General features: G+C 66.7%; 45 protein-coding genes (2 of these 45 only partly in view). 23 read left to right on the top strand and 22 right to left on the bottom strand.

Annotation, left to right across the window (positions count from 1 at the left end; genetic code table 11):
• Both KDK82_RS04185 and KDK82_RS04180 read left to right on the top strand, forming a co-directional pair.
• Positions 1 to 563: the 3' portion of an O-acetylhomoserine aminocarboxypropyltransferase gene (locus KDK82_RS04185; protein ID WP_012206759.1), read on the top strand. 736 nt of this gene lie to the left of the window's left edge; 563 of the gene's 1,299 nt are visible here — the last part of the coding sequence; the start codon falls outside the window, past its left edge; the stop codon is at positions 561 to 563.
• 22 nt (positions 564 to 585) lie between these two features.
• Complete coding sequence (locus KDK82_RS04180) at positions 586 to 1,395, top strand: alpha/beta fold hydrolase (protein ID WP_088164094.1); 810 nt, start codon at positions 586 to 588, stop codon at positions 1,393 to 1,395.
• 36 nt (positions 1,396 to 1,431) lie between these two features.
• On the opposite strand, the gene KDK82_RS04175 is transcribed toward KDK82_RS04180, so the two are convergent.
• The gene (locus tag KDK82_RS04175) at positions 1,432 to 2,907 is read right to left on the bottom strand and encodes an acetamidase/formamidase family protein (RefSeq protein WP_088164093.1); all 1,476 of its coding nucleotides are present in this window, start codon (positions 2,905 to 2,907) and stop codon (positions 1,432 to 1,434) included.
• Between the two features lie 160 nt (positions 2,908 to 3,067).
• Between KDK82_RS04175 and KDK82_RS04170 the strand changes: the two genes are divergently transcribed.
• Entirely contained in the window at positions 3,068 to 5,500 is a 2,433-nt protein-coding gene (locus tag KDK82_RS04170) for an acetamidase/formamidase family protein (protein WP_088164092.1), read from the top strand.
• A 13-nt stretch (positions 5,501 to 5,513) separates the two neighbouring features.
• On the opposite strand, the gene KDK82_RS04165 is transcribed toward KDK82_RS04170, so the two are convergent.
• Positions 5,514 to 6,341, bottom strand: coding sequence for an alpha/beta fold hydrolase (locus tag KDK82_RS04165; RefSeq protein ID WP_063325378.1), 828 nt, complete (start codon positions 6,339 to 6,341; stop codon positions 5,514 to 5,516).
• Between the two features lie 218 nt (positions 6,342 to 6,559).
• Here KDK82_RS04165 and KDK82_RS04155 point away from each other — a divergent pair, with 218 nt between their 5' ends.
• Positions 6,560 to 6,913, top strand: coding sequence for a DUF962 domain-containing protein (locus KDK82_RS04155; RefSeq protein WP_012206764.1), 354 nt, complete (start codon positions 6,560 to 6,562; stop codon positions 6,911 to 6,913).
• A gap of 14 nt (positions 6,914 to 6,927) precedes the next feature.
• Here KDK82_RS04155 and KDK82_RS04150 read toward each other — a convergent pair whose 3' ends face one another.
• Positions 6,928 to 8,274 carry a YihY family inner membrane protein gene (locus KDK82_RS04150; RefSeq protein WP_013801433.1) on the bottom strand — a complete coding sequence of 449 codons (1,347 nt, stop codon included), beginning with the start codon at positions 8,272 to 8,274 and terminating at the stop codon, positions 6,928 to 6,930.
• Between the two features lie 107 nt (positions 8,275 to 8,381).
• Here KDK82_RS04150 and KDK82_RS04145 point away from each other — a divergent pair, with 107 nt between their 5' ends.
• Positions 8,382 to 8,780: a DUF2069 domain-containing protein gene (locus KDK82_RS04145; RefSeq protein WP_016451330.1), complete on the top strand. Its 399-nt coding sequence runs from the start codon at positions 8,382 to 8,384 to the stop codon at positions 8,778 to 8,780.
• Between the two features lie 43 nt (positions 8,781 to 8,823).
• Positions 8,824 to 10,248, top strand: a complete 1,425-nt coding sequence (locus KDK82_RS04140; protein ID WP_088164090.1) for an FAD-binding oxidoreductase — start codon at positions 8,824 to 8,826, stop codon at positions 10,246 to 10,248.
• 134 nt (positions 10,249 to 10,382) lie between these two features.
• On the opposite strand, the gene KDK82_RS04135 is transcribed toward KDK82_RS04140, so the two are convergent.
• A complete protein-coding gene (locus KDK82_RS04135; protein WP_034396206.1) occupies positions 10,383 to 10,967 on the bottom strand; it encodes a hypothetical protein in 585 nt (194 codons plus the stop codon).
• A gap of 175 nt (positions 10,968 to 11,142) precedes the next feature.
• Here KDK82_RS04135 and KDK82_RS04130 point away from each other — a divergent pair, with 175 nt between their 5' ends.
• The 3 genes from KDK82_RS04130 to KDK82_RS04120 all read left to right on the top strand — a co-directional run bounded on the left by KDK82_RS04130 (position 11,143) and on the right by KDK82_RS04120 (position 13,667).
• Complete coding sequence (locus KDK82_RS04130) at positions 11,143 to 11,967, top strand: thymidylate synthase (protein WP_012206769.1); 825 nt, start codon at positions 11,143 to 11,145, stop codon at positions 11,965 to 11,967.
• Between the two features lie 21 nt (positions 11,968 to 11,988).
• Positions 11,989 to 12,489, top strand: coding sequence for a dihydrofolate reductase (locus tag KDK82_RS04125; protein WP_034396210.1), 501 nt, complete (start codon positions 11,989 to 11,991; stop codon positions 12,487 to 12,489).
• Between the two features lie 95 nt (positions 12,490 to 12,584).
• Positions 12,585 to 13,667: a metallophosphoesterase gene (locus KDK82_RS04120; protein WP_088164089.1), complete on the top strand. Its 1,083-nt coding sequence runs from the start codon at positions 12,585 to 12,587 to the stop codon at positions 13,665 to 13,667.
• A gap of 6 nt (positions 13,668 to 13,673) precedes the next feature.
• On the opposite strand, the gene KDK82_RS04115 is transcribed toward KDK82_RS04120, so the two are convergent.
• The 7 genes from KDK82_RS04115 to hxpB all read right to left on the bottom strand — a co-directional run bounded on the left by KDK82_RS04115 (position 13,674) and on the right by hxpB (position 23,415).
• Entirely contained in the window at positions 13,674 to 16,163 is a 2,490-nt protein-coding gene (locus KDK82_RS04115; protein WP_088164088.1) for a TonB-dependent siderophore receptor, read from the bottom strand.
• A 133-nt stretch (positions 16,164 to 16,296) separates the two neighbouring features.
• Positions 16,297 to 17,304: a FecR domain-containing protein gene (locus tag KDK82_RS04110; RefSeq protein ID WP_088164087.1), complete on the bottom strand. Its 1,008-nt coding sequence runs from the start codon at positions 17,302 to 17,304 to the stop codon at positions 16,297 to 16,299.
• Between the two features lie 10 nt (positions 17,305 to 17,314).
• A complete protein-coding gene (locus tag KDK82_RS04105) occupies positions 17,315 to 17,818 on the bottom strand; it encodes a sigma-70 family RNA polymerase sigma factor (protein ID WP_043819287.1) in 504 nt (167 codons plus the stop codon).
• 200 nt (positions 17,819 to 18,018) lie between these two features.
• Positions 18,019 to 20,634 carry a TonB-dependent siderophore receptor gene (locus KDK82_RS04100; RefSeq protein ID WP_088164086.1) on the bottom strand — a complete coding sequence of 872 codons (2,616 nt, stop codon included), beginning with the start codon at positions 20,632 to 20,634 and terminating at the stop codon, positions 18,019 to 18,021.
• 271 nt (positions 20,635 to 20,905) lie between these two features.
• Positions 20,906 to 21,940, bottom strand: coding sequence for a FecR domain-containing protein (locus KDK82_RS04095; protein ID WP_088164085.1), 1,035 nt, complete (start codon positions 21,938 to 21,940; stop codon positions 20,906 to 20,908).
• Positions 21,937 to 22,557, bottom strand: a complete 621-nt coding sequence (locus KDK82_RS04090) for an RNA polymerase sigma factor (RefSeq protein WP_088164084.1) — start codon at positions 22,555 to 22,557, stop codon at positions 21,937 to 21,939. Before KDK82_RS04090 ends, KDK82_RS04095 begins: the two co-directional genes overlap by 4 nt.
• A 162-nt stretch (positions 22,558 to 22,719) precedes the next feature.
• Positions 22,720 to 23,415 carry a hexitol phosphatase HxpB gene (gene hxpB, locus KDK82_RS04085; RefSeq protein ID WP_256974392.1) on the bottom strand — a complete coding sequence of 232 codons (696 nt, stop codon included), beginning with the start codon at positions 23,413 to 23,415 and terminating at the stop codon, positions 22,720 to 22,722.
• Between the two features lie 116 nt (positions 23,416 to 23,531).
• Here hxpB and KDK82_RS04080 point away from each other — a divergent pair, with 116 nt between their 5' ends.
• A complete protein-coding gene (locus KDK82_RS04080) occupies positions 23,532 to 24,041 on the top strand; it encodes a DUF1993 family protein (protein ID WP_012206773.1) in 510 nt (169 codons plus the stop codon).
• Positions 24,042 to 24,069: 28 nt separating this feature from the next.
• Here KDK82_RS04080 and KDK82_RS04075 read toward each other — a convergent pair whose 3' ends face one another.
• The 3 genes from KDK82_RS04075 to KDK82_RS04065 form a co-directional block, all read right to left on the bottom strand.
• Complete coding sequence (locus KDK82_RS04075) at positions 24,070 to 25,359, bottom strand: MFS transporter (protein WP_088164082.1); 1,290 nt, start codon at positions 25,357 to 25,359, stop codon at positions 24,070 to 24,072.
• Positions 25,360 to 25,485: 126 nt separating this feature from the next.
• Positions 25,486 to 29,118 carry a hydantoinase B/oxoprolinase family protein gene (locus tag KDK82_RS04070; RefSeq protein ID WP_088164081.1) on the bottom strand — a complete coding sequence of 1,211 codons (3,633 nt, stop codon included), beginning with the start codon at positions 29,116 to 29,118 and terminating at the stop codon, positions 25,486 to 25,488.
• Between the two features lie 229 nt (positions 29,119 to 29,347).
• Positions 29,348 to 30,130, bottom strand: a complete 783-nt coding sequence (locus KDK82_RS04065) for a putative hydro-lyase (protein ID WP_088164080.1) — start codon at positions 30,128 to 30,130, stop codon at positions 29,348 to 29,350.
• 127 nt (positions 30,131 to 30,257) lie between these two features.
• On the opposite strand from KDK82_RS04065, the gene KDK82_RS04060 reads away from it, so the two are divergent.
• Positions 30,258 to 31,187 (top strand): LysR family transcriptional regulator, encoded by a 930-nt coding sequence (locus tag KDK82_RS04060; RefSeq protein ID WP_088164079.1) that lies wholly within the window; start codon positions 30,258 to 30,260, stop codon positions 31,185 to 31,187.
• On the opposite strand, the gene KDK82_RS04055 is transcribed toward KDK82_RS04060, so the two are convergent.
• A complete protein-coding gene (locus KDK82_RS04055; RefSeq protein ID WP_088164078.1) occupies positions 31,184 to 32,140 on the bottom strand; it encodes a LysR family transcriptional regulator in 957 nt (318 codons plus the stop codon). The two genes, KDK82_RS04060 and KDK82_RS04055, sit on opposite strands and share 4 nt — an antisense overlap.
• Positions 32,141 to 32,255: 115 nt before the next feature.
• Between KDK82_RS04055 and KDK82_RS04050 the strand changes: the two genes are divergently transcribed.
• Genes KDK82_RS04050 through KDK82_RS04035 form a run of 4 tightly spaced genes read left to right on the top strand, consistent with a single transcriptional unit; the run spans position 32,256 to position 36,399 of the window.
• On the top strand, positions 32,256 to 33,221 hold the full coding sequence (locus tag KDK82_RS04050; protein ID WP_088164077.1) for a tripartite tricarboxylate transporter substrate binding protein: 966 nt from the start codon (positions 32,256 to 32,258) through the stop codon (positions 33,219 to 33,221).
• 7 nt (positions 33,222 to 33,228) lie between these two features.
• The gene (locus KDK82_RS04045) at positions 33,229 to 34,257 is read left to right on the top strand and encodes a 4-hydroxythreonine-4-phosphate dehydrogenase PdxA (protein ID WP_088164076.1); all 1,029 of its coding nucleotides are present in this window, start codon (positions 33,229 to 33,231) and stop codon (positions 34,255 to 34,257) included.
• Between the two features lie 28 nt (positions 34,258 to 34,285).
• Positions 34,286 to 35,458, top strand: a complete 1,173-nt coding sequence (locus KDK82_RS04040) for an L-rhamnonate dehydratase (RefSeq protein WP_088164075.1) — start codon at positions 34,286 to 34,288, stop codon at positions 35,456 to 35,458.
• An 11-nt stretch (positions 35,459 to 35,469) separates the two neighbouring features.
• Positions 35,470 to 36,399 carry a dihydrodipicolinate synthase family protein gene (locus KDK82_RS04035; RefSeq protein WP_088164074.1) on the top strand — a complete coding sequence of 310 codons (930 nt, stop codon included), beginning with the start codon at positions 35,470 to 35,472 and terminating at the stop codon, positions 36,397 to 36,399.
• A 36-nt stretch (positions 36,400 to 36,435) separates the two neighbouring features.
• On the opposite strand, the gene KDK82_RS04030 is transcribed toward KDK82_RS04035, so the two are convergent.
• On the bottom strand, positions 36,436 to 40,896 hold the full coding sequence (locus tag KDK82_RS04030) for an XrtH-dependent M36 family metallopeptidase (RefSeq protein ID WP_088164073.1): 4,461 nt from the start codon (positions 40,894 to 40,896) through the stop codon (positions 36,436 to 36,438).
• A 178-nt stretch (positions 40,897 to 41,074) separates the two neighbouring features.
• Here KDK82_RS04030 and KDK82_RS04025 point away from each other — a divergent pair, with 178 nt between their 5' ends.
• Complete coding sequence (locus KDK82_RS04025) at positions 41,075 to 41,428, top strand: hypothetical protein (protein ID WP_088164072.1); 354 nt, start codon at positions 41,075 to 41,077, stop codon at positions 41,426 to 41,428.
• The gene (locus KDK82_RS04020; RefSeq protein WP_013801408.1) at positions 41,418 to 41,942 is read left to right on the top strand and encodes a GNAT family N-acetyltransferase; all 525 of its coding nucleotides are present in this window, start codon (positions 41,418 to 41,420) and stop codon (positions 41,940 to 41,942) included. The genes KDK82_RS04025 and KDK82_RS04020 overlap by 11 nt, the downstream gene beginning before the upstream one ends.
• Here the strand turns inward: KDK82_RS04020 and KDK82_RS04015 are convergent.
• The gene (locus KDK82_RS04015; protein WP_071956528.1) at positions 41,929 to 42,300 is read right to left on the bottom strand and encodes a hypothetical protein; all 372 of its coding nucleotides are present in this window, start codon (positions 42,298 to 42,300) and stop codon (positions 41,929 to 41,931) included. The genes KDK82_RS04020 and KDK82_RS04015 overlap by 14 nt on opposite strands.
• Before the next feature lie 142 nt (positions 42,301 to 42,442).
• Between KDK82_RS04015 and KDK82_RS04010 the strand changes: the two genes are divergently transcribed.
• The 5 genes from KDK82_RS04010 to KDK82_RS03990 all read left to right on the top strand — a co-directional run bounded on the left by KDK82_RS04010 (position 42,443) and on the right by KDK82_RS03990 (position 49,418).
• Positions 42,443 to 42,916 (top strand): phage tail protein, encoded by a 474-nt coding sequence (locus KDK82_RS04010; protein ID WP_088164071.1) that lies wholly within the window; start codon positions 42,443 to 42,445, stop codon positions 42,914 to 42,916.
• Positions 42,916 to 43,407 carry a phage tail protein gene (locus KDK82_RS04005; RefSeq protein WP_013801405.1) on the top strand — a complete coding sequence of 164 codons (492 nt, stop codon included), beginning with the start codon at positions 42,916 to 42,918 and terminating at the stop codon, positions 43,405 to 43,407. Before KDK82_RS04010 ends, KDK82_RS04005 begins: the two co-directional genes overlap by 1 nt.
• Positions 43,408 to 43,412: 5 nt before the next feature.
• A complete protein-coding gene (locus KDK82_RS04000; protein ID WP_013801404.1) occupies positions 43,413 to 43,934 on the top strand; it encodes a phage tail protein in 522 nt (173 codons plus the stop codon).
• 8 nt (positions 43,935 to 43,942) lie between these two features.
• On the top strand, positions 43,943 to 48,538 hold the full coding sequence (locus tag KDK82_RS03995) for a choice-of-anchor U domain-containing protein (RefSeq protein ID WP_088164070.1): 4,596 nt from the start codon (positions 43,943 to 43,945) through the stop codon (positions 48,536 to 48,538).
• Between the two features lie 160 nt (positions 48,539 to 48,698).
• The gene (locus KDK82_RS03990) at positions 48,699 to 49,418 is read left to right on the top strand and encodes a Crp/Fnr family transcriptional regulator (RefSeq protein ID WP_013801399.1); all 720 of its coding nucleotides are present in this window, start codon (positions 48,699 to 48,701) and stop codon (positions 49,416 to 49,418) included.
• Positions 49,419 to 49,453: 35 nt separating this feature from the next.
• On the opposite strand, the gene KDK82_RS03985 is transcribed toward KDK82_RS03990, so the two are convergent.
• From KDK82_RS03985 to KDK82_RS03975, 3 genes are all read right to left on the bottom strand, one after another.
• Entirely contained in the window at positions 49,454 to 50,725 is a 1,272-nt protein-coding gene (locus tag KDK82_RS03985; RefSeq protein WP_088164069.1) for an amidohydrolase family protein, read from the bottom strand.
• 100 nt (positions 50,726 to 50,825) lie between these two features.
• Positions 50,826 to 51,908: a fimbrial protein gene (locus KDK82_RS31705; RefSeq protein WP_143343383.1), complete on the bottom strand. Its 1,083-nt coding sequence runs from the start codon at positions 51,906 to 51,908 to the stop codon at positions 50,826 to 50,828.
• Between the two features lie 297 nt (positions 51,909 to 52,205).
• A complete protein-coding gene (locus KDK82_RS03975) occupies positions 52,206 to 55,055 on the bottom strand; it encodes a site-2 protease family protein (protein ID WP_256974391.1) in 2,850 nt (949 codons plus the stop codon).
• A 132-nt stretch (positions 55,056 to 55,187) separates the two neighbouring features.
• Here KDK82_RS03975 and xth point away from each other — a divergent pair, with 132 nt between their 5' ends.
• Complete coding sequence (gene xth / locus KDK82_RS03970; protein ID WP_088164067.1) at positions 55,188 to 55,964, top strand: exodeoxyribonuclease III; 777 nt, start codon at positions 55,188 to 55,190, stop codon at positions 55,962 to 55,964.
• Positions 55,965 to 55,979: 15 nt separating this feature from the next.
• Here xth and KDK82_RS03965 read toward each other — a convergent pair whose 3' ends face one another.
• The gene (locus tag KDK82_RS03965; RefSeq protein WP_256974390.1) at positions 55,980 to 56,792 is read right to left on the bottom strand and encodes a hypothetical protein; all 813 of its coding nucleotides are present in this window, start codon (positions 56,790 to 56,792) and stop codon (positions 55,980 to 55,982) included.
• Positions 56,793 to 56,935: 143 nt separating this feature from the next.
• On the bottom strand, positions 56,936 to 57,671 hold the end of the coding sequence (ntrC, locus tag KDK82_RS03960) for a nitrogen regulation protein NR(I) (RefSeq protein WP_088164065.1). The gene runs 836 nt beyond the window's last position; only the last 736 of its 1,572 coding nucleotides appear in the window; its start codon lies beyond the right edge, outside the window; the stop codon is at positions 56,936 to 56,938.

Raw genomic sequence — 57,671 nt, 5'->3', positions numbered from 1 at the left:
GTTTCCACAACATGGTGTTCAGCGAGGAAAGCAGCACCGGCGCCTTCCTGCTGCGCGCCCGCCGCGAAGGCCTGCGCGACTTCGGCGCCTGCATGAGCCCGCATACGGCCTGGCTGATCCTGCAGGGCATAGAGACGCTGCCGCTGCGCATGGAGCGCCACATCCGCAATACCGAGAAGGTGGTGCAATTCCTGGCCAGCCATCCGCTGGTGGGCCGCGTGGGCCACCCGCTGCTGGAGACCCATCCCTCGCACCAACTGGCAAAGAAGCTGCTGCCGCGCGGCGCGGGCTCGGTGTTCAGTTTCGACATCAAGGGCAACCGCAACCAGGGGCGCAAGTTCATCGAGACGCTCAAGGTCTTCAGCCACCTGGCCAACGTGGGCGACTGCCGCAGCCTGGTGATCCATCCGGCCAGCACCACGCATTTCCGCATGAGCGACGAAGCACTGGCCCAGGCCGGCATCGGCCAGGGCACGATACGCCTGTCCATCGGACTGGAGGATGCCGACGACCTGATCGATGACCTCAAGCGCGCCCTCAAGGCCGCTGAAAAGGCAGCGTGAGCCGACAAGGGAGACACCAACAATGAAGATCGATGTTCAGGGCCACGCTATCTACGCCTATACCGGCGGCAAGGCCTTCAACCCCGCCCAGCCCACGGCCATCCTCATCCACGGCGTGCTGTGCGACCACAGCGTCTGGGCCCTGCAAAGCCGCTACCTGGCCAACCACGGCTGGAACGTGCTGGCCATAGACCTGCCCGGCCACTGCCGCAGCGCGGGTGACGCGCCCGCCAGCGTGGAGGCAGCGGCGGATTTCATCGGCCAGCTCATGGATGCGGCAGGCATCGGGAAGGCCGCGCTGGTAGGCCACAGCTGGGGCAGCCTGATCGCCATGGAAGCGGCCGCCCGGCTGGGCGCGCGCGTCAGCCACCTGGTGCTGGTGGGCACGGCCTATCCGATGAAGGTCTCGCCCGCACTGCTGGACTCCGCACTGAGCACGCCAGAGCAGGCCATCCGCATGGTGAACGTGTTCTCGCGCGCCACGCTGGCGCCACCCAGCGGCGCAGGCAGCTGGGTATTCGGCGCCGGCATGGCGCTGGGCCGGCGCGTGCTGGCCAGCAATGACCGCACCAACCTGCTGCACACCGGCTTCAAGGCCTGCGACAGCTACGCGGGCGGCGAGGCGGCCATGGCGGCGCTGCAATGTCCGGTCCTGTTCGCCCTGGGCGAGCAGGACCAGATGACGCCGCCCAAGGCCGCCAAGGGCCTGATCGAGGCGGCCCGGGGCGCGCAGCGCCAGGTCAGCATCGTGCACCTGCCCAGCGGCCACAACCAGATGACCGAGGCGCCCGACCAGACGCTGTTCGCCATCCGGGATTTCCTGGTGCGCTGAGCCCGGCCGGGTCCTGCCCGCAGGGCCCGGACGCACTCACGCGCCGCGCGCGGGGAAGATGCTCTTTTTCACGAGCGCGTGCACGCCCCAGTTGCCATCCACCACCTGGGTGATGCCGAAGTCCACGGCAATCGACATCAGCGAGATGGCCTCGTCCTCTCCCAATCCCTGGGTGGTCATGAGGAAGTGGCGCATCTTGTGATAGGCGTCGCGCAGCGCCAGGTCCACGGAAGACTTCTTGAAGATCTGGTTTTGCGCATCAGGCCCCAGCTCCGCCAGGTAGTTGGCGTAGCTGAAGCCGTGCAGCAGCCATTCGTCCTGGGTTTCGAGCAGCGGATAGGCCAGTTCGGCCAGCGGCGTTCCAGGCAGGTCCGCCTTCTTGTGCAGGACCAGCTGGAAGGTGCCGGTCAGCGAGCACTCGATGGCCGTGCCGCACAGCTCGGAGTCCCCCTGCGAGGCATGCGGATCGCCCACGGTGAAGTTGGCCCCTGGCACGGCCACGGGGAAATACATGGTCGCCCCCTTGCCGATGCGCCAGTTGTCGATGTTGCCGCCCGTGTGGTTGGGCGGAATGGAGCTGGCCATCTCCACCTCGGCCGGCGCCACGCCGATGGTGCCGAAGTGCGGGCGCACGGGAACGCGGATATTGCGCAGCACGTTTTCGTTCTTGCTGATCGTGCGGTGGTCCACGGGCACGCCCGGATAGTCGATGGTCGGGTGGACCACGCCGAAGGGGTCGGTCTGCGGCGTCCAGCGGTAGTTGTAGACGGCGCGGGCCCAGTTGCGCTCGCCGGTCGCATCCACCTCGTAGATGGTGACCACCTCGCGCTTTCGGGGCTCGGTGAGCGTGTCGCCATAGTGAAAGCCCCAGTTCGCCGCCGCATTGCTGCCGAAGGTCCGGCCCTTGAACTGCGGGTTGCCCGAGGGGCGTGGCACCACATCAATGATGCGCACTTCCAGCACATCGCCGGGCTGGGCGCCCTTGATGCGTACCGGCCCCGTGCAGATGTGCACGCCCTGGCCTCCGCCTGCGCCATTCTTGGCATCCATGGGACCGGCGCCCCGGCGATCGACGTTCTTGCGCTGGCTGTCCCAGTGGAACACGCTCTCGGCGCCAGGGTCGCCCCGGACCATGCGTTCGGCATCGTCATTGGCGTGGTGGGTCAGCGTCTCCACGGTCACGTAGTCACCCGATTCGACTTCGACCACCGGCTTGGCCGATCTGCTGAAGTAGCCCCAGAGCACGGTGCTGGCAGAGGCGGGAATGTAGTAGTGGCTGGCCATGCCCTGGCCGGCCCGGGCGCCAGGCGCGCCCTGGGCAAAGGCCCGGGACGGTGCCATCGCACCGCTGATGGCGCCGGCCGAGACCGCGCCGCCACCGACCACCATGGCGTCGCGCAGGAAGGAGCGGCGTGCAACCTGGAATTCCTCGCGGATCAGCTTCTCGTCGGCTGGCGAAGCACCGTGCTGGCAGCCCGGGCCGCAGATATGTTCTTGGTAGGGGATGGTCATCGAAAATACTCCTGCTGTTGTGGATCGGTGCCGGCAGCGCCAGTGTCCAGGCGAGCATGTCCAGGCCGGTTGTTCCTGCGCGCACAAAAACTTGTCGCGGCTGCCATCCGGTGCGCCGGACTTGGACAGGCAGTACGCGGCAGTTCATAGTTCGCCCCTGATGCACGACGATCCAAGACGCTTTTCCACCCACGCATTTCCCGATGCCTTGCGGCAGGCTGCGCTCAATGAGGCGCTGTCCAGGGCAGACATCCATGGCGAAGCGCCCACGCCACCGGCCACCCACCTGGCGCTGCGCAGCTCGCCACTGGGATCGGTGTTCATCACGCTGGCCACCTCGCCGCTGACGTTGCAGGCCGTGGCCAAGCGGCTGCGCGGCCCGGGACTGCTGCTGTGCGCCTTGCTGCAAGGCAGCGCCAATGCGGTGATTGAGGACGCCGCGTTCCCGCTCAAGGCCGGCTCGGCCTTGCTGCTGGAGTCAGACCGGGACTGGCAGTTGCAGTTGCCCGGCGACGGCCGCCTGCTGCTTGCGCGGCTGGAGTCCTCGAGCTTTCTGCTGCGCCTGCTGCGCTCGTGCCCGCCCGAGGCCAGGCACATCGGCGGGACAGGCGGCGTGGGGGCCATGTGCATGGCGATGGCGGCCTCACTGGCAGAGCAGATCGACACACTGGCACAGGACGATCTGCTGTCGGTGGAGGCCACGCTCACCGACATGCTGGTCACCTGCCTGACACCGCGCGCCGGCAACCCCGACCAGGAACAGGCCGAGACGACAGAGCCGCCCAGCGCCGTGCAGCTTGGCCATCTGCGCCGCATCTGCCGCGCCATCGAAACCCGGCTGGGCGATGCCGAGCTGTCCATCGATGCCATCGCCGACGCCGAGGGGCTGTCCACGCGCTATCTGCAAAAGCTGTTCAAGGGGGCGGCCACCAGCTTCAGCACCTACCTGCGCGAACGACGGCTGGAGCGCTGCCGCATGGACCTGAGCAACCGCTCGCTGCAGCATTTCTCCATTGCCGAGCTGTGCTTTCGCTGGGGCTTTGGCGATGCCGCCAACTTCAGCCGAGCCTTCACGGCCCGCTATGGTCTGTCCCCCAAGGCCTATCGCGCCAGTCCGGCGCGCGTGCAGGATGCGCCGCCCGGCCAGCGCGGCCGCCCCTCGCCCGCCGAGAGCGCTGCGCAGGGTGCAGAACCGGCCGCAGCGCGCCTGGCACACAGCCCGTTCCAGGCCCTGCTGCGCGACCATGCACGCTACGCCCAGGCGCTGGCCCTTGTGCCCAAGCGCTCGGCGCACGCAGACAATGGCGGTGCGTCGCCCCAGCATTACTACCTGCCGGTCTCCGACAAGACCGTGCACTGGGGCTACCTGAGCCGTTCACTCAAGCCCGTGCTTTCGGTGCGCTCGGGTGACGTGGTGACCATGGAGACGCTGACCCAGCATGCCTCGGACGACTGGGAACGCATGATCGAGGGCGATCCGGGCGCCGAAAGCGTGTTCCACTGGACCGCAGCCCAGAAGGCCGTGGACCGGCGCGGCGCGGGGCCGATGGACGCCTCGATCTACGGCCGCGGCGCGGGCGAGGGCTTCGGCGTGCACATCTGCACCGGCCCCGTCTATGTGCATGAGGCCGAACCCGGCGACCTGCTGGAGATACGCATCCTCGATGTGCAGCCACGCCCCAGCTGCAGCCCCGCCCACCACGGCCGTGTCTTCGGCAGCAACGCCGCCGCCTGGTGGGGCTTTCACTACCGCGACCAGATCACGGAGCCCCGCCAGCGCGAAGTGGTCACCATCTACGAAATCGACCACGCACTGCCCGAGGAGCCCACGGCCCGCGCTGTCTACAACTACCGCTGGACGCCGCAGACCGACCCGTTCGGCGTGGTCCATCCGACCATCGACTACCCGGGCGTGCCCGTGGACCCCGCCACCATCACCCGGCGCTTTGGTGTGCTGGACAAGGCACGCGTGCCGCTGCGTCCGCATTTCGGCATGCTGGCCGTGGCACCGCGAGAGGCCGGCCTGATCGACTCCATACCGCCGAGCTACTTCGGCGGCAACCTGGACAATTGGCGCGCCGGCAAGGGCGCGACGCTCTTCCTGCCCGTATCGGTGCCAGGCGCGCTGTTTTCGGTGGGAGACCCGCATGCATCCCAAGGCGACTCGGAACTGTGCGGCACGGCCATCGAATGTTCGCTGACCGGCAGCTTCGAGCTGCGGGTGCACAAGCGCGCCGCGCTGGACAACCGCTTCCTTGCAGAGCTGGACCACCCTTTCCTGGAGACCGGCTCCGAATGGGTGATACAGGGCTTCAGCTTCACCGACCACCTGGCCGAACTGGGCAGCCAGGCGCAGTCCCAGGTCTATCGCAAGTCATCGCTGGAAGGCGCCATGCGTGACGCCTTCCACAAGGCAAGGCGCTATCTGATGCTGGCCCACGGGCTGGACGAGGACGAAGCCGTATCGCTGATCTCCGTGGCCGTGGACTTCGCCGTGACGCAGGTGGTGGACGGCAACTGGGGCGTGCACGCCGTGATCAAGAAGACGCTGTTTCCGCCGGAACTCTCGGCGTCCGCCCAGGGTGGCCAATGAAGCCCACCCGGGATCAGACCCGTGCCAGAAAGCGGGCGATGCGCTGGGCGATGCGCTCGGGCTGCTCGCGGTGGGGAACGTGGCCGCCACCGGCCACGATCTCCACCTCCACCGGGCCGCTGGCGCGGTCGCGGATGCGCTCGGGGTGGACCAGGGAGCCGAACTCGTCGAGCTCTCCATGGATGGCCAGCACCGGGCAGCGCACGCGCTCCAGCGCCTCGTCCAGCCGGTAGTCGGCAAAAGGCGGGGACAGCCAGGTATCGACCCAGGCAGACAGCACCCAGGCCGCCTTGTCGCCGTGGTATTTCTCCAGGCGCGCCAGCTGGCCGGGCCGGGCGAAATCCTGTTGGGCCGCACGAATGCCCTGCAAGGTGCGATCTTCCACAAAGGCCTGGGCGGACTCCGTGACCACCGCCTTGCACTGCGCGCCATATCGGGCCGCCACCATGGCGGCCATGCCGCCGCCCACGCTGTGGCCCAGCACAATGAAATCCTCAAGGCCCAGCCCCTGGTGCACCGCCGGGAACACGGTCTCTGCCTCCCGGGCCACAAAGCCCGGCCCCAGCGTGCCCGGATAGGGATCGGACTGGCCAAAGCCCAGCCGGTCGTAGGCCAGCACATCGCGGCGCGTGGCCTCGGCCAGCTGCTGCGGGAAATCGCGCCACAGCGCCACCGAGCCCAGCGAGTCGTGCAGCAGCACGATGGGCGCGCGCGCCGGGCCTTGCTCGCCTTCGCCGGCCGCCGGCGCCTGCCAGCGCCTGACGTAGATGCTGCCCTGCGGTGTGGGAATGCGGATTTCGTTCAAGGATGCGGGGATGTCGGTCATGCACGAGGAAGGCATCGAAAAAAACTCCATGCCGGTCGGCGCCGGCCCGGCAGACATCATGCGCCTGCATGCCGCCAGAGGGCGACACCGTGGCGACGCGCTGGGCGGAATGCGGCAGCTTTTGTCTCTCTCGGGGCAGCTTTTGCGAACCCGGGCGCGCGGGTTCCTCCGATGGTGAAAGGCCAGGCAGCGGCGTATAAGTTGAAGCCACCCCATGCACGCGAAGGCCTGCCATGTCACACGCTTCCGCTCCCCTGCCCGGCGCCGCACAGGCTGCCGTGGACCCGCGCCAGTTCAAGAGCTTTGCCGAGTTCTATCCGTTCTACCTTCAGGAACACAGCAACCGTACCTGCCGGCGCCTGCACTTCGTCGGCTCCACGCTGGCGCTGCTGTGCCTGTTCGCGCTGTTCCTGACCGGCAATTTCTGGTTCCTGCTCGGCGGCCTGCTGTTCGGCTACGGCTTTGCCTGGATAGGGCACTTCGGCTTCGAGAAAAACCGGCCCGCCAGCTTCAAGCGCCCGCTGTACAGCTTTCGCGGCGACTGGGTGATGTGGCGCGACATCCTCACCGGACGCATTGCGCTCTAGCACCGCGCCGGGCACTACGGCCGGGGCCGGCTCTCCAGCAGGCTGGCCAGCGTCATGCCCGCCAGGCCCGTGCGCTCCCACAGCGGCTGCACGGCCGCCGAAGGCGCCAGCAGCAGGCGTTCGACCAGGGGTGCCAAGGGCGTGTGTTGCGGGTCCACCAGCAGCATGTAGCGGGGCTCGGTGCCCTCGCTGCCCGCTGCGACGCCTGGCGCCTGCACCGTTCCCACCCAGTCGAGCACGGACAGCGCCTGCAGCACCGGATCGATCTGCTGCCAGTCCACATGCAGGCGGCGTGCCAGATCGCTGGCATACAGGCCCTTGGCGGGCGACTCGCGCTCCTGCTCCAGGTACTGCAGGATTTCCACGGCCATCTCGAACTGCCAGCCCTGCTGTCCGGGCATGCGCTGCACGCCGGCCATGACGATGGGCAGATACGCGGTGACCACGGCGCCCAGCAGCACGATGATCCAGGCCATGTAGATCCAGATCAGCAGGATCGGCAAGGTGGCAAAGGTGCCGTAGATGACCGAATAGGTAGGCACCGAGGCCAGATACAGGCCCAGCGCCTTCTTCGCCAGCTCCATGCAGGTGGCCACGAACAGGCCGCCCACCCAGGCATGGCGCCAGCGCACCGCCGTATTGGGCACGTAGTGGTACAGGCCCGCCATGCCAGCGGCCAGCGCCAGGTACTCGATGGAATCGAAGATGAAGCGCAAGCCTTCGGGCAGCGCATTGACCAGCCCGCGCGAGGCCGACATCACATAGGACGACAGCACCAGGCTCAGGCCCAGCACCAGGGGGCCCAGCGTGATCGCGGCCCAGTAGATCAGCACGCGCTGGCCCAGCGGCCGCAGCTGGCGCACGCGCCAGATGTTGTTGAGCGTGCGGTCTATGGTGAGGATCAGCGCCACCGCCGTGATCACCAGAATGGAAAAACCGGCCATGCCCAGCTGGCTGGCCTTGGAGGCGAACTGCGTCAGATAGCCCAGCACCTGGCGCGCAATGGTCTCGGGGATCAGGCTGTCGATCAGCCAGCGCTCCAGCACGATCTGCACGCGCGAGAAGATGGGAAACGCCGTGAACAGCGCCAGCGCCACCGTGAAGAACGGCACCAGGGCCAGCACCGTGGTGAAGGTCAGGCTGCTGGCGGTGACGCCCAGCCGGTCCTCGCGAAAGCGTTCGCGCAGCGTGTGCGCGGTATTGCGCCAGGGAAAGCAGCGCAGGCGTTCGCGCCAGGATGGGGGCACCACCGGCTCGGGCCGCTCCATCAGCGAAAGGCTGCGCTCCTGTTCGGGCGCGGGCAGTGCAACGGCACCGTCCTCCAGGCCACCGGCAGGCTCCTGCCCGGGGCCGCCGCTCATCGCCATATCTCCGCTGCAACGCGCGTGCCTGAAACGGGAACGCGCGTGACCATCCAAGCAATCACATGTTCAAAGGACAAGACCATGGCCGATATGATGCCACCCCGATGACTGATTCCATTTCTCGCCCCGGCGCCGATGTCGCCGCCACCCGCTGGCTGGCGGTCTCCAGCCTCATGGGCCTGATCGTGCTGAGCCTGGCCTGGGAACTGTGGCTGGCGCCCATGCGGCCAGGGGGCTCCTGGCTGGTGCTCAAGGCCCTTCCGCTGGCGATTCCGCTGATCGGCCTGCTCAAGCACCGCATGTATACCTACCGCTGGGTCAGCCTGCTGGTGTGGATCTATTTCACCGAGGGCGTCGTGCGCGCCTGGAGCGACCCGGCGCCCGGCCGCTGGCTGGCGCTGCTCGAAGTTTTCCTGTGCCTGATGCTGTTCACCGCCTGCGCCCTGCATGTGCGCTGGCGCCAGCGCAGCGCGCGCCGCGCGGCCCAGGCGGCCGGCGGCTGAGTCCCCGTTTTCATGCCTTCACGTCTTTGAAAGAAGTTGCAACATGACTGCACTGCTTGAACGCCTGCGCCAGATCGTCGGCGAAGCCCATGTCCTCACCGAGGGCGACCTCGTCGCCTATGAACAGGACTGGCGCCGCCGCGTGCGCGGCAAGTCCCTGGCCGTGGTGCGCCCGGCCAGCACGGCCGAGGTGGCCGCCGTGGTGCGCGAATGCGCGGCCGCAGGCACCAGCATCATTCCCCAGGGCGGCAACACCGGCCTGTCGGTCGGATCCACGCCGGACGACAGCGGCACGCAGGTCGTGCTCAGCCTCACGCGCCTGAATGCCGTGCGCCACATCGACCGCGACAACCTGAGCTTCACCGTCGAGGCCGGCTGCATCCTGCAAAGCCTGCAGGAGCTTGCCGAGAAAGAGGGCCTGCTGTTCCCGCTGTCGCTGGCCGCCGAAGGCAGCTGCACCATTGGCGGCAATCTGGGCACGAACGCCGGCGGCACCCAGGTGGTGCGCTACGGCAACACGCGAGAGCTGTGCCTGGGCCTGGAGGTGGTCACGCCGCAGGGCGAGATCTGGGACGGCCTCAAGGGCCTGCGCAAGGACAACACCGGCTACGACCTGCGCGACCTGTTCATCGGCAGCGAAGGCACGCTGGGCATCATCACCGCCGCCACCATGAAGCTGTTCCCCCAGCCTGCGGCCCAGCTCACGGCCTTTGCAGCGGTGCCCTCCATGGAAGCGGCCGTGCGCCTGCTGGGCATGGCGCACAGGCACCTGGGCGCGGGGCTGACGGGCTTCGAGGTCATGGGCCAGTTCGCGCTGTCCCTGGTGATCAAGCACATGCCCCAGCTGCGCGTGCCCTTTGCGGGCCTGGACGGCGCGCCGCCCTATTACGTGCTGGTCGAGAACTCGGACAGCGAGTCCGAGCAGCATGCGCGCGAGCGTTTCGAGGCGCTGCTGGAGCTGGCCTTCGAGGACGGCTGCGTGCTCGACGCCGTGGTGGCCGAAAGCCTGTCGCAGGCCCATGAGCTGTGGCACATCCGCGAAAGCATTCCGCTGGCCCAGGCCGAGGAAGGCCTGAACATCAAGCACGACATCTCCATTGCGGCATCGCGCATTCCCGCCTTCGTCGAGCACACCGATGCCGTGCTGCAGCGCGAGATCCCGGGTGTGCGCCTGGTCAACTTCGGCCACCTGGGCGACGGCAACCTGCACTACAACGTGCAGGCGCCCGTGGGCGGCGACGCCAAGGCCTTCCTCAATGAGCGCGAGCACCTGGTCAACCACCTGGTCTACGAGGCCGTGGCCGAATTCGGCGGCTCGTTCTCTGCCGAGCACGGCGTGGGCGCGCTCAAGGTGGACAAGCTGGAAAAGTACCAGTCGCCCGTGGCCCTGGGCATGATGCGCGCCATCAAGCAGGCATTGGATCCTCAAGGCCTGATGAATCCCGGCTGCATCCTGGCGCGCGCCTGATCCGGCAGCGCCGGCTTTTCAGGAACGGGCAGGGCTGCAGCGCGGCGCTGCCCGTTCTTGCATTCAAACGCCGTCAGGTGCGGCCAAACTCGGCCAGGTGCGGCCCGGTGCGGCCCGGTGCGGCCAGGCGCAGATCAGGAAGCGGGCTTGTTGCTCTCGACCACGGCAAAGGACTTCTGCACCTGGCTGGGCCAGGCGATGTCGGCACCGGCCGCGTCGGAGAAGTCGGTCTGCTTGCCATCGGTCAGCAGCCACACGCGCAGTGCGTTGCGCGCGGGATCGATCACGATGGCTCCCATCTCCTCGCCGCCCTGGTGGGGGCGCAGGCCGACGATGCTCCACACATCGCCTTCCTTGGTCAGAGGGCCCACGGTGCGCATATTGCTCAGCAGGGTCGGGTAGCTGGTGCCCAGCAGCGCCTTGAGCCGCTCGGCCAGCACGCCTTGCTCCAGGTAGTTGGTGCCGTCATAGGGGTACTTGCCCAGGTACTCGGCCAGGCTGTCCAGGCCGGGCTCGCCAGCCTTGGCCGTGGACGGCAGGCGCGTGCGCTCGGGAAAGTTCAGCGTCAATGCGGGCGCGGGCGCGGCCACATCGAGTGCCACGGACTGCACGGCCTTGGGAGTGGGAACGGTGGGAGAGCGCGGATCACAGGCTGTCAGCGCCAGCATGGCGGCACCCAGTGCGATTCCGGCCTGCCAGGGGGAGAGCATGGAAGACATGCGCAAGCTCCTTGTCAAAGCGGATGCGAAAAAACCATGGCGCCGGTGTGAAAGCCCAGGCAAGACACCGGCGCCCGTCGGCAGTCATTTTCGCACCCGGGGTTGCAAACCTTGTTTCGAGGGGCATGGATACCGTCGGACAAGGCGCCGTATTCATCAAGGGATAATCCCCGCCATGAACATGACTGCCGCGCCCCGCCCTGCCCGCTCACAGTACGAAGATTTCATGCGCCATGTCTACGAACATGGCGTGTCCAAGACCGACCGTACCGGAACGGGTACGCGCAGCGTGTTCGGGCACCAGATGCGCTTCGATCTGTCCGAAGGCTTTCCGCTGGTCACCACCAAGAAGGTGCACCTCAAATCCATCATCCTGGAACTGCTGTGGTTCCTGCGCGGCGACAGCAACGTGCGCTGGCTGCAGGAGCGCGGCTGCACCATCTGGAACGAATGGGCACGCGAGGACGGCGACCTGGGTCCGGTCTACGGCGTGCAATGGCGCAACTGGCCCACGCCGGACGGCGGCCACATCGACCAGATCGCCGAAGTGGTCAAGCAGCTCAAGAGCAACCCGGACAGCCGCCGCATCATCGTCAGCGCCTGGAACGTGGCCGACCTGCCGCAGATGGCGCTCATGCCCTGCCACGCCTTCTTCCAGTTCTATGTGGCCGACGGCAAGCTCAGTTGCCAGCTGTACCAGCGCAGCGCGGACATCTTCCTGGGTGTTCCCTTCAACATCGCCAGCTACGCGCTGCTGACCCACATGCTGGCCCAGCAATGCGACCTGCAGGTGGGCGACTTCGTCTGGACCGGCGGCGACTGCCATATCTACAACAACCACTTCGCCCAGGTCGAGACCCAGCTGGCGCGCCAGCCCTTCGCCTACCCGACGCTGCAGATCAAGCGCCGGCCCGACTCCATCTTCGGCTACGAGTACGAGGACTTCGAGGTCGTCGGCTACCAGCACCACGAGCCCATCAAGGCCCCCGTGGCCGTCTGAGGCTGCAGAAAGACCCGCCCGATGGCCATCCATCTCATCTACGCACGCGCCGCCAACGGCGTCATCGGCAAGGACAATGCCATGCCCTGGCACCTGCCCGAGGACCTGGCGCACTTCAAGCAATTGACCCAGGGCTCGGCCGTGGTCATGGGCCGCAAGACCTGGGACTCGCTGCCGGCCCGCTTCAGGCCGCTGCCCGGGCGCACCAACATCGTGGTCACGCGCCAGGCGGACTGGGCGCCCGAGCCGGCCGCCCCCGGCGTGCTGCATGCCACCAGCCTGGAGCAGGCCATGGCGCTGGGCCTCCAGGCATCGGCCGACGTCTGGGTCATGGGCGGTGCCCAGATCTACGCCCAGGCCCTGCCGCTGGCCGACAGCATCGAGGTGACCGAGATAGAGCGCGACTACGAAGGCGATGCCTTCGCCCCCACGCTCGGCCCCGAGTGGCAGGAAGCGTCACGCAGCCGCCATGTGGCCGCCAACGGGCTGCCCTACAGCTTTGTGCGCCTGCAACGACGCTGACATACCCCTGTCGCACACGGGGCTGGCGGGCGCGGCGGGTCTGTGCAAATAATGTCGTTTTTCCACGCCTTCGCCGTCTTTCGCGCCTCTTCGCCATGAGCCTCGTCCAGCCCTTGCCCCCCGGTCCGCTCGACATCGTCGGCGACATCCATGGAGAGTCCGAGGCGCTGGACCAGCTGCTGGGGCACCTGCGCTACGACGCGCTGGGCCGCCATCCCCAGGGTCGGCGCCTGGTCTTCGTCGGCGACTTCTGCGACCGGGGGCCCGACAGCCCGGGCGTGCTCGCCCGCGTCGTGCCCATGCTGGAGTCGGGCCATGCGCTGGCCGTGCTCGGCAACCACGAAATCAACCTGCTGCGCGAGGATGCCAAGGACGGCTCCGGCTGGTTCTTCGACAGCCGCGTGGCCTCCGATACGCCCAAGTACGCGCCGTTCGCGCGCATGCCGCTGTGCGATATCCCTGACACCCTGGCCCTGCTGGAACGCCTGCCCATCGCCATGGAGCGCGAGGACCTGCGCGTGGTCCACGCGGCCTGGCGCCCGCAGCAGATCGCCATGGCGCGCGAGCTGCCGCTGGGCAGCGCACGCAGCGCCTATGACCACTACGAGGCCCTGGCCGCCCAGCAGGCCCAGGTCAACAAGGTGGCCGAGCGCATGCGTGCCGAACGCCAGCAATGGCCGCATGACCTGGAAGACCGCAACTGGCTGCCGCCCTTCCTGCCCGCGCACAGCGAGAGCGAACTGGCCAAGGCCATGGTCAATCCGCTGAAGGTGCTGACCTCGGGCGTGGAGCGCGAATGCCGCAATCCCTTCTACGCGGGCGGCAAGTGGCGCTTCGTCGAGCGCGTGGCCTGGTGGAACGAATATGAGGATGCCCAGGCCGTGGTCGTGGGCCACTACTGGCGGCGCCTGAACCGGGGCGGCCCGTCCTTCCATGGCGCCCAGGCCGAGAACCTGTTCGGCCAGACCGGTCCGCTGTCCTGGCATGGCCGGCGCGGCAATGTGTTCTGCGTGGACTACTCGGTCGGCGGCCGCTGGAACGCCCGCCTGGCCGGCGAGGACCCGCAGCAGCGCTTCAAGCTTGCCGCCATGCGCTGGCCGGAGCGCCGCCTGGTGTTCGACGACGGCGCCCAGGCGGACAGCGAGGAGTTTGGCGTTGCGGCAGCCGCTGCCGCATAACACGCGCTAGATCCGCGGCGCGTAGCGCAGCGTCAGCAACAGCGACCTGGGCGCACCGTAGTAGTTGTTGCCCGACACCGTGTTGTAAGAAGGCACGTAGTAGCGCTTGTCCAGCAGGTTGCTGACGTTGAGCGCCACGCTCAGCTCGGGCGAGACCTGGTAGGCCACGCGTGCATTCCACAGCGCAAAGCCTGCCAGGCGGAAGGCTCGGTCGGAGCTGAGGGTGTCGGTCTGTGCATTCACGCCCGTGCCCACCGTCCAGCGGCCCAGCTCGCCCGGCAGGCGGTAGCTGCCCCACAGGCGCAGCATGTGCCGGGGCGTCCAGGTGTTGAAGATCTGGCCCTGGTAGTCGGGGTCGGACAGGTAGCGCGTGGTGTTGTAGGTGTAGCCGGCCGCCAGTTCCAGGCCTGTGGCGACCTTGCCGGAGATCTCGGCCTCCAGGCCCTGGCTGCGCACCTTGCCAGAGGAGCGCGAGCAGTACCAGTCATCACATGCAAAGCCGCTGTCGTAGTCGTTGACGGCGCGGTTTTTGTGCTCGTAGCGGAACACGGCCAATGCCATGTTCAGGCGGCCGTCGGCCATCTCTCCCTTGATGCCGGCCTCGTAGTTGCGGCCCTGCACCGGCTTGATGAGGTCGCCCTGCACCGTGCGCGCGGTCTGCGGCTCGAAGACGGTGGAGTAGCTGCTGTACAGCGACCAGTTGTCGTTGAGCGCATAGACGGCACCCGCGTAGGGGATGAAACGCCCCGTGGTCTTGCTGGTGGAAGAATCGCCCGATTGCGCACGGTAGGCGAAGTCATACCAGCCCAGGCGACCCCCGGCGATCAGCGTGAGCGCCTGCGTGGGCCTGACACGCCAGGTGCCGTACAGGCCCTTTTGCGTGATGTCGTAATTGCTGCGCACATCCGCGCCACGCGCGGCGATGCTTTCCATGTCCTGCCAGGGGCGGTTGTGGTCTATATCGAAGATGTTGCCGCCCGCGGTCCAGGCGCGCACGAAGCGGTCGCTGGTGGTGTAGCCAGCGTAGTTGGCGCCCAGCAGCACTTCCTGCTCCATGCCCAGCGCCTTGAAGCGGCCCGACAGCGACATGTCCAGGCCGCGCTGCTGGTTGTTGAAGTCCACGCCGAAATCGCCGTAGCTCATGCCACTGCCATCGGGCTTGATGGGGCCCACGGCACGCTGGTGCACGTTGGTGTTCTTCTCGTTCATGGCCATGCCCACCATCTTGAAGCGCCAGTCCGCATTGAAGCGGTGTTCCAGGTCGGCGAACAGCATGTTCTGGTCATTGCCTGCGCGGTTCCACATGGCGCCTGTGTAGGTGGAGCGCGGCAGGCCGATGTCGCTGCCGTCGGCAAAGCGCGGCAGGCCCACGATCATGGGGCGCGAGCGGCTGTGGCGCTGCCCCACGGCCAGGCCCACCGTGGTGCTGGCGCTGATGTCGTAGTCCAGCGCCGCGTAGATGTTGCGCGTGCGGTCGCGCGTGTATTCGGTGAACCCGTGGCTGTAGTCCCCGTCCAGCACCACGCGGCCGCGCAGCGTGCCTTCCGCATTGAGCGGCGTGCTCGCATCCATCTGCAGGCCGTAGTGGTCATGGGAGCCGAGCTTGCCCGTGAAGACCACGGAGCGCTCGCGGCCCGGGCGCTTGCGCACCAGGTTGATCGCGCCGCCGGGGCTGCCCGCACCCTGCAGCAGGCCAGCCGCGCCGCGCAGGATCTCCACGCGGTCATAGAACACCAGCGACTCCTGCTCCCAGTTGCCCAGGCTGTATGTATTGCGCGTGAACGGCAGGCCGTCGTACTGCAGCGAGTCCACCGCAAAGCCGCGCGCATTGATGGCCAGGCCCGCGCCCACGCCCTGCACGGCCACCATGCCGGTGGCGTTGTGGATGGCGTCGGGCAGGTTGGTCATGCCCTGGTCATCCATGCGCTGGCGCGTGAGCACGCTGACCGATTGCGGAATGTCCTTGAGCGCCTGCGCGGTCTTGCCCAGCGTGACCGTGCCGCTGGTGTAGGAGTCCGAGCCTTCGGTGATGCCGTCACGGATGCGCGTGTCGGTCACCATGACGGCCGGCAGGCCCGCCTCTGCCCCAGCGGCGGCCTGGCCGCGCGATGTGCGCACCTCGGGCAAGGGGCGCAGCGCATAGCCGCCATTGGGCTGCGCATGGGCAGCCAGCCCCGTGCCGGCCAGCAGCGCATCCAGCGCCGCAGGCGCTGCATGGTTTCCACTCAGGCCCGCGCTGCGCCTGCCCGTGATGTCGGCCGCCGTGTACGACAGCATGACCCGGCTTTCCTGGGCGAAGCGGGCCAGCGCGCCCTCCAGCGGGCCTGCCGGTATGGCGTAGCTGCGCACTTCGGAGGGTGACTGGGCCTGGGCCTGCGCGGTTTGCGGCGCAAGGGCTGCGCTGACGGCGCACAGCGCCAGCGTGGTGCTGGCAGCCAGTGCCAGCGAATGGCGCCGGAAGGCCGGTGCCGCAGTGTGAGCAAGTCGTTGGACCATGAAATATCTCTTCCCTGAAAAGTGGCTTCTTCAGGACTTGCCACGCGAGAAAAGAAAACACCTCATGCCAACGGGTCCAGGCATCGATCAAATTGCAACAATTCGCAACAACAACCATCCAGCCTGTCTTGGCTCATGTCCTGCTCTGCCGGGCGCGCACGGTCAGCCAGTAGCGGCCAAAGCCGGTGAGCTCGATGGGCTGGGTGCGCACCAGCATGTCGAGCACGCGGTCGGTATCGTCCAGCGGATACATGCCCGAGACGCGCAGCGAGGCGAGCGCGGGATCGCAGGCCAGGCGGCCCCTGCGGTGGCGCGCCAGCTCGGCAATGAAGTCGGTCAGCGGCATGTCCCGCGCGGCCAGCAGGCCTGTGCTCCAGGCGGCGGCCAGTTCGTCGGCGGGCTGGGGCACGTCCACGGCAAGGCGGTCAAAGCCGGCCTGCTCGCCCGCGGCCAGAATGCGCACGGCCTGCGGGGCGTCGGCCGGCCGTACCTCGACCGCGTCCTCATAGACGGCCACATGGCTGGCGCCATCGCGCTGGCGCACCGCAAAGCGCGTGCCCAGCGCACGCAGCCGCCCTTGCGCGGTTTCAACCAGAAAGGGGCGGGCATGCGGGTCGCTGGCCGTGGTGACCAGCACCTCGCCGCCCAGCAGCCGCAGCAGGCGCTGGCTGGCGTCAAAGCGCACATCGATGGCGCTGGCCGTGTTGAGGTGGATGCGCGTGCCATCGGCCAGGGTCAGTGCCTGGCGCTCGCCGGTGGCCGTGCGGTGGTCGGCCGACCATTCGCGCCAATCGCCGCCTTGTATCCACCAGGCGCTGCTGCCCGTGAACGCGGCCAGGGCCAGCAGCTTCATGGCCTGGCGCCGGCCGCGCGCATGGCTGCGGCGCGGCTGCAGCGCCCCATGCGCCAGCGGTGCGGGCAGATCGCGCAGGTGCAGGCCGCAGGCCTCGATGTGCCGCCAGGCGCGCTCATGGTCGGGATGATCGGCACGCCAGCGCCGCCATGAGGCCTGCGTGTCCTCGCCGGCATCGCAGGCCTGCAGGGCCACCAGCCATTGCACGGCCTGCAGGCTCACGGCTTCTGAAACGGGTGGGCCTTCAAAAACGGGCAGGCCGGTGGATGCGTGGCGGAATTCGGTCATGGGCTGGCGCTCAGCCGCCGAAGAAGCAGCAGTGCGCGGCCTTGGCGATATGGCGCTGCACGGTGGCCAGCGACAGCTGCAGCTCGGCCGCGATGTCGGCCTGCTTCATGCCGTCGAGCTGCGACAGCAGGAAGGCACGGCGCACGGGGGGTGCCAGCGTGTCCAGGCGGCGGTCCAGCTCGACCAGCGTCTCCAGCAGGATGGCGCGCGTCTCGGGGCCCGGCACCTGCGGCTCGGGCAAATGCGCCAGCGTGGCCAGGTACGCCTCTTCGATCTGCCTGCGCCGCATGAAATTGGCCACCACGCCCTGCGCCACCGTGGTCAGAAAGGCACGCGGCTCGCGTGCGGCAATGGGCTCGCTGCGCGTGAGCAGGCGCATGAAAGTGTCCTGCGCCAGATCGGCGGCCTCCGTGGAATTGCCCAATCGCCGCCGCAGCCAGCCCTGGAGCCAGCCATGGTGGACGCGGTACAGCGTATCGACCTCTTGGTGCAAAGCGGCGGGGGCGGCGGGCAAGACAGGCTCCTGGTGCGGCAGCACGTGCAGGCGTGCGCCACATGAATGAGAAAGATTCTCATTCTATAAGGATTAGGCCTTGATGCCCTCCCCTTCGCAAACCGGCGCGCTCCAGAACCAGAGACACCGAGGAAGAGCCGCCTCGCACCGAGGATGTCGTCCCCCTTCAGGGGGAAGGCGCGCAGCGCCTCAGGGGGTCTTCAAAAGCTACCGCGCAGCGTCAGCATCACATTGCGTGGCTCGCCATACCAGTTGTTGCCACCGCTGGTGCCCACCGTGCGGTAGTAGACCTTGTCGAACAGGTTGTTCAGGTTGAGCACGGCCTGCCAGTTGCGGTTGATGCGGTACTGCACGCTGGCATTCCACACGGCATAGCCGCCCTGGCTGAACTTGAAGGGCACGGCCGCGCCATCGAACTTGCCCGAGTCAGGATTGAAGGCCTTGGCCGTGCCGCTGACGAAATGCGCGCTCTGGATATTGGCGCCGCCGCCAATCGTCCATTGCGACAGCTCGCCCGGCAGGCGGTAGGTGCTCCACAGCTTGAACAGATGCTTGGGCGTGACGGAGTGGTAGATGCCTTCGATGCCCGGCGTCTTGTTGTGGTTGCGGTTGAAGGTGTAGCCGGCAAACAGCTGCCAGCCGCGCGCCAGCTCGCCCGAGATCTCGCCTTCCACGCCCTGGCTGACCACCTTGCCCTTGCTCAGCCAGCAGCAGTTCAGGCCCGCGTCGCCGATGTCGGTGTTGGGGTAGGAGGGATCGGCCACGGCCTCGCCATTGCGCTCTATGCGGTACAGGGCCATGGAGGCCATCAGCCGGCCCTCGTTGAACTCGCCCTTGGCACCCAGCTCGAAATTGCGGCCCTTGATGGGGTCCAGCGGCGTGCCGGGCAAGGGCCCGCCCAGATTGCTGGCCTGGGACTTGTGGATCTCGGCGACGCTGCCGTAGGCCGTCCAGCGGTCGTCGATGTCGTAGACCAGGCCCCCATAGGGCGTGAAGATACCGCTCTCGCTATTGGACGACACGATGCGGCTGGTGAGATTGCCGGCCTGGTCGAAGCGCAGCCAGGGTGTCTGCGTTGCATAGCTGGCGCGGCGTGCGCCGACGATGGCCGTCAGCCGGTCCGTCAGGCTCAGGTTGAGCCGGCCGTACAGGCCCTTCTGCGTGGCGCCATAGCCCGCGAAGCTGCGCGTCTTCCAGACGAAGCTGGGCAAGGGAATGGCGCCCGGGTCGAAGCCGAACACGTTGATGCCCCCCGGCATGTCCACCTCGGACAGAAAGGTGTCCTGCGTGTCACGGATCTTGGCCCAGTCCGCGCCCAGCAGCAGCCGGTGCCTGCGCCCCAGCAGGGAGAACGTTCCGCTGACGTTGGCATCCAGCGCCTTCTTGGTGGAATAGAAGTCGTTGGAGAAGCCATTGAGCGTGGCTCCCAGGCCCGTCGTCGGATCGACCGCGCCGGTGACGTCGGCCAACCGGCTGTCGCTGTCCACCTTGACATAGTTGGCATGGGCGCGGACGCGCCAGTCGCCCTCCAGTTTCTGTTCCAGCTGGGCGAACAGCTCCTTGTTGGTCCTGTCGTAATGGCCCCAGCCCGCCATGAGTGCCGTATGGCGCGGCAGGTGCAGATCGTCGCCATTGGCCGCGCGCGGCAGGCCACCGCGCCAAGGCAGGCTGTCCGACTTGTCGTAGCTGCCGCCCAGGGTCAGCTTGGTCGCAGGCGTGAGATCGGCTTCCACGATGCCGTAGAGCAAAGTGTTGCGCGCATCGGCGTAGTCATAGAAGAACTCGCGGTCGCTGTGCGCCAGCACGGCGCGGCCGCGCACCCGGCCATCGGCAGCCAGGGGGCCCGCCACATCAAGTTCTGCACGGCGCTGGTTCCAGCTGCCCACCGAGGCCGAGGCCAGCACCTGGGGCTGGGCCGTGGGGCGCTTTCTCACCAGGTTGATGGAGCCGCCGGGCTCGCCATTGCCGCTGTACAGGCCGTCCGCGCCGCGGATCACCTGCACGCTGTCGTACATGGCCATGTTGGGGTCGAAGGTGCCCTGGCTGAAGGCATCCACCGCCGCTCCGTCGATCTGGACATTGCTGATCTGGAAGCCCCGCGCGTAGAAGCTGTTGGCCGTGCCGCCCAGGCCACCCGAGCCCGCGTAGTCCACCGTCACGCCCGTGGTCTGCTGCATCACGTCGCCCACGGAGAGCAGGCCCTGGTCCTCGATGCGCTGGCGCGTGATCACGGAGATGGACTGCGGCGTCTCGCGCACGCTCTGCCCCTTGCCCAGCGACACACGCGAGGCCGCATAGGAGCCCGAACCCTCCGTGGTATCGCCAGCGTGCGCCTGGGCCGTGACCAGCACCGTGCCCAGCGCAGCATCGGCTGCCGGCGACGGCTCCCTGGCCGGCGCCTTCAGCGTGTAGGCGCCCGGTACGGCATCGATCACGGTCACGCCCGTGCCGGCCAGCAGCCGGTCCAGCGCCTGGCGCGGCGTGAAGCGGCCCTGCAAGGCCGGTGAAGTGCGGCCCGCAACGATCTGCGGATCGAACAGCACCTGGTGCTGGGCCTGCTGCGTGAACTGGCGCAGCGCCCCGGCCAGTGGCTGGGGCGCGATGCTGAAGGCCAGCTCCCCTGCCTGGCCCGCCTGCCCCGCCTGCAGGGACGATGGCTGCTGCGCCTGCACCGCCGGCTGCGCCAGCGCGACCAGGGCTGCGGCCACCAGCGACGGCATCCTTGCCCGCCGCCATGGCCTGCCCCTGTGCTGAAACTCTCCTCCCCAAATGCCCGCGCCCATGGCGGCGCTGCCGTGTTCTTTTCCTGCTTGCATCCCTGCTCCTGCTGCACTGTGTCCATTGCCCGCTGTCGCGGTGTGCGCGGTGGGTGGCAGGCAGACAGTTGAGCGCCCACCCGCCACGCGCGTGCGCGGCCGTCGCGGTTGTTGGCTGAGCTGTGCACTGGGCAGCGGCCTGGCTGGCAACCATGGAGGCGCGAGAAAACCCGGCCTCCATGAAGGTAAAACCCGCTACCGCGCCAAAGTGGGAACGTGGCCGAACCGAGAAAGCGGGTTGTTTACATTAATTTACAAACAGCCAAGACACTCAATGCGCCGAGATTCGCCAGCCGCCCTGCGCTTCGGCCTGCACACGCACCGGCAACAAGTGCGGCAGCGAGCGCAGAAACACCTCGGGCTTGCCGGTCAGCGCCACGCCGGACACGGACAGCGCGGCCAGCTGCGCATCGCCATCCACCCGTACGGGCTGGCCCAGGTAGCGCGACAGATCGGCGGCGACCTCGGCCAGCGTTGCCTGCTGGAACACCATCTGGCCGCTGCGCCAGTCGCCCACCGTGTCCGCGCCGGCCGCCAGCGGATGCTGCGTGCCGTCGCGGGCATCGACGGACATGCCGGCACCCGCGCCCAGCAGCAGGCGCCTGCCGTCCGCCGCATGGCGGTCGGGACGCAGTTCCACCTTGCCCTCCAGCACCTTCACCACCAGCGCGGGCGGCCCGGCGCGCACATTGAAGGCCGTGCCCACCGCCCGGACCTGGCTGGCGCCGCTGTCCACGGTGAAGGGCCGCGAGCGGTCGGCAGCGACCTGGAAGAAGGCCTCGCCCTGGTCCAGCACCGTCTCGCGGCGGCGCGGGTAGTAGCGCACCTGCAGCCTGGAGGAAAAATTCAGCGTGACCCGCGTGCCATCGGGCAGTTCGGCCTCGCGCACCTCGCCGGGGCCGGTGGCCATCTCGATCACATGGCTTGCGTGGTTGTCCCAGGCATACCAGCCCCCGCCCACGGCCAGCGTCGTGACCAGAGCCACCGACAGCAACGCAGACATCAGGCCGCGGCGTGTGCGCTGACGTGCCGGCGCGGGCAAGTGGGCCTGTGTCTGCGCACGCGGCCCGCTCGCCCTGGCTTGCGGTGCAGCAGCCGCGTCGCAGGCCAGCGCCGGCCTGGGCAACTGCTGCAGGTCCAGCACCGTGCGCCCCAGGCTCTCGAAGATGCTGCGGTGCTGCGGGTCGGCGGCCAGCCAGGCGTCGAGTTCGCGCTCGTCGGCGCCGGTCCAGTCGGCTTCGCGGCGGCGGGCGAAGTAGTCGGCAGCGCGGGCGTGCAATTGCAGGCGTTGCGGGGTCAGCGTCATTCCCGGCCCTCCCCGTCCGTCGCGGCCTGCGCCAGCAGGCTCTGCATCAGGCGCATGTCTTCGGCGCTGCCGTACTGCACGCGCAGTTCGCAATAGGCCATGGCCAGCGTCACATGGTTGTGCACCATGCGGCGCGAGATGCCCATGCGCTGCGCCACCTCGGTCTGCGTGAGACCGTCGATGCTGTGCAGAACGAAGGCCTCTCGGCGGCGCTCGGGCAGCTCGGCCATGGCCTGCTCCAGCCGGCCCAGGCGCTCGCGGTGGTGCGCCGCCTGCAGGGGGTCCGACCCCTCGCCGGCCGGCAGTTGCTGCGCCAGTTCCATGTGTTCATCCAGCGAGACCGATTCGCGCCCCGGCGCGCCCGCCGAGCGGCGCCAGGCATCGTGCGAGACATGGCGGGCGATCACGCGCAGATAGGGTTCCTGCTCCTCGGGCGGCAGGGCCTTGCCCGAGGCCGCATAGCGCACGAAGACCTCCTGCACCGCATCCTCGGCATCCTCGCGGTTGCGCATCTGCCGGCCCAGCAGGCGGCGCAGAGGCTGGTGCCAGCGCGCATACACGCGGGCCAGCAGCGAGGGAGCGGCATCATCGTCCGCGCCTGGCACACGCGCGCTCACGGGCAGGCTCCCGGCACGGCGGTCTGGACGCGGGCAGGCAGGCCAGCATGGGAAACGGACAGGACGAAGAAGAACGGCACGGGCGGCGATTGTACTGAGAATGGTTCTCATCAACACCTTTGCGACCGGCACGCGCCATGCGATGCGAGTGCTGCGGATGCCTTACCGGCCCGCTGCCCCATGCAGCGCCACCAGCGTGGGCACCACCCAGTGCGGCGCAGGCTGCGCCCCGTCGAAGCACTGGTCCTCGGACGGCACGGCGATGACGGTCATTCCGGCCTGCCGCGCCGCATGTGTCCCCGAGACGGAGTCCTCGAACACCAGGCAGTGCCCGGCCGGCACGCCCAGGCGTTGCGCCGCGAAGTGGTAGATGTCGGGTGCGGGCTTGCCGCGCACCACCTGCTCGGCCGAGACGATGGCGTCGAACGCCGGCCGCAGGCCCAGCGCATCCAGGGTGTGGTGGCACAAAGACAAAGGAGAGTTCGAGGCCAGCGCCACGCGCCAGCCCAGGGCGCGGCAGGCGCTCAGTGTTTCGCGCACGCCGGGCAGGGCCTGCCCATGCGCGCTGACCAGGGCCGCCACGCGCGCGACCACGCGGCTCTCCAGCTCGCGCTGGCTGGGCCCCTGCCAGGGCCGGTGGGCGTACCAGTGCGCGGCAACCTGCGCCGTGGTCATGGGCGCCGTCACGCGGGACATCTCGGCCGAGATGTCGATGCCGACCTCGGCGAAGGACTCGCGTTCGGCACGCTTCCAGAAGGGCTCGGAGTCTATGAGCAGGCCGTCCATGTCGAAGATGGCGGCGCCGAATCCGACCTGGCCAAGGCCTGCGAACGAGGGAGCGGCTTCAGGGATTTGCATGGCGCGCATGCTAGCGCAGGCGGCAAGTGAAAGCAGTTGCTGTTAGCCTGTGCCGGCTGGCGATGGATGCAGATGCATGCGATTGCCAGCCCTTCACAATTCTTAGCGAGCCCGCAATGACCAGCCCCCTGTACACCGCCTCCATTCCCGTCCTGCAGCAGATGCTGAAAGCCCTGTCCGACGTGCTCAAAAAGGCCGAGGAACACGCCGCGCAGAAGAACATCGATCCCGACGCCCTGCTGCAGGCCCGCCTGTTCCCCGACATGTTCCCGCTGGTGCGCCAGGTGCAGATTGCTGCGGACTTCGCCAAGGGCATCGCCTCGCGCCTGGCCGGCGCCGAGGTGCCTTCGTGGCCCGACACGCAGACCAGCTTTGCCGACCTGCAGGCGCTGATCACCAAGGCGCTGGACCATGTGGGCTCGTTCGCGCCCGAGCAGTTCGCGCAAAGCGAGTCCCGCGAGATCGTGCTGCGCCCCGGCACGCCCAAGGAAAAGAAGCTGAGCGCCAGCGCCTACCTGCTGCACTACGGCCTGCCGCAGTTCTTCTTCCATGTGACCACCGCCTATGCCCTGCTGCGCCACAACGGTGTCGAAGTCGGCAAGCGCGACTACATGGGCAGCTACTGAGCGTGCCGTGGCCGGTCTGGCCAGCGCTTCACTGCGCCGCCAGATCCCGGCCTCGCGTCTCCGGCAGGCACATGGCGAACATCACCACCATCACGTAGCCGGTCGTGGCGCAGATGCCGATGGCCGTGCCCAGCGACAGGCCCAGCCGGTCGCTGAACACGCCCACCAGCGCGGGGAAGGTGGCCCCGATGCCGCGGCCGAAGTTGTAGCAAAAGCCCTGGCCGGAGCCGCGCAGTTCGTTGGGGAACAGCTCGGCCAGGAAGGCTCCGGCGCCGCTGAAGATGCCCGACATGAAAAAGCCCAGCGGAAAGCCCAGCACCAGCATCCAGGCATCGGTGATGGGCAGCAGCGTATAGGCATAGGCCAGACTGCCGGCGCCGATGGCGAACAGCGTGAAGGCCAGGCGCCGGCCCAGCCGGTCGGAAGCGTAGGCACCGCACAGGTAGCCTGCAAAGGCGCCAAAGATGAACATGAACTGGTAGCCGCCCGAGCCCAGCACCGTCAGGTGGCGCTCGTTCTTCAGGAAGGTGGGCAGCCATACGGCAATGGCGTAGTAGCCGCCCTGCATGCCCGTGAACATCAGGCTGGCCAGCACCGTGGTCTTGAGCATGCCGCCCTTGAAGATGTCCAGGAAGTGCCCGCTGCGCTCGCCCCGGCCCACGGCGGCGCGGGTCTTCAGGTAGACCTCGGGGTCCTTGACGGAACGGCGGATGAACAGGATCAGCAAGGCCGGCAGCAAACCCAGCAGGAACATGGCCCGCCATGAGATCTCGGGCGGCAGAAACGAGAACAGCGCCATGGACACCAGCACGGCCACCCCCCAGCCTATGGCCCAGCTGCTTTGCACCAGCCCCACCGCCTTGCCACGGAAAGCCGGCCGTATGGTTTCCGCGATCAGCACCGAGCCCACGGCCCATTCGCCGCCAAAGCCCAGCCCCTGCAGCGTGCGGGCCAGCAGCAACTGGCCCGGCGTCTGCGCCAGGCCGCAGGCGAAGGTGAAAAGGGCGAACACGAGGATGGTCCACTGCAGCACGCGCACACGCCCGTAGCGGTCCGCCAGGATGCCGGCCATCCAGCCGCCGATGGCTGAGGCCACCAGGGTCGAGGTGCCGATCAGGCCGACCTCGATCTTGCTCATGCCCCACAGCGACAGCAGGATGGGCGTGACCAGGGGCAGCGTGTAGTAGTCGAAGGAATCGACCGCGTAACCGCCGAACGAGGCCGTCAGTGCGCGTTTTTCCCGGGGTTCGAGCTGGCCCAGCCAGCTGCCCTGCGACTGTTCGCCAGCCAGGGGCTTGGCATTTTCAAGGCTTGTCATTTTTCAGTCTCCTTGCGCTTCGGTATGGAGAAGCGTCTTGGCTTCAATGGCATTGCATCGGTGATGAACCAGGCCTGGCCGGGCGGCCCTCATCTGCCACCCGGACAGACCCCTGCAGGCGGCGTGTCAGGCCGCCGTTCCGTAGCCGCCGCCCCCCGGCGTGCAGACCTCGAACACATCGCCGGGCTGCATCTGCACGGCGCCGATGTGCTCCAGCGCCTCGACCTGGCCATCGGCGCGCAGCACACGGTTGATGCCCGGCTGCCCCGGCTGGCCGCCCGCCATGCCGAAGGCCGGGTTCAGGCGTCCGTTGGACAGAATGCTGGCCGTCATGGCTTCCAGGAAGCGCACGCGCCGCACACCGCCGCTGCCCCCATGCCAGCGCCCGCTGCCGCCCGAGCCTTCGCGGATGGCATAGCTGTCCAGCATGACGGGGAAGCGGAACTCCAGCACCTCCGGATCTGTCAGGCGCGAATTGGTCATGTGCGTCTGGACGACGCTGGTGCCGTTGAACCCGCGCTCCACCCGGCCCTCGGCGTCCAGCACCGCGCCCGCGCCGCTGCCGCCGGCAATGGTCTCGTAGTACTGGTGGTGCGCATTGCCGAAGGTGAAGTTGTTCATGGTGGGCTGGCTGCCCGCCATCACGCCCAGCGCGCCGAACAGCGCATTGGTGATGCAGGTGGAGGTCTCCACATTGCCCGCCACCACCGAGGCCGGTGCATTGGGGTTGAGCATGCAGCCCTGGGGAATGATGACCTTCAAAGGCTTGAGGCAGCCCGCGTTGAGCGGGATGTCGTCGTCCACCAGCGTGCGGAACACGTACAGCACGGCCGCCATGCACACGGCGCGCGGCGCATTGAAGTTGTTGGTCTGCTGGGCGCTGGTGCCCGAGAAGTCGATGACCGCGCTGCGACCCGCCGTATCCACGGTGACGGCCACGCGGATCTGCGCGCCGTTGTCCAGGGGCAGCGTGAACTGCCCGTTCCTGAGCCGCGTGATGACGCGGCGCACCGACTCCTCGGCGTTGTCCTGCACATGGCCCATGTAGGCCTGCACCACGGGCAGGCCGAACTGGGCCACCATCTTGCGCAGCTCCTGCACGCCTTTTTCATTGGCCGCGATCTGGGCCTTCAGGTCGGCCAGGTTCTGGTGCGGGTTGCGGCTCGGGTACTCGCCGCTTTGCAGCAGCTCGACCATCTCCTGGCCGCGCAGCACGCCGCGATCGACCAGCTTGAAGTTGTCGATCTGCACGCCCTCTTCCTCGATGCGCGTGGAAAACGGCGGCATGGAACCGGGCGTGATGCCGCCCACGTCGGCATGGTGGCCCCGGCTGCCCACGTAGAAGGTGGGGGAGGCCTCGTCGGCCACGTACACGGGCGTGATGACCGTGATGTCGGGCAGGTGGGTGCCGCCCTGGTAGGGGTCGTTGAGCACATAGACATCGCCCCGGGCCATGCGCCCGGCGTTCTTGCGGATCACCGTCTGGATGCTCTCGCCCATGGAGCCCAGGTGCACGGGCATGTGCGGCGCATTGGCGATGAGGTGGCCCTCGGCGTCGAACAGCGCGCAGCTGAAGTCCAGCCGTTCCTTGATGTTCACCGAGTAGGCCGTGTTCTGCAGCTGCAGGCCCATCTGCTCGGCGATGTTCATGAACAGGTTGTTGAAGACTTCCAGCAGCACCGGGTCCACCGAGGTGCCGGCCGCGTACTCGACCTTGCGCGCGACCACGCGGTCCAGCACCAGATGGTCCAGCGCCGTGAGCCGCGCCAGCCAGCCGGGCTCGACCACCGTGGTGGCATTGCGCTCGGCGATGATGGCCGGGCCGGGGATGGCGTCGCCGGGCCGCAGGTCCTCGCGCACCACCAGGGCCGCGTCATGCCAGGCACCGTCGGAGTACATGCGCACGGTTTCGCGGCGCGGATGCTCGCGCGGCGGATGCTCCTGCAGCACCGGCTCGCTGGGCGCATCGCCCGCAATCACGGCTTCGACGGAAACGGCTTCCACCACCAGGCCCTTGCCCGCCATCAGGAAGGCGAACCGCTGGCGATAGGCCGACTCGAAGGCCGCCTGAATGTCGTCCAGCCCGCCGAAGGGCACGGCCAGGGCGGAATCGGTGCCCTCATAGCGCACATGCACGTTGTAGCGTACCTGCACGGGGCTGGCACCGACCTGCTGGCGCTCAAGCTCGGTCTTGGCCGCGTCGCCCAGCGAATCCAGCGATTCCGCGATCAACGGCAAGGCCGCCGCAGACAGCGCCACCTCCATCGCCTGTTCACGGATGACGGTCTGGTCCGCCAGGCCCATGCCGTAGGCGCTGAGCACGCCGGCCAGCGGATGCACGAACACACGGGTCATGCCCAGGGCATCGGCCACCAGGCAGGCATGCTGGCCGCCCGCGCCGCCAAAGCACTGCAGCGTGTAGCGCGTCACGTCATAGCCGCGCGCCACACTGATCTTCTTGATGGCGTTGGCCATCTGCTGCACGGCGATGCGGATGAAGCCTTCGGCCACTTCCTCGGGCCTGCGCCCCGTCTGCACCGCCAGTTCATCGAAGCGCGCCCGCACGGCCTCGCCATCGAGCCGCTCGTTGGCGGCCGGGCCGAACACGCTGGGGAAGTAGCGGGGCTGGACCTTGCCCACCATCACGTTCGCATCGGTCACGGCCAGGGGCCCGCCACGGCGGTAGCTCACGGGGCCGGGGTTGGCGCCCGCGCTCTCCGGGCCCACGCGAAAGCGCGAGCCGTCATAGGCCAGTACCGAGCCGCCACCGGCGGCCACCGTGTGGATGCTCATCATCGGCGCGCGCATGCGCACACCGGCCACCTGGGTCTCGAACTCGCGCTCGAAGGCGCCAGCGTAGTGGCTGACATCGGTGGAGGTGCCGCCCATGTCGAAGCCGATGACCTTGTCGTGCCCGGCCAGCCCTGCCGTGCGGGCCATGCCCACGATGCCGCCGGCCGGCCCGCTCAGGATGGCATCCTTGCCCTGGAAGCTGCCCGCATCGGCCAGCCCGCCGGAGGACTGCATGAAAAACAGCCGCACGCCCGGCATCTCGCCAGCCACCTGCTCTACATAGCGGCGCAAGATGGGCGAGAGGTAGGCATCGACCACCGTGGTGTCGCCCCGGCTCACGAACTTCATCAGCGGACTGGTCTCGTGCGAGGTGCTGATCTGCGTGAATCCCGCCTGCCGCGCAATGCGCGCCGCAATCTGCTCGTGCCGCATGTAGCGGTAGCCATGCATGAAGACGATGGCCACGCTGCGCAGGCCCCGGGCATGGGCCTGCAGCAGCGCGGTGTGCAGGTGCAGCACGTCCAGTTCCTGCTGCACTTGCCCATGGGCATCCACGCGCTCAAGCGCCTCCACCACCTCGCTGTACAGCAGCTCGGGCAGCTGGATATGCCGGTCGAACAGGCGCGGGCGGTTCTGGTATGCAATGCGCAGCGCATCGCGAAAGCCCCGCGTGGTCACCAGCAGCGTGGGCTCGCCCTTGCGCTCCAGCAGCGCATTGGTGGCCACCGTGGTGCCCATCTTCACGCACTCCACAAGGTCCGGCGTGACCGGCTCGCCGGGCTTGAGGCCCAGCAGGTGGCGGATGCCGGCCACGGCCGCATCACGGTACTGCTCGGGGTTTTCCGACAGCAGCTTGTGCGTGGCCAAGCTGCCATTGGGCCGCTTGCCCACGATGTCGGTGAAAGTGCCGCCGCGGTCTATCCAGAACTGCCAGCGCCTGTCATGGGGAGTGGAGCGTTCTTGCATGGTGTCGGAACCCGTTTGTCTCGAAGTTGAAGTCAGGAAAACCGTGGCCTGGAGCACGGCCCTCCGCCGGTGCCCACCACTGGCGTCCAATCTAAAAGTGCCCCTGGACCGCGTCCATCGAGAAGTTTTCGCCCCCTCTGTTCACGAAAACTGAACAGGATCAGCCCCTTGCCGGCCGGCGACGCAAAGAAAAAGGCCCGCCGAAGCGGGCCCCATGCCAGGCAGGCCGTCAGAACGCGGCCAGATGGCTGTTGCGCAACTCCGTCACCAGCATGTGGCCCGGCTCGTGCGTGATGGCGAATGGCAGGGCCGCCGAGCGGATGGCCTGCTGGGGCGTCACGCCGCAGGCCCAGAACACGGGGATCTCCCCGGGTTTGAGCGCCATGGGCTCGCCGAAGTCCGGCCGCTCGATATCGGCAATGCCGATCTGCGCGGGGTCGCCCAGGTGCACGGGCGCCCCATGCACGCTGGGAAAGCGCGAAGTCACCTGGATCGCACGGATGGCCTGGGCGGCCGTCATGGGCCGCATGCTGACCACCATCCGGCCACCGAACCGGCCCGCCTGGCCGTTGGCAATGTCGGTGATGAACATGGGAGCGCCCCGGCCCTCGTCGATATGGCGCACGGGCACGCCGGCATCGCGCAGCGCGTCCTCGAAGGAATAGGAGCAGCCGATGACGAAGCCCATCAGGTCGTCGCGCCACAGGTCCGTGAGGTCATTGACCTGCTCGGCCCTGTGACCATCGCGAAACACCCAGTACGAGGGCAGGTCGGTCTTCAGATCGATATCGCCGAGCTCGGGCACGCGGCTGCTGCCGGGCTCGGTCACGCCGATCAGCGGGCAGGACTTGGGATTCAGCCGGGCAAAGCGCAGGAACTCCTCGCTGCACTCGCGCGGCAGTATCGCCAGGTTGCCCTGGGTGTAGCCGGGGCACTGCCCGGCCGTCTGCCCGCGAAAGCGTCCGGCGCGCACCTCCTGGCGGAATTCGGTCGGATGGGTCCAATGCGTCATGGGGGAGCCTCTATTGAATGGAGATGCCCCCCAATGTAAAAAGCAGCAGGCCACCGGTCCACTCAGGAATTGTGCGCAGCCTCCCCCAGGAAAACTGAACAGCCACCGCAGCCCGCGCAGCCTCCCCATGAACATCCGCTTTCTGGAAACCTTTGTGCTGCTGGCACGCATCGGCAGCGTGCGCCGCGTGGCCGAACTGGTGCATGCCAGCCCCGGCGCCGTCTCCATGCGCATACGCGGGCTGGAGTCGGACCTGGGCGTGACCCTGTTCCACTGGGACCGCAAGACGCTGCAGATCACCGATGCCGGCGCCCGCTTGCTGCGGCATGCGGAAGCCGTCATCGAAGCCACACGCACCCTGGAGCGTGCCGCCAGGTCCGACGACGCCATCGGCTGCCGCCTGCGGGTCGGCGTGCTGGAGACGGCGGTACACACCTTCCTGCCCGAATTCGTCAAGGCGATGGGCGCCAGCCTGCCGCACATCGAGCTGGACCTGACCGTGGATCTGAGCACCCACCTGTCGGAGCAGATGATGCGGCGCGACCTGGACCTGATCGTGCGCACCGGCAGCGGCGTGGACCCCCAGTTCGCCGTGGTCGAGAACCTGCTGGAAGTGCCCGTGCACTGGATTGCCAGGCGGGGCCTGGTGCCCAGGAAGGATGGTCTGCACAAGGCGCTGGGCAAGCAATTGCTGACCCAGATGCGCGGCACCGGTCCCTACGAGCAGGCCGTGGCCATGGCACAGCAGCTGGCCGTGCAAAGCGGCATGGTCTCCAGCGATCTGCGCATCTCGGGATCGCCCTCGCTGGCGGCCCTGGTCTCGCTGGTGCGCGAGGGCCTGGGCGTCGCCATCATGCACGGCATGCTGGTGGCGCCGCAGCTCGAAAGCGGGGAGCTGGTGGAGCTGGAGCTGCCCACGCCGCCCTCCTTTCGCATCACCACCTGGTACCCCAAGAGCCCGTCGCCCGGCGTCACCGACACTGCCCAGGTGCTGCGCCGCGTCTGCAAGAGCTACTGCAAGCGGGTCAGCCCGCATCTGACGCGGTACATCGGCTAGGGCGCGGATGCCGGCGGAGGCTCCTGCCCATGCAGCAGCGCCAGAAAGCTGGCGGCCGCCTGGCTCAGCGGCCGGTCGCGTCGCACCAGGCTGCCGTAGGCCTGCAGGTTGCGGCGCATGCGATAGGGCAGGATGCGGACCATGCCGTGCGCGGCGCTGTCCCGGGCCACGGCCTGCGGAATCACGGCGATCAGGTCGGAGTTGCGCACCAGGTTCATGGTGGTGAGGATGGAGCCCGTCTCGATCAGGCCGCGCGGCAGCGGCAGGCCGTGGGCCTGGAACTCTTGATCGATCAGCGCGCGCATGGGGCTGCCGGACGGCTGCAGCACCCAGCCATGGGCCTGCAGCTGCGCAAAGCCCACGCTGCGGGCACGCGCCAGCGGATGGCTGCAGCCCACGATGATGGACAGGGCCTCGTCATCAATGGTGCGGAACAGATGGGCGGGATCGGCCTGCCCGGTCTGCCGGCCCACCACCACCTCCAGCACGCCGTCCTGCAACTGCGCCAGCAGCCGGTCGCTGGTGTCCACGGCCACCTCGATGGACAGCAGCGGCCACTGGCGCTTGAGCGCCAGCAGCGCCTGTGTCAGCCGCCCCGGCGAGGCCGCCATGATGCTGCCCACGGCCAGCCGCCCCGCGCTGCCTTCGCGCAGTTCCTGCAGCTCGCGGTTCAGCGCCTCCATGCCGCCGCGCAGGTGGCGGAAGTAGCCTGTCACGCGCTCGCCCGCCGCGTTCAGCTGCAGGCCGCGCCCCACGCGGTCGAACAGGGGCAGGCCCAGCGCGCTTTCCAGCTCATGCAGCATCTTGGTGGCGGCCGGCTGGCTCAGTCCCAGCTCGGCTGCGGCGCCGCGCAGCGTGCCCTTCTGGTCGATGGCCAGCATCAGCGCCACCTGCCGCATGCGCAGGCGGTTGAGCAGTTGCGGCGTGCTGTCCCTGCGGTCGATGGAGCCCATAGGAATATCCCGTGAATTGATTACCTAAGGTTATTGATTCATCAGCAACTTTCAGTTTACGGCAATCAATCATCTGCCTAGCATGGGTCCACAACAAAAGCACCGGAGACAAGACATGCAACGCCGCCCCCTGCTGCTGGCCGCAGCTGCCCTGCTGCCCGCCATCGCCCTGGCCCAAACCCCGCCGGACTGGCCCACGCGGCCTGTGCGCATGCTTGTGGGCTCGGCCCCGGGCGGCGGCACGGATGCCATGGCACGCGCCGTGGCCGACCGGCTGGCGCCGCTGCTGCGCCAGCCGGTGATCGTGGAAAACCGCCCCGGCGTCTCCAACACCCTGGCCGTGGACATGACGGCCAAGTCCACGGACGGGCACACCATGGTGATGGGCGTGGTCACGGCCCATGCCATTGCCCCGCACCTGCTCAAGCTGGGCTACGACAGCAACCGCGACCTGGTGCCCGTGGCCTATGTGGGCGCAGTGCCCAACGTGCTGGTGGTGGGCAACAACCTGCCCGCGAACTCGGTGCAGGAACTGGTCGCCCTGGCCCGCAAGGAGCCCGGCAGGATCAACTTCGCCAGCAGCGGCACGGGCAGCACCCAGCACATCGCGGCCGAGATGTTCAAGGACGCGGCCGGCATCGAACTGACCCACGTGCCCTACAAGGGCAGCGCCGCCGCCCTGGTGGATCTGGTCAGCGGCCAGGTGCAGATGAGCTTTGACACCATGCCTTCGGTGATCGGCCAGATCAAGGCCGGCAAGCTGCGCGCCCTGGGCGTGACATCGGCCCGGCGCAACGCCCAGCTGCCCCAGGTGCCCACGCTGGCCGAGGCCGGCCTGCCTGGCGTGGAGATAGGCGCCTGGTACGGCATCTACATGCCAGCGGCCACACCCCGCGCCGTGCAGGCCCGGGTGCACGACGAGGTCAACAAGGTGCTGGCCATGCCCGAGACGCGCACGCGCCTGGAGGCCGTGGGCGCCGAGCTGCAGCCCATGGGCCAGGCGGAGTTCATCGCCTTGCACAACGCCGAGTACCAGCGCTTCGGCGAAATCATCCGCAAGAACCACATCAAGATCGACTGAGCCGCACATGCCCGCATCCGAACTTCCCGTTGTCGCCCTGACCCTGGGCGATCCCGCCGGCATAGGCGCCGAACTGATCGCACGCCTGCTGGCGCGGCCCGAGGCCATGCAAAAGGCCAACATCGTGCTGGCCGGCGACCCCTGGCTGTGGCAGCAGGGCCAGCGCATCGCGGGCCTGCAGGTGGTCACCGCGCCCATCGCCAGCATGGCCCATGCACGGGGCCGCACCGATACCGCCCTGCCCGCCTTCCTGGCCCTGGACACGGTGGCCCCCGATGCCGTGCACCAGGGCCGTGCCGAAGCCGCAGGCGGGCGCTCGGTGCTGCAGGTGCTGGACCTGTGCATGGACGCGGCCCAGGCCGGCCAGATCGACGCCATCTGCTTTGCGCCGCTCAACAAGCAGGCCATGAAGCTGGGCGGCCTGCGCCATGAGGACGAGCTGCACCACTTTGCCGAGTACCTGGGCGTCACCGGCTATTTCTGCGAATTCAACACGCTGGGCGATCTGTGGACCTCGCGCATTTCCTCGCATGTGCCGCTCAGGGACGTGGCCGGCTATCTGAGCCAGGAGCGCATCGCCCAGGCGGCCGAGCTGATCTACCGCGCGCTGCTGGCCAGCGGCATGGCGGCCCCCAAGGTGGCGATTGCGGGCTTCAACCCGCACAACGGCGATGGCGGCACCTGCGGGCGCGAGGAAATCGACATCATCGCGCCGGCCGTGCGCGCGCTGCAGGCCCGCGACTGGCCCACGCCCGATCCGTTCCACGGACCCTTCCCGGCCGACACCATCTTCCTGAAGGCCCAGGCGGGCGAGTACCAGGCCATCGTGACCATGTACCACGACCAGGGCCAGATCGCCATCAAGCTGCTGGGCTTCTCGCGCGGCGTGACCGTGCAGGGCGGCCTGCCGATCCCCATCACCACGCCGGCCCACGGCACGGCCTATGACATCGCGGGCCAGGGCCGGGCCAGCGTGGAGGCCACCTGGCAGGCCTTTTTGATCGCCTGCCGCATGGGCGCCGCGCGCCTTTGCTGACTGACTTCACTCCCTCGCCATCACCATCATGAAAATCAAATCCGTCCGCGCCCGCGTCTACGAATGGCAAGGCAAGACCGTGCCGCCCCAGGGCAACTTCTGCTCCAACGCCATGGACCTGCTCTATGCGCCGCAGGAGACCATGTCCACCTTCCGCTTCCATTCCTGGACGGTGGTGGAGATCGAGACCGACGACGGCATCGTCGGCCTGGGCAACGTGGCGCTGGCGCCGCGCATCGCCAAGGCCATCATCGACGAGTACCTGGCGCCCCTGGTCATCGGCCACGACCCGTGGGACTACGAGTACCTGTGGCAGCGCATGTACCGCGCCACGCACGCCTGGGGCCGCAAGGGCGTGACCATGGCCGCCATCTCGGCCGTGGACCTGGCCATCTGGGACATCCTGGGCAAGAGCGTGAACAAGCCTGTGTTCAAGCTGCTGGGCGGGCGCACCAAGGAAAGGATTCCCTGCTACTACAGCAAGCTCTACCGCACCGACCTCAAGGCCATGCAGGAAGAGGCGCAAAAATTCCTGGACCAGGGCTTCAAGGCCTTCAAGATGCGCTTCGGCTACGGCCCGGCCCATCTGCAGGAAGGCGTGCGCGAGAACCTGCGCTCGGTCGAGGCCGTGCGCGAAGTCATAGGCTACGACTGCGACCTGATGCTGGAGTGCTACATGGGCTGGAATCTGGAGTACGCCAGGCGCATGCTGCCCAAGCTGGAGAAGTTCGAGCCGCGCTGGCTGGAGGAGCCCGTGATCGCCGACGACATCGACGGCTACGCCGAACTCAACCGGCTCAGCAGCATTCCGATCTCGGGCGGCGAGCACGAGTTCAGCCTCTACGGCTTCAAGCAACTGCTCGACAAAAAGGCCGTCAGCGTCGTGCAGTACGACACCAACCGCGTGGGCGGCATCACGGCGGCGCACAAGATCAACGCGCTGTGCGAGGCGTTCAGCGTGCCCGTCATCCCGCATGCGGGCCAGATGCACAACTACCACCTGACCATGAGCACGCTGGCCTCGCCCATGGCCGAGTACTTCCCCATCTTCGACGTGGAGGTGGGCAACGAGCTGTTCTGGTACATCTTCGACGGCGAGCCCGTGGCCGAGAACGGCTTCCTGCAGCTCAGGGACGATATGCCGGGCCTGGGCCTCACGCTCAAGACCGAGTACCTGGACCAGTTCCGCATCGTCGAATGAGGGAGCACGCCATGCCCGGAATTTCTCGTCCGCGCTACAGCGGCATCTTCCCCGTGGTCCCCACCACCTTCCACGAGGACGGCACGCTGGACCTGGCCAGCCAGAGGCGCTGCCTGGATTTCATGATCGACTCGGGCGTGGATGGCCTGTGCATCCTGGCCAACTTCTCCGAGCAGTTCCTGCTGGCCGATGACGAGCGCGAGGTCCTCACGCGCACGGCGCTCGAGCATGTGGCGGGCCGCGTGCCCGTGATCGTCACCACCACGCACACCTCATCGCGCGTGTGCGCCGAGCGAAGCCGCCGCGCGCAGGACATGGGCGCGGCCATGGTGATGGTCATGCCGCCCTACCATGGCGCCACCTTCCGCTTCGGCGAGCCCCAGATCCAGGGCTTCTTCCAGGCCGTGTCCGATGCCATCGCCATTCCCATCATGGTCCAGGACGCGCCGGCCGCAGGCACGCCGCTGTCTCCCGCCTTCCTCGCGCGCATGGCCCGCGAGATCGAGCAGGTCTGCTACTTCAAGATGGAAACCGCAGGCGCCGCCGGCAAGCTGCGCGAACTCATCGCCCTGGGCGGCGACGCCATCGAAGGCCCCTGGGATGGCGAAGAAGCCATCACCCTGCTGGCCGACCTGGAGGCCGGCGCCACGGACTCCATGACGGGCGGCGGCTTTGCCGACGGCATACGCCCCATCATCGAAGCGCACAGAAACGGCGACCCCGACACCGCATTCGCCCTCTACCAGCGCTGGCTGCCCCTGATCAACCACGAAAACCGCCAGGCCGGCTTCCTGGCCGCCAAGGCGCTGATGAAGGCCGGCGGCGTGATCGCCTGCGACGCGCCGCGCGCGCCCTGGCCGCCCATGCACCCCGAGGTGCGCCGCCAGTTGCTGGACATTGCACGGCGGCTCGATCCGCTGGTGCTGCGCTGGGGGCACTGAGGGAGTTGATGGCCCAAGAATCGCGCGCAACCGGCCTCATCCGCGCCGTCTGCGCCGCCCGCCTAGCCAGGCCATGCACAGGACCAGCAAACCGAGTGACCAAGGCGAAAGCAAGGGAATCGGTGCGGCACCCGCGGGCGCCACAGGTGCGGCCAGGATGGCCAAGCCGCCCGGGTCGGTGATACGGCCGTCCTTCAAGCCGTCGCTATCGCCCTGACCACCGTCAATGAGATCGATTTCCACCCAGGATGAACCGGTGGCAACAATCGGGATTTGGTACCAGTGCAACACCCCCGCAGGGGTGCTGCGGCCATATTTCCAGTAGGTTGCGCCGGCCGGCACGGCAGACGGATAGTCGAGGCGCATGCGCACGGAGTTGCCCGCACCCACGTTCTCAAGCACAAAGCTCACCAGCCCGAAAGGGAAGCTGCGGCCTGCCAGTAGCGGCACGCCAGCGTCGATTGTGGTGTTGAATCCGGCCTGTGAGAAATAGGCATGCGCGGGCAAGGCCTGTGCGGCCGACTGAACCGTGACCGTCACCGTGCCCGCACCGCTGGGCGAAGGACCACTGACGGACAAGAGCCCGCCACCACCCGCCAACCCACCCGTGCCAACTGGCGCAACCGTATTGCGCAGGGTGAAGCTGGCCGAACCACCAGCTGCCGTAGCAGTCACCGCATAGTCGCCCATCAAGCCGTTGGCAGTGACTGCAGTCTCCGCATAGCCGTTGGCATCGGTGCTGACCTGCGTCTGCACCCGCCCGCCGGCAAAGCTTGCCGAAGCACCGGCCCCGGGCGCAGTGAAGCTCACAGGACGTCCCGCGAGTGCCGCGCCACCCGCGCCCAACAAGCGGACACGCAAGCTCTGCCCGAATGCTGCCCCTACAGGCGCCGATTGAGGCGTGCCCGCTGCCGTGCTCAGTACGCCTGGCGCAGCGCAGGTCTGGGCGTCGGCAACGGTTTCGGGAAACGGCGTGTTGGAAATTCCCGAGATGACGATGTCGTCAACCTCCCAGCCTTCCTCGCCTCCCCCCATGTCGGTCTGGATGACCCAGGCCAGCCGAACAGTCCGCCCGGCATAGAGGGGACCCAGATTCACCTGTTCGCTTTCCGCCGCAGGCCAGTGCGGACTTTGGCCGACATAGGCGGGCTGGCCTTCTGCAGGATTGCCGGAACCCACATAGAGCAAATCCGAATAGCCGGGAGTCATGATGCGAGCCCATGTCGCACCGTCGTCCGCGGAAAGCATCAATTGCCCGCCGTCGTAGTTGTTTTGGCCATCCTGCTCAAAACGATAGCGGTGATTGAACGACACGATGAAGTTGCCTGTGGCGGCAACCTGCAGCGGTGGCGTCATCAACCAGTGCGAGCCAGCCGCTTCGGGGGATCCGCCGCCGTAGAGACGGTTGGAGGCGCCATCGGCGCGCACTCTCCAGTTGTCTGCAAACACAGGCAGGCTGCTGCCCATCTGCATGACACTGGGAACAGCCTGCCCATCGTCCGATGCCAGTCGCCCCGGCAACACATCGATATTCAGAGGCAGATCCAATTGCTGCTGCACCGGGCCGTTTTCCTGCTCCGCATGGCTGAGCATGGCCGTGATGCGTGCATTGGCGGGCACCAACAGGCCGTCGAGCTTCAAACTTGCCGTGACCACCAGGCTCTGCCCTGCACCAATGCCAGGCACGGCGACTGCTGCACCGTCAGGAAATGACAGTCCCGGCATGCTGGACGACAACTGCAACTGTGCCCCTGTCACCGGCAAAGCGCCGCGATTGCGCAAGGTAAGGCGAAGCACACCGGTTTCGCCGTTGTCGAGGATGGCGTCGGCATCGCAGCGCTGGCTGTTGGCATCGGCCATGCTCAAGGCCATGGCATCGAGCTCCAAGGCACCACTGAGGCTGAAGCTTTCAACCACGCCCACATTGGTTTCTGAATAGCGATCGGCCATGGACCGGGCCCAGGTGCCTGCTCCGCGCTTGGCAAAGGCCTGGGCAAAGCGCTGGTGATCGGCAGGATCCTCGGCCAAAGCGGCAGCCAGCAGTGCATCGCGCGCCTCGGTCAGCAGCGGATTGACAGGGGTGAGCTTGTAGCCGGAGACCAGGTAGCGCTTCATGCGATCCTGGGCCTCTTGAAATGGATGGGCATTGAGCAGGGCCACATAGCATTCCCAAAGCATGGAGGCCCATACCTCCCCCATGTTGTGAACCTCGGCATTGCCAGACACAAAGGCTGGCGCCGGGCTGGGAGGCAGAGAGATGCCATTCTGTATATGCCTGAACGTCAACGGGTTCCTGGCCATGTCCGTGGAGTACGGATAGCGGCGCATGCCATACAGTGCCGTATTGCGGATGTCGGCATCTGCAGGGCCCTCGACAGCTCCCAGCGAATACGCGGCGACGCTGTAGGCGCCCTGGAATTGTTGATTGCCGGCCTGGTTGCGGTCCTGGTCGGCAACCATCATCAGCAGGGCATGAAAGTCTCCCCAGCCTTCGCCCAAGCCCGACGCATGGTTGCTCCCGAGGCCATTGGCATTGCCGATAAGGCGGTTGCTGATGAAGTGCCCCCACTCGTGGGCAATGATGCTGCCGTCCAGCGCACTGCTGCGCTCCGCAGCAATGCCCGTGAGACGCAACGGCACAACCTCACCAGCCGTCAGCCGGGCTCTCCATGCATTGCCGTCGGACTGTGCAACATGAACAGAGGGAATGGTGATATTCAGCGAAGAATCGTTGGCCCCCATCTGGGATGGCGTGCCTGCCACGTTGTTGATCACCGCCACACCCACAGCACCTGCGTTCTGCGCCTGAGCCACCTTGGCATCGAAGGAGCAGGAACCACGCTCAACCAGCGCAATCTTGCCAGCCACTTCCGCCGCATTGGTGAGCGCCGAGCACGCAATGGCAGGCTGAGCGGAGACAAGGTCGGAGGCCACCTCGAACTGCTCCGGGCCGAACGCAGCTCCTGCAACGGACACACCTCCAGCCAACGAAGAAGGAGGCAGTACCGATGCGCTGACGCCCCGGTTGTTGAACCGATACATGCGCATGCGGGACGGCGCGCCATCAGCGCGCGTCAGCATGTTGGCATTGTTCGTCCCACTGAAATCCAGGGCCTGGGCCAGCAGGGCATCGCCACCCAGGCCACCTCGCCCAAAGTTGTCGTTCTGCGCATTGCCCGCCGCTTCGTTGAAGCCAGCGGAATAAAACCAATCGTGCAGCCAGTTGGTCACATAGAACAACTGCACCACGGAGGCTGCAGCCTGGGTCTTGTCTGCCAAGGCCCCCCGAGTCACATCGTAGTAATGGTCAAAAACCCCGGGGGCCGTAACGCAAGCGCGGAAGTCCGCCGCAACAGGACCTCCGGCGCATTCGTTGGCATCCACGGGACCGAGGCCATCTGGCAAGACCAGGTTGGCAAAGGCCTGAACATTGTTGCCGTCGGTCAGCGTAGCCCCTGAAGCCAGCCAGGGGTTGACGCCCCCTCCACCGCTCACCAGGCTGGGCTGCACCAGAGGCAGCGCATAGCCATCGGCCAGACCCGTGGGGTGTGGGGAGCCATTGCGCCCCTGAGGACCGGGATGCGGCACACCCGAGACAGGGTCAGCCCAAACCCGGTAGTCGTGGGCATGGGCAGACTGGTTGTTGCGCAGCAGCAGCCGGCCATCATCGGCAGCCACCACATAGGCGAAGCCGTACTCCTCACCCTGCTCATGCACCAGCAATTCAACGTAGAAAGCAGCACTCAGGCCCTGGGGCAGGCGGAACCAGACAGGCTTGACGCGCACGGGGCCCTCAAGCACGGCACCATCCGCCCCCTTCACCCCCTTCGGCAACGCCAGCCACTTGTAGGGACCCACCTCTGATTTGGCGGGAGGAGCGACCTCGTGCAGCGAGGACGCCACCTCGGCCCCAAAACCATAGTCCTGCAACGCCCTCGCCACGGCCTCAGGTGCGCCCAGCTTGGCCGAGCCCGAGGCCGCCGCCAGTGCGGTGCTTCCCAGATATCCTCCAATGGCCGCAGCCCGGGCCTGACCATCGAGCAAGACGGTAGCCTGGTCTCGAAAGACCTCGATGCCATCGCGCTGGTTGCCCAGGCTCACCAAGCGTGCACCTCCCCGCAGAGCCTGCACATGGCCAAGCGGCGCTGCATCCACCTCCTGGGAAGTCAGACCGTAGAGATCCGCCACGGCTTTGAGTTCACGCCGTGCCGCGCCTTCCGCGTCGACTGCCGCAGCCTGGGCCCGTACCTCGCCACTGCGATCCGTGCGATCCGTACGCAACTGAACAAAGGTGGGCAAGCCCAGACGCTCCTCTCGTGAGAGCTTTTGCACTCGCTCAGGCAGAACAGTCGCGCGGGCAGACTGGGCGTGCACAAGCAACGGCGCGTCCGCCAAGGCATCAATGGAGGCAAGTTCCCGCGCATGCGATTGAGGAAAAGCAAACAAAGTCGCACAGGCAAGCGCACTCAATGAAAAGACTCGAAAGGCTTGATGCATAAAAAGGGGAAACGAAAATGAATGGAGAAAATGCCGCAATGGCTATTGAACGCGATGTTGCATGCACCCGTACTTTTTAACAAGTCACCAAAATCAGTTACAGCAGCGGGTTCCGCCACCAGCAAACGAAAGCCTGGGCTATGCTGGCTGCCGCCAACGACATGCCCCCTCTACACCAATGACTGCACCAAGCTCTGCGAACTTCGAAATTGACGACGCGCTCTACGCCCGAATCCTGCAATGGAGCGACGCACAGGCCCTGGCCCAGCAGACCGTGAGCTTCTTCATGCGCGAAGGCGAGCACACCATCGGCATCGATATGCAAGTGCTCGGCGCAACGCAGACATCGACCGATACACCCGGCATGCGGCAGTTCTCCCTGGTGTTTCGCGGTCCGCGCCAGCCGCAGCTGCCGCAGCGCACTTACCGCGTGCGCCATGCGCAGCTCGGTGACTACGCCATCTTCATCACGCCCATTGCGCAGTCGGCAGGCCATGTCGATTACGAGGCCTGCTTTTCCCATGCCGTCTGAGCCGTTCGTGCCCGAGCTGCCACCGCTGAATCTGGAGGATGTGCGGCTGCGCCTGGCCGAAGAAGCCGACTACGCTTTTCTCCGCGCCCTGTACCGCCAGGTACGCGCTGCCGAACTGGCGCCCGTGCCCTGGAGCGAAGCTGAAAAGCATGCCTTCTGCGATTCGCAGTTCGCTTTGCAGGACCAGCACTACCGCAAGCACTACGCACACAGCGCGTTTTTCGTGATCGAGAGGGCAGGTCTGCCTATAGGCCGGCTCTACCTCAATCTCGCACCCGGGCCATTGGGAGTGATGGACATCTCGCTCGACGCCGCTGTTCAAGGCCAGGGACTGGGCACGGCCCTCATGCAATGGCTGGCCGGCTGGGCAGATCAAGAAGGGCGCGACATGCAGCTGTTCGTGGAAGCCAACAATCCAGCCCGGCGCCTGTATACGCGTTTGGGCTTTGTCGAGCAGGACCAGGAAGGCATCTACCTGCGCATGCGCAGGACCGCGGCGCTCAGCCGCGGTTGAACACGGCTTCCAGCAGACCGCCTTGCGCGTCGCTGGGACTCAGGAAGACAGCGTGGCGTCCCAGAGCCGGGTGAGCGATTTCCCAGGTGTTCTGTGGCAAGGCACCTGGGCGGGACAACTCAAACAGGGCGCTGAAAGACCGGTCACTCTGCAGAGCGTGCGGCAGCGCGCTCAGCGCAACCAAACGTAACTCAGCCGCTTCCCCGGCGACCGAGAAATTGTGGCCAAGCAGCGGCTGAAAGTGGCTGCGGCGCAACTCCATGGCCACAGCGCTGACGCCCATCGGAATGCTGGAAGCAGCCGCTGCAGCGGGCAAGGCCCCTGCAACCTGCATGAAAGCACGGCGTCCTGTCTTCATCGTGGCCCTTCCTGCCAAAGCAACGGCAGCAAAATATTTTTGCTGCGCAACAGATTGGCATACTAAACTATTTTGCAATTATTAACGTTTTCTAACTTCACCCCACTTTGCCATGGCTCAACCCTACGTTGGGGAAATCCGGATGTTTGCCGGCAACTTCGCGCCATCAGGCTGGATGTTCTGCGAAGGGCAGCTCCTGCCCATCTCTGAATACGAAACCCTTTTCAATCTGATCGGCACGACATACGGCGGTGATGGCCAAAGCACGTTCGCCCTGCCAGACATGCGTGGCCGCATCCCCCTGCACGTAGGCAACGAATTCACGCTGGCCCAGGCCGCTGGAGTCGAAGAGGTCACGCTGACCGTCAATCAGATTCCAGCCCACACGCACGGCGTTCCCGCTTCCTCCGGCACCGGCTTTCTGGCCTCGCCCGCCGACGCAGTGTTTGCCAAGCACAGGGATCACAAGGCCTTTGTGAACGGCGCCCCCGCCACGTACATGGCTACATCGATGGTGAGTTCAGCAGGAGGGTCACAGCCGCATACCAATATGCCGCCCTATCTTTGCGTGAACTTCATCATCTCGCTGTTCGGCATCTATCCCTTACCCACCTGATGTCTACCCCTTTTCTCGGAGAGGTTCGCGTCTTCTCCTTCAACTTCGCCCCCAAAGGCTGGGCCCTTTGCAATGGGCAATTGCTGCCCATCAACCAGAACCAGGCACTGTTCTCGCTGCTGGGCACGACCTACGGTGGCAACGGGCAGACCAACTTTGCACTGCCCGACCTGCGCGGCCGCATGCCCATGCACATGGGAGCCGGCCATACGCTGGGAGAGAGAGCAGGCGAGCAAGCCCATACCCTGACCCTGCCAGAGATACCGCAGCACAGCCACGCCATGGCCGCTTCCGGCACCACGGGCCAGGCGACATCGGGCAACGGCAACCTGCCTGCAGCGGCGCGCGGCCACTATGCGCAAAGCGGCAATACGACCATGCCCGCCCTGTTGGCCAATGTGGGCGGCAGCCAGCCACACCTCAATATGCCGCCCTATCTGGCACTGAGCTTTTGCATGGCCATGCAAGGCCTCTTTCCTTCTCAGACCTGAAGACCATGTCCGATCCCTTCGTCGCCGAAATCCGCCTTGGCGGGTTCAACTTCGCACCCAAGGGCTGGGCCTTTTGCGATGGTCAGCTCATACCGCTTTCTCAGAACACGGCGCTGTTTTCCCTGCTGGGAACGGCATATGGTGGAGATGGCAAGTCCAACTTCGCGCTTCCCGACTTGCAGGGCCGCATGCCCATGCACCCGGGCCAAGGACCTGGACTGTCACTGCGCGATCTGGGCGAATCCGGCGGTGTTGAAACCGTGACGCTGCAGGCATCGGAAATTCCCGTCCACAGCCATCTGGCCCGAGCGGGCACGCCTGCGGATCCCGCTGTAGCAAGCCCGGCAGGCGCCGTCCTGGGCACCGCACCGACGCGCCCCTACATCGCGCCAGCCTCCAACACCTCTGCGGTCACCATGGCTCCCCCTCAACCTGCGGGCGGCAGCCAGCCACACAACAATCTTCCGCCCTACCTAGTCATGAACTTCATCATCGCCTTGCAGGGCATCTTCCCCGCACGGAGCTGAGTACACCTATGCGCAGTTCCATTGCGGCCCTGACCATGTTGGCCCTGACCACGGGGGTCCAGGCCGATCCCCTGGTCCAACGCGAATTCTCCGGCAGGGACAACCGCTTCATAGAGATACCCGGTGCCGGCTTTCGCGCCATGGCCGCAGGCAAGCGCATCAGTTTCGATGCGCAAGGCATGAGCATCGACCTGCCCGGCCAGACCAACGGCGTGCAAGGCCGGTCGGCGGCCGCATCCGGCGTGGCACGGAGCCTGAGCCTGCGCCCGGATTCGCGCCTGCGCTACAGCTTCGAGAACGCATCGATGTCGGCCCCGCAGGGCCTGCACCCTTCGCCCACGCTCTACCACTGGCTGGTCGGCGAAGCCGCGCAATGGCGCACGGGCCTGCGCAGCTTCGGCGCCTTGGGCTACCGCAGCGTCTGGCCAGGCATTGATGCCGTTTTCCAGGGCGAGCCCGGCGGTCTGAAGTACCAGTTTGAACTGGCTCCTGGTGCCGATGCCGCACAGGTCTGGCTGCGCGTGGAAGGTGCGACGGATGCACGCATCCTGCCCACGGGAGCGCTGCAGTGGAGCATAGGCAACGACCTTTTCACCGACGATGCACCGCTGGTCTACCAACCCCGGGGCAATGGCCGCGTGGACGTGCCCGCCCGCTATCGGCTGGAGCAGGTAGACGCCACCACCTGGCGCGTGGGCTTTGAGCTGGGCAGCCATGACAAAGGCCTGCCGCTGGTCATCGATCCGGCCTGGACCGGCTACTCGGGCCTGGTCGGAGGCAACTCGGCCGACCAGGTCAACGCCGTGGCGCGAGACAGCGACGGCAACACCTACGCCTGTGGCGTGACGCAATCGTCCGACCTGCCCAACGCGGGCAGCAGCAAAGGTGGCGAGGATGCCTTCGTCGTCAGATTCGATCCCAAGGGTGTCCCCATGAGCGTCACTTATGTGGGCGGATCGGAAGACGACGCCTGCAACGGCCTGGCCGTGGACATACAAAACCGCATCCACCTGGCGGGCAGCACGGAATCCACCGGCTTCCCCCTGCTTGGCACAGATGCCAACCAACGCTTTCGGCGCAGCAAGAGCACGACGGATAGGGATGCCTTCGTCATGCGCCTGGCACCAGACGGTGCCGGCATTCTGTATTCGGGCCTGATTGGTGGAACGGGTGACGATCAGGCCAATGCCCTGGCTCTGGACACCCTTGGCCGGGTCTATGTGACCGGATTCACGGAAGGCAAAGGCTTTCCTGCCGTGAACGGACCGCAGCTCAACCACGGCTCCGGCCCTGCGCAGTCAGAAATGCGGGATGCCTTCGTGGCCCGCATCGACGCTTCAGGCAGCGGGCTGGAGTACGCCGGATACATCGGCGGCGACGGCGGCGCCGACATCGGATATGCCATTGCCGTGGACGGCACCGGCGCGGCCTATGTGGCTGGCGCTACCGACTCTGTCTCGGGGATGCCGGGCGCCACGGGCCTCAGGACACTAATCAATTCGCGCGCCATCGATGGATCAGACGGCTTCGTCGCCAAGATCCGGGCCGACGGCAGCGCCTTCGACTACTTCACGCTGCTGACAGGCTCGGGCGCCGGTGCGGACCGTGCACTGGCCCTGAACCTGATGTATGACGGCTCACTGCTCGTGGGCGGGGAGACCGGGTCCGACAACTTTCCCGCCGACAACGGCGGACTGCGCAAGGGCCTAGGGCCGCAGACCGCGCGCAGCACCGGCATGGACGGCTTTGTGCTGCGTCTGAATGCATCAGGAGACCAGGTGCTGGACGCCACCTACCTGGGTGGCAATGGCTACGACAGCGTGGAAGGGCTGGCCGGCGACGGCGTGCAGTGGTTCGCCACGGGCAGCACCAGCAATGGAGCAGGCTTTCCCGTCAAGGCACAAAGCGGCCTGTCCACCACGCCAGGAGGCAAGCAGGACGGCTTCCTGGTCAGCATCGCAACCAGCGATCCGAACAACTGGAACTATGCAGGGTTCCTGGGCACCTCGGAAAACGAGGCCATGCGCAGCCTGGCCGCAACCAATGTGCAGGGCAGGACCCTTCTTTCCGTGGGCGGCGCCACCACCACATCGGGCACCAACGGCCTGACCAACCCTGCGAACAGCGCCCTCAGCGCAAACGCGAGCCTTTCGAATGGTCTGGTATTTCGCATCGATCCTTTCGGCCCACCTGCGGCCATGGCGGTGCTCACTGGCTCTCAACAGTCCACCCGCATCCAGCAGCCTTTTGCCACGCCGTTGGCGGTCAAGGTCACCGACATCGACGACCAGCCGCTTGCCGGCATCATGGTGGACTTCAATGCGCCTGCCGCATCGGGGCCATCCACCACCTTTGCCACAAGAACCTCGGTCACGACCAACGCCCAGGGCATCGCATCGCTGAGTGCCACGGCCAACCTGTTCGCCGGCAGCTATACCGTGACGGCGCAGGCAGGGGCGGCCAGCACCTCGTTCTCGCTGACCAATGACAAGAGCCCGCAGGCTGCACTGACGGCAAGTGCAGCACTCCAGACCCTGCCCTATGCCAGCACCACCACGCTGAGCACCAACGGCGGCTCTGGCGCAGGCGCCATCAGCTACGCCGTAACCGCAGGCGCGGCCTATTGCGCCCTGACAGGCAACACGGTCACAGCCACGGCCGTGGGCGATTGCACCGTGACGGCGACCAAGGCGGGAGACGCCAGCTACCTGGCCGCCATGACCACCGTGGACATCTCGGTGATCAAGGCCCAGCAGCCTGCTCTGACGGCGACGGCAACACCCAGCACGCTGGCGGCCTTCAGCAAGGCCGTGCTGTCAACCAGTGGCGGCACAGGGTCCGGCGCCGTGGGCTTTTCCATCACGGATGGAGCCGCCTTTTGCTCCGTCAACGGCAACACGCTCACTGCGGAAGGCACGGGCTCCTGCACAGTGACCGCCACCAAGCTGGGCGATGCCAACTACCAGGACACGCTGGCCACCACCGTGGTGACCGTGACCCCTGCAGCCCAGGCCACCCTGAGCGTGCAGGCCACGCCTTCGACGCTGGCCTTCGGCGCCACGGCAACGCTGGCGACCACGGGGGGGTCCGGCACCGGTGCCACCACCTACGCGGTGACCGATGGCGCCCAGTTCTGCACGGTGACCGGCAACCAGCTGACCACCGCGGGCGCCGGCAGTTGCACCATCACGGCCACCAAGGCCGCTGACATCAACCACCAGGCCACCAGCGCCAGCACCACGGTCACCGTGACCAAGGCGGGACAGGCAGCACTGGCCGTCCAGGCCAATCCGGCGGCCATCAACTTTGGCGGTACGTCGCAATTGACCACCACGGGTGGCTCGGGCACAGGCGCGGTGAGCTTCAGCGTCGGCGGCCCATGCAGCATCACGGGGTCCACGCTCACAGGCCAGGGGGTCGGAGCCTGCACGGTCACGGCCACCAAGGCAGCGGACGCCAACCATGAAGAGGCCACGGCAGGCGCCTCGGTGACAGTGTCTCAGGCGAGCCAGGCTGCGCTGTCCGTGGCGGCTTCGCCCAGCAGCATTGCCAAGGGTGCCTCCAGCACGGTCACGGTCACAGGTGGCAGCGGAAGCGGAGCCGTCACTTTCGCGCTGACCGCCGGCTCAGGCAACTGCTCCCTGCTGGGCGATACCGTCACCGGCACGGCCGTAGGCAGCTGTACGGTGACGGCAACCAAGGCGGCCGATGCCAACCATGCACAGGCAACGGCCTCAGTGCAGATTGCAGTCGGCAAGGCAATCCAGAACATCACCTTCGATTTCTCGTCCCTGCGCTATCTGAGCCCCGAGGCCCTGTCTCTGGCCAACGCCGCCGGCACCAACTCCAACCTGCCGATCAGCTTCAGCAGCCTCACCCCTCAGACCTGCGTGGTCACGGGCACCTCGCTGCGCCTGATGCGTACGGGCGAATGCACATTGCAGGCCAGCCAGGCCGGCGATGCCGAGTACGCCGCAGCAACGCCCGTGAACCAGACCTTCACGATCACCTTGCCGCCTCACACCGTGAGTTCCCTGACAGGTGCCGCGGGCGGCGCGACAGCCACCGCGCAGATCGCGACAGGAAGCCACTGGGTGTTCACGCCCTTGGGCACGGGGCCGTCGCAAACGCCGGGCTTCATCCCGCTGCAGGGACATACCAGGTCTCCTGCAGAGGCACCACCAGCCCAGCTGCAATTCCCGTTCGGCCTGTTCGATTTCACCGTAATGAATGGCTCGCCGGGGTCCACACTCAGCCTCACGCTGACCTTCCCGAACGATCTGCCTGCCGGCGCCCAATACTGGAAGTACGGCGCCACGTCCGACAATCCCGCGCCGCACTGGTACCGCTTCACCGGTGCGCAGTTCTCGGGGAAAACCGTGACACTGACCATCGAGGACGGCAAGCACGGCGATGACGACATGGATGTGAATGCTTTCATCAGCGACCCAGGCGGCATCGCCGTGGTAACGGCCACTGCGGGCGGCAGCCCTGCCGCCATTCCCACGCTATCTCAATGGAGCCAGTGGATACTGCTGGCACTGATGCTGGCAGCAGCCGCCCTGACAATGCACAGGCCCCGCCCGCGCAGCAAGTCACACTGACCTGTATGGAGCGGCTGCAGCCCGCAGGCGGCCGCTCCAATACCTCCTAACCGTGATCGCGCCACAGCCAAGGCCTGCGCAGGCCTTCCCCACGGTCCGCACGCCCTAAAATTGCGGCCGATTGGAGACAAGCGGTTTGCAAACGAGTACCCACGAGCCCATGCTCACCCCCGCCGAGCGCGAGGCCATCAATTCCGGCCAGTGGTTCTGCAGCCTTTCGCCCTCGCTGCGCCATGACATCCTGCGCCAGACTACGGTCCGGCGGCTCAAGGACGGGGCACTGATCTATGCACGCGGCGATGTGCCGCACAGGTGGTATGCCTGTGCGCAGGGCGCCGTGCGCATGAGCTCGACCAGCCTGTCGGGTCGGCAGACCACGCTGGCCTATGTGGAGCCGGGTGCCTGGTTCGGTGCCATGTCCACCTTTCTTGACGAGCCGCGCACGCGCGATGCCTATGCCCACGGGGACACCACGCTGCTGTGCGTGGACAAGGAGAGCTTTCACGCCATCCTGGCCACGCATGTGGAGTTCTACGACGCCCTGCTGCGCCTGCAGGCCCACCGCATACGCCAGACCTACGGGCTGGTGGAAGACCTCAACACCCTGCCCCTGCGCGCACGCCTGGCCAAGCAGTTGCTGCACCTGTCGCGCAGCTACGGCACACAGGTGCTGGACGACCCGCGCGAGCTGCGCATAGGCCTGCAACTGGTGCAGGAGGAGCTGGCCCAGTTGCTGGGCGCCTCGCGCCAGCGCGTAAACCAGGAACTCAAGCGCATGGAGCGCGACAACTGCATTCGCGTGGAAGCCCAGGGTCTGGTGGTGAGGGACCTGGTGGCTCTGCAGACCATCGTGCGCGAGGCCAGCCTGGCCGGCGCCTGAGGCCGGCGCCAGCGCAGCGGCAGTTCAGCGCCGGTTCAGCGGCGCCAGTCGATTCTTGCCGGGCGGCCCGGCAGATGCAGCGCAGCCGTTGCAGCAGGCGCCTCGGCCAGCAACCGGCCCTTGCGGAACACCTTCAGGCGCGTGGCGCGCAGCCGTATCGCCTCGGCCGCATCGCGCGCCTGCAGCAGCACGAAGCTGGCATCGCAGCCGGCCTCGATGCCATAACCGTCCAGGTGCATCACACGCGCCGCGCGCGTGGTCACGGCGTCGAAGCAGTCGCGCATGCCGTCCTGGCTGGTCATCTGCGCCACATGCAGACCCATGTGGGCGACCTCCAGCATGTCGCCCGAGCCCATGCCGTACCACGGGTCCATCACGCAGTCATGGCCGAAGGCCACGTTGACGCCTGCGGCCAGCAGCTCGGGCACGCGCGTCATGCCGCGGCGCTTGGGATAGCTGTCCTGGCGGCCCTGCAGCGTGATGTTGATCAGCGGATTGGCAATCACGGCCACGCCGCTTTCTGCGATCAGCGGCAGCAGCTTGCTCACGTAGTAGTTGTCCATGCTGTGCATGGAGGTGCAGTGCGAGCCCGTCACGCGGCCCTGCAGGCCCAGGCGCTGCGCCTCGAAGGCCAGGGTTTCGATGTGGCGCGACAGCGGGTCGTCGGACTCGTCGCAGTGCATGTCCACCAGCAGGCCGCGCTCGGCCGCCAGCTCGCACAGCAGCCTGACGCTGTCGGCACCCTCGGCCATGGTGCGCTCGAAGTGGGGAATGCCGCCCACCACGTCCACGCCCTTGTCCAGCGCCCGCCGCAGGTTGGCGACGCCGCCGGGCGAGCGCAGCACGCCGTCCTGCGGAAACGCCACCAGCTGCAGGTCGATATAGGGAGCCACCTGGCGCTTGACCTCCAGCAACGCATCGACGGCCAACAGGCGGGCATCGCTGGTATCCACATGGCTGCGGATGGCCTGCAGCCCCTTGGCCGCCGCCCAGTCGCAATACTCCAGCGCGCACGAGATCAGCGCCTCGGCCGTGAGCAGCGGCTTGAGCTCGCCCCACAGAGCAATGCCCTCCAGCAGCGTGCCGCTGCGGTTGACGCGCGGCAGGCCGTGGCTCAGCGTGGCATCCATGTGGAAATGCGGATCGACGAAGGGAGGCGACACCAACTGGTGCTGTGCATCGACCACCTGGTGGGCAGGCGCTGAAAGGCCCGCCGCGACCTCGACGATGCGCTCGCCCTGCACGGCGATGGACATGTCCTGGCGGCCGTCGGGCAGCGTGGCGTGAATGACGAGTAGATCAAGCATCTGCGTATTCTGCGGGCATGGCCGCGCACCCGCAGACTTGCCTGACCACGCTGAATGGCCTGCCAGCGGTCAGACCGAAAGCGCAAGGGATCAGGGGGAACTACTGGTAGCTGATGGTGAAGGTCGCCGCCGCATTGGCACTGCCTATGGTCACGTTCTCTTCGGTCTTGACATAGCGCGCCGTCAGCGGGATATCCAACCGCTCCTGCCCGTAGGCAACAGCCCCTGCAAACCATTGATTCCTGTTGCCGGCAGCATTGGAGTCCGGGCCAAAGCCCAGTGTCTGGCCATCCTTGCGAATCTGGACTCCCACACCTTTTGCCACCGAGGTTTTGGACAGGGTCAAAACATTCCCGATATTTCCAGGATTTGCCACATCCGTCAGCGTGACATAGGCGTTGGTCAACGAACCTGGGATGCCGCCCTTGCACAACAACGAGATGAGGAAGGAGCGGGGAGCACCGGTTGAGCCGATTGAGGTGAGTTTTTGAGTGACAGTCTGGGCCATGCGCACGGGCTCCGGCGCCTGTGGGGTACAGGTGGGCACCTTGGGCCGGAGGACGACGGGCGAGGAAAAGTTGTATTGAGCGAGAATCTGGCCAAATGCATCATTCGCGCGTTCGTACAGGAAATCGCTGTCCAGCACGCCACCTGCAGTGATATCGCCATCTGCGGTCTTGATCAACTCAACTTTGACATCGATAAGTGTATATGCAAAAGATCCGGAGTGATTGGAATACCCCAAACCACTTACAGGCGCAGCACCATATCTAGTCGAAACCCTCATGCCAATACCCTCGACTGTCGTCGGGTATATATTATTGACTGGTGTAGATTTACCTACAAGATAGCCCGTGACCGATGGATCACAATTCATCAATCTAGCGCCAAGCCCATTACTTATTACCGCTACAGCGGTTTTTGAGTAAATCACCGTGTTCTTGGCCACATTGGGATTGAATTCTGGAGGATTGAAATTACTGAACACATACTTGTAATAGCCTGACCCATCAGTTGTATTTTCAATTGCGCATGCGGACCATGCGGAGGTGGCCATCATTGCAAAAATAAATATCATGACAGCCTTGTTTATTCTGCAAAAAGCACCTATGAATATATGCATTTTGAATACCCCCGGATAATAAAAAAATTCCAAGGCCGCATTTCCTTGGTAAATTTTCAATCGTAGACACCTTTCATCCGAGATGAAATCAGATCAATCTGATTCAAGGTCTGCCCAGTGCCATGAAGGTCGTGGCGAGGCAGGCCCCATCACGTCAATGGCCCCGCATGCCGATACGCTGGCCGAAGCCAGGGCTGACAGCCGCGCTGCCGCAGCGTGGCGTGAATGACGAGTAGATCAAGCATTTGCGTATGCTGCGGGCAGGGCCCGGCGCTCTCTCTTTCGGTGGGGTTTCATCAGGGCCTGCGGATAGCTGGCCCTGCGCTGCCGGCATGCGCGCGCCCTCCCCGACGATACCTATCGGGGGCAAAGTCCTGCGGCCTGCGCAGACTCGTGCTGGAGCCTGCGCTCCAGGTTTTGCCAGTCGCTATGAAGGTCGCGCGCCACGCGCGGGCTCCTGCAAAGCGCAACGTGGCGCGCCTGGGACAGCGGTTGCAACGCGGCCAGTGCCTGCAGGCGCAGGGCATCGTCGTTCAGCAGTTGCGCGGCGGCCAGCCGGGCCTGGGCGATTTCGATTTCGGCATATGCACGGGGTGCAGGCAGCTGTTGTGCCAGGGCCTGGCGCACTTCAGCGGCATCACCCATGCCTATGGCAATCCAGAGCCAGGCGATCCAGCTGTCCTGGGAGGCGTAGTGGCCGGCCTTCTTCGGCGGGATGCGCTCCACGCTTTGGCGGGCCAGTGCCACGGCAGCGCCAGTCTGGCCGTGCTCGGCCATGAACCGGGCATGCAGGGTTTCGGCCTGCATCAATGAGAAGATTTTCCATTCACGGCGCTGAGCCGAATCCGCAGTCACGGCATGCGCAGCTTGCGGCGCTGCCTGAAGCGCGGCCTGGAGCGCGATCACATTGGCCTGCAACTGAGCTTGCGCCGCTTCGGGGTGGCCGCTGGCATCCAGCAACCGGGCGAGCTTGATGCGCGCGTGCAGCAGCAGGAAATCGTCCGGCGCATCGGCGTCGGCGCGGCGGATCTCCACGGCTTGCACCATCCGATCAAGCCTTTGCGCCACGGTCTGATCAGGCGGTCCCCAGAACGCAAGAACTTCCTGCACGCTGGCCAGCACCCGGCGTGCAGGACCTTGCACGTCCTGCAGGTCGGCCACCAGTTGCTGGCGCAAATTCGTTGCCTGCTCGGCGGTATCCGCCGTGTCGGCCATGCCTTTCAATGCATGGGCACGCTGCAGATCACTCTGTGCCCGGGACTGCGTCATCGCCCAGGCCGATTGGTAAAGCGCTTTGGCGCGCGCCTCGGCCGGAGGATGGTCGTCCATGAGTTGCAGTTCCCGGGCGGCCTCCAGGTAGATCTCCACCCGTTGCTCTTGGGCAGACGGGGGCAGTTGGTCGGCCTGGGCCAGGCGGGCCTCGATCTCGGCCAGGTGCTGCTCCGGTACGTAATCACGGCGGGCAGACAGCTCCACATCCCACAGCGCAGCAAGAACCTGCCGCCCCTGCGGCGCAGCTTGATGAATGCCCATGACCATGGCCACCGGCAGCAGCAGGCAGGCCAGGTAGATTGCCAGGCCCGCTGCGCCTTCGGCCCAACCGGGCGCACGCGATTGCAAGGCAGGCAGCAGCGCGCCTGCAACGGCCGCGCGCCGGACAAACGGCCAGCGCGCAAAAGCGGGTTGCTGCAGCACGCCGAATGCGCGGTGTACGGCATCGGCCTCACTGACCGGGGCCTGGCATGCCTGCTGTTGAGGAAGCGTGTGCAGGGTGCGATGCACGGCCCGCTCCAGTTGCATCACCCGCCATTGCCAAGGCAGCCCCATCAGCAGCACGCCGGTGAGGATGGCGATCAGGGGGTCCCGGCTGAACCAGGCCAGCCCACCCAGCGCGGCCATGCCCGCCAGTGCAAACACCAGCCGCATTGCGGGCAGGCGAGCGAACAGCAGGCTCTCCACCACGCGGCCGCCATCCAACGGCGTGAGGGGCAACAGGTTGAAGGCATTGACGACCAGGGTCAGCAGCAGCAATTGCATGGTCCAGGCGGGTGGCTGCGGGACCAGGCCCCAGCCTACGGCAGCCAGCGCTCCCACAGCCAGCAACAGCCCAGGCATGGGACCGGCCAGATAGACGCCCACTTTTTGCAGCGGCGTGGCGTCCGCCTTTTCTCCGGTGGCCATGCCGCCCAGGCCAGGAATGAAGAAGACGGATTGCCGCTGGTAGCCCGCCCAACGCATGGCCAGCCAATGCCCTCCTTCATGCACGGCGATCACCACCAGAAGCATCCACGCCATGTCCCATGAAAACAGCACGGCGCCTGCTGCCAGGAACAGCGCCGCCGTGATCCAGAAACTGCGGTGGCGGTTGTGCGCCATGCCCAGCCCGCGCTGCACGGCTTTCTGGTAGCGAAAGCGCAGCGCCTCGGACACTTGCCGGACCTGCGGCCCATGAAGGCATGCGTCGGCAGATGGGCTGGCGGGCACCGCCCTGTCTTCCTTGCGCACTTGGCGCAAGGCACGCCAGGCCAGCCGCAGCGACTCGCGCCAGCTGAGCCGCCAGAATCCGGGCCCGGCAGGCAGCGCACGGCCCTGGGCCACCAGTGCAGGGACCTGGCTCCGGCCCCACTCATCCAGGCGCTGTAACGCCTGGTCAAGGCCCTGGACCACGGGAGCCCGGTCGCCGGACAGGCGCTCGGCGTAGGCGGCCCAGGCCGATGCGGTATCGGGCTGGGCATCGTCCAGGTAGGTCCAGCCGGGCGGCGCAGGCAGGCTTGTCTGAGGTAGGCCATTGAAGCCCATCCAATTGCGCCCGTCGGCAAAGAATGTGAGCCAGGTCACGGAGCCCACGGTGCGGCCATGCCTGGCGCTTCCCGCCTGTTCGGCCTGGACCATCGCCCAGGCCCGCCCGTCGGCATGGACGAACAAGTCCACCTCCAGAGGCAGGTCGGGATCCATGGCCTGCGGATGCGTGCCCTGCAGGCTGGCACACCAGGTGAAGCCCAAGGCTTGCAACTCCGGCTGCATGGCATCCAGCACCGCCCGTGATTCGGGCTCCAGCGCCTGGCGCTCCACCACGGCCATGGGCGCAGCACGCAGGCGCAGGCGCATGCAGTTCAAAGTGGCCAGCAGCAGCGAGAGCGCATACAGCAAGGGAATCGCGCCCAGCAGCGCCAGCCAGGGCGCGGCTTGTGAGAGCCAGTTCATCATCTTGAATAGTCTTGTCGATGGAGTGTGACGGTTCTGATGTGCCCTCCCAAAAGCTTCTCCAGGCAGATCAGCATCGGGATCGTAGCCTTGCCACCCGTGATGCGACAATCAAATCAAAGGACCATTCTTCAAATGAAAATCGCCACTTGGAACGTCAATTCCCTGTCCGTGCGCCTGCCGCAGGTGCTGGCCTGGCTGCAGGCCAACCCTGTCGATGCGCTGGCGCTGCAGGAACTCAAGCTCACCGACGACAAGTTTCCGCTGCAGGCGCTGCAGGAGGCCGGCTACCACGCGGTCAGCCATGGGCAGAAGACCTACAACGGCGTGGCCTGGCTGACGCGCACGCCGGTGCACGACGTGGTGCGCAATATTCCGGGCCTGGATGACGAGCAGGCCCGCATCATTGCCGCCACCCTCGATGCCGAAGGCGGCCCGGTGCGCCTGATCAATGGCTACTTCGTGAATGGGCAGGCGCCGGGCACCGACAAGTTCGCCTACAAGATGCGCTGGCTGCAGGCGCTGCAGGACTGGGTGAAAAGCGAAATGGCGACCCACCCGCGCCTGGTGCTGGTGGGTGACTTCAACGTGGCGCCCGAGGACCGCGACTCCTACGATCCCATCGGCCTGAAGGACACGATCCACCACACGGTGGAAGAGCGCACGCATTTCCAGGCGCTGCTGCAGCTGGGCCTGACCGATGCCTTCCGCATGTTCGACCAGCCCGAGAAAAGCTATTCGTGGTGGGACTACCGGATGCTGGGTTTCCAGAAGAACCGGGGCCTGCGCATCGACCACATCCTGGTCAGTGAGGCATTGCGCCCCAGCGTCAGCGCCTGCAGCGTGGACCGTGCGCCGCGCAAGAACCCGCAGCCCAGCGATCACGCGCCCGTGGTCGTGACCTTGGGCTGAATTCCAGCCAGCCGGCTACAGCATGTACCGGCGCAGCCAGTGGATGGCCTCGATATGGCCGCGCAGCATCAGGGACTGGCGGTGAAGAATCTCGCTGAGCGCCCTGGGCAGACGTACCTGCTCGGCGGCCTCATAGGCGCTCAGCCATTGCTGCTGGCAGGACTCGGCCTGGTCCAGCACGTAGTCCGCGCCCTCTTCCCTGCCCAGCAGCCCGTCCCAGAAGGCGTTGCGACGCAGTGCGGCACGGCTGTCGCGTACGGGCAGGACCACGCCGCCGCTGGAGCCGATGGCACGTTCCAGGTCCTCGACCAGGATCTGGCTAGTATTGAAGTGCCGCGCCAGCACCTGTCCGATCAGCCCCTGGGGCATGGGATCCATGCATTCACCCAGGCGTGCATGGGCCTGGCGGCCCAGGGCCAGCACGGCATTGAGCAGGGCCGTGCTCTGCAATTCCAGCGTGGTGGCCACTGGCTGTGTGGGCGTGCGCTGGCGCGCCTGCAGCCATGAGGCCTCGACGGCCTCGCGCACCTGGCTCCAGCGCAGCAGGCTGCTGCCCCGAACCTGCTCCCAGCGCTCTTCAAGCTCGAATTCGACATCGTCGAAATCCTGCTGCGCGTGCTCGGGTTCAAGTGACGCTTTCCAGCCCAGTGCGTAGGCGGGACGGTATTGGTCGTAACCACGCCCTGCAACGAAGTAAGGCTCCAGGAAGTAGCGGTCATGCCAGTACGCATCGACCGGCTCGCCAAGCGTGCGCGGTGTCGATGGGTACATCAGGCCCGGACGAGCGGGCTTGGCTTTTTGCCAGAGGTTGGAGAGGACTGTGGGCACGATAGGTCGGGACGTAGGCCGTTCCAGCGAAGAGGCCCCCATTGTCCCAAGCCCGGGCGGCCCGGCCCGTCAGCACCCCGGGCGCCGGCCTGTAGGAGCCGGACCCTTGCCAAGGCAAGGGCCCGGCCGCCCGCCGGCTTGCCTTACTCGAAGGCGTCCTCGTCCATGCCCAGCTCCTGCAGCTTGCGGGTGATGGTGTTGCGGCCGATGCCCAGGCGCTGGGCGGCCTCGACCCGGCGGCCGTGGGTGACGGCCAGGGCCGAGCGGATCAGCTGCGCCTCGAAGCGGCGGGACAGCTGGTCCCAGACTTCACCATGCCCCTGGGCGTGGGTGTGCTCCAGCAGCTGGCGCGCCTGTTGCCCCAGCAGATGGACCCAGTCCAGGTCGGAGGCGGCCAGGGCCGCGTCATGCGGCGGGGCCAGCGCGGACACGGGCACTGCCAGTCGGCCAAGGCCCTCTTCCGCCAGCGGTGCCGGCGCATGCGGCAGCGTGGCCGGCGCAGGCACGCCGACGTTGCCACCGCCCACGGGCTGGGCGGCTTCGCCCAGCACCTCGGGGGGCAGGTCCTTGACCGAGATGACCTGGGCAGGGGCCATGACGGTCAGCCAGTGGCAGATGTTCTCCAGCTGTCGCACGTTGCCGGGGAAGGCGAAGGTCTGCAGCCGCTGCATGGCATCGACCCCCATGCGCTTGGGCTCCACGCCCAGTTGCCGCGCGCTTTGCTGCAGGAAGTGGCGAGCCAGCATGGGCACGTCTTCATTGCGCTCGCGCAGCGCTGGCAGGCGCAGGCGGATGACGTTGAGGCGGTGGAACAGATCCTCGCGGAAGCCGCCGTTGCGCACGCGCTGCTCCAGGTCCTGGTGGGTGGCGGCGATGACG

Origin of the sequence: Delftia sp. K82 (genome assembly GCF_002193035.1) — a bacterium.
GTDB lineage: Bacteria > Pseudomonadota > Gammaproteobacteria > Burkholderiales > Burkholderiaceae_C > Comamonas > Comamonas acidovorans.
The sequence above is the reverse complement of the archived record's forward strand: the minus strand, read 5'-3'. Positions and strand labels throughout refer to the sequence as shown.

Coding starts and splice junctions, on each gene's coding strand:
- KDK82_RS04000 (WP_013801404.1), top strand. CDS start 43,413: ATGTCCGATCCCTTCGTCGCCGAAATCCGCCTTGGCGGGTTCAACTTC.
- KDK82_RS03995 (WP_088164070.1), top strand. CDS start 43,943: ATGCGCAGTTCCATTGCGGCCCTGACCATGTTGGCCCTGACCACGGGG.
- KDK82_RS04095 (WP_088164085.1), bottom strand. CDS start 21,940: ATGACGCTGACCCCGCAACGCCTGCAATTGCACGCCCGCGCTGCCGAC.
- hxpB (WP_256974392.1), bottom strand. CDS start 23,415: ATGCAAATCCCTGAAGCCGCTCCCTCGTTCGCAGGCCTTGGCCAGGTC.
- xth (WP_088164067.1), top strand. CDS start 55,188: ATGAAAATCGCCACTTGGAACGTCAATTCCCTGTCCGTGCGCCTGCCG.
- KDK82_RS04055 (WP_088164078.1), bottom strand. CDS start 32,140: ATGGGCTCCATCGACCGCAGGGACAGCACGCCGCAACTGCTCAACCGC.
- KDK82_RS04030 (WP_088164073.1), bottom strand. CDS start 40,896: ATGCATCAAGCCTTTCGAGTCTTTTCATTGAGTGCGCTTGCCTGTGCG.
- KDK82_RS04155 (WP_012206764.1), top strand. CDS start 6,560: ATGTCACACGCTTCCGCTCCCCTGCCCGGCGCCGCACAGGCTGCCGTG.
- KDK82_RS04125 (WP_034396210.1), top strand. CDS start 11,989: ATGGCCATCCATCTCATCTACGCACGCGCCGCCAACGGCGTCATCGGC.
- KDK82_RS04005 (WP_013801405.1), top strand. CDS start 42,916: ATGTCTACCCCTTTTCTCGGAGAGGTTCGCGTCTTCTCCTTCAACTTC.
- KDK82_RS04010 (WP_088164071.1), top strand. CDS start 42,443: ATGTTTGCCGGCAACTTCGCGCCATCAGGCTGGATGTTCTGCGAAGGG.
- KDK82_RS04170 (WP_088164092.1), top strand. CDS start 3,068: ATGCACGACGATCCAAGACGCTTTTCCACCCACGCATTTCCCGATGCC.
- KDK82_RS04180 (WP_088164094.1), top strand. CDS start 586: ATGAAGATCGATGTTCAGGGCCACGCTATCTACGCCTATACCGGCGGC.
- KDK82_RS03990 (WP_013801399.1), top strand. CDS start 48,699: ATGCTCACCCCCGCCGAGCGCGAGGCCATCAATTCCGGCCAGTGGTTC.
- KDK82_RS04045 (WP_088164076.1), top strand. CDS start 33,229: ATGCCCGCATCCGAACTTCCCGTTGTCGCCCTGACCCTGGGCGATCCC.
- KDK82_RS04035 (WP_088164074.1), top strand. CDS start 35,470: ATGCCCGGAATTTCTCGTCCGCGCTACAGCGGCATCTTCCCCGTGGTC.
- KDK82_RS04120 (WP_088164089.1), top strand. CDS start 12,585: ATGAGCCTCGTCCAGCCCTTGCCCCCCGGTCCGCTCGACATCGTCGGC.
- KDK82_RS04135 (WP_034396206.1), bottom strand. CDS start 10,967: ATGTCTTCCATGCTCTCCCCCTGGCAGGCCGGAATCGCACTGGGTGCC.
- KDK82_RS04070 (WP_088164081.1), bottom strand. CDS start 29,118: ATGCAAGAACGCTCCACTCCCCATGACAGGCGCTGGCAGTTCTGGATA.
- KDK82_RS04065 (WP_088164080.1), bottom strand. CDS start 30,130: ATGACGCATTGGACCCATCCGACCGAATTCCGCCAGGAGGTGCGCGCC.
- KDK82_RS03985 (WP_088164069.1), bottom strand. CDS start 50,725: ATGCTTGATCTACTCGTCATTCACGCCACGCTGCCCGACGGCCGCCAG.
- KDK82_RS04075 (WP_088164082.1), bottom strand. CDS start 25,359: ATGACAAGCCTTGAAAATGCCAAGCCCCTGGCTGGCGAACAGTCGCAG.
- KDK82_RS04140 (WP_088164090.1), top strand. CDS start 8,824: ATGACTGCACTGCTTGAACGCCTGCGCCAGATCGTCGGCGAAGCCCAT.
- KDK82_RS04060 (WP_088164079.1), top strand. CDS start 30,258: ATGAACATCCGCTTTCTGGAAACCTTTGTGCTGCTGGCACGCATCGGC.
- KDK82_RS04130 (WP_012206769.1), top strand. CDS start 11,143: ATGAACATGACTGCCGCGCCCCGCCCTGCCCGCTCACAGTACGAAGAT.
- KDK82_RS04110 (WP_088164087.1), bottom strand. CDS start 17,304: ATGACCGAATTCCGCCACGCATCCACCGGCCTGCCCGTTTTTGAAGGC.
- KDK82_RS04150 (WP_013801433.1), bottom strand. CDS start 8,274: ATGAGCGGCGGCCCCGGGCAGGAGCCTGCCGGTGGCCTGGAGGACGGT.
- KDK82_RS03975 (WP_256974391.1), bottom strand. CDS start 55,055: ATGATGAACTGGCTCTCACAAGCCGCGCCCTGGCTGGCGCTGCTGGGC.
- KDK82_RS04100 (WP_088164086.1), bottom strand. CDS start 20,634: ATGCAAGCAGGAAAAGAACACGGCAGCGCCGCCATGGGCGCGGGCATT.
- KDK82_RS04050 (WP_088164077.1), top strand. CDS start 32,256: ATGCAACGCCGCCCCCTGCTGCTGGCCGCAGCTGCCCTGCTGCCCGCC.
- KDK82_RS04040 (WP_088164075.1), top strand. CDS start 34,286: ATGAAAATCAAATCCGTCCGCGCCCGCGTCTACGAATGGCAAGGCAAG.
- KDK82_RS04015 (WP_071956528.1), bottom strand. CDS start 42,300: ATGAAGACAGGACGCCGTGCTTTCATGCAGGTTGCAGGGGCCTTGCCC.
- KDK82_RS04020 (WP_013801408.1), top strand. CDS start 41,418: ATGCCGTCTGAGCCGTTCGTGCCCGAGCTGCCACCGCTGAATCTGGAG.
- KDK82_RS04115 (WP_088164088.1), bottom strand. CDS start 16,163: ATGGTCCAACGACTTGCTCACACTGCGGCACCGGCCTTCCGGCGCCAT.
- KDK82_RS04145 (WP_016451330.1), top strand. CDS start 8,382: ATGACTGATTCCATTTCTCGCCCCGGCGCCGATGTCGCCGCCACCCGC.
- KDK82_RS04165 (WP_063325378.1), bottom strand. CDS start 6,341: ATGCCTTCCTCGTGCATGACCGACATCCCCGCATCCTTGAACGAAATC.
- KDK82_RS04175 (WP_088164093.1), bottom strand. CDS start 2,907: ATGACCATCCCCTACCAAGAACATATCTGCGGCCCGGGCTGCCAGCAC.
- KDK82_RS04080 (WP_012206773.1), top strand. CDS start 23,532: ATGACCAGCCCCCTGTACACCGCCTCCATTCCCGTCCTGCAGCAGATG.
- KDK82_RS04025 (WP_088164072.1), top strand. CDS start 41,075: ATGACTGCACCAAGCTCTGCGAACTTCGAAATTGACGACGCGCTCTAC.